Source organism: Armatimonas sp. (assembly GCF_043757465.1).
Classification (GTDB): Bacteria; Armatimonadota; Armatimonadia; order Armatimonadales; family Armatimonadaceae; genus Armatimonas.
Genome location: NZ_JAYVPL010000055.1, coordinates 1 through 57671, shown reverse-complemented (window position 1 = coordinate 57671; position 57671 = coordinate 1). Strand labels below are relative to the sequence as shown.

The window sequence follows — 57671 nt, the reverse complement described above, 5'->3', positions numbered from 1 at the left end:
AAATATATGATCGGTGCAAATATGGCATTTAAGAGGATCATATTAGATATTATTCCTGGTTTTGATGTCGATACTGGGCCAGGTAAATTGGGGTTTGGTGATGATACTTTACTTTCACTCCAATTAATCGAAGCTGGCTTTCGAATTCAGTTTTGTGAAAGTGCTGTAGTCGAACATCATTTTCAAGTTGATAGGTTGCTGCATAAGTCTTGGTTGAAGCGTGCTTATAATGCTGGGATGACTCAAGCATATATTGACTATAATTGGTTTCATAAAGACTATGCAGGAAAAAAAATATTATTTGAGTATTTACGGATGAAATTAAGATCTATACGGCAAGGATGGAGGGTGAATACTCGAGAAGGGATTTCTGAATCTGAATTTTATTATTATCATAATAAAGGATATCGAAATTATTTTAATACTAATCGTAATGTGAGTCGGAAATATGATTATAAGGGGTTAGTGAAAAAATGAAAGTAGATTTAAATGTTGTTTTTTTTATCGAAATAATCTGGGGCTTTTTTCTATGCCGAAGATAAGTATCGTGACGCCTTGCTATAATGCGGAGCGTTTTCTAGGGGCATTGATTGAAAGTGTATTGCGTCAAGAATTCACAGATTGGGAATATGTAATCGTAGACGATGGAAGCACGGATGGGTCGAAATCTTTGGCTGAAGCTTATGCGGCACGAGATTTACGCATTCAGGTTGTGTCTCAATCAAATGGTGGAGTAGCTAAAGCGCGGAATACTGGCTTTAAATATTTGAAAAATCCATCTGACTATGTTTATTTTCTAGACGCAGATGATGTTGTCGATCCACAGCTTTTTCAAGTAGTTACTCGTTATCTTGATGCTCATCCAGAGGTCGGAATGGTGCATACAGGGCATCATGTTATTGGAGATGATGGAGTATTCACCCCAACGCAATATGAATATATTTCGGGACTTCCTCGCTTGGAAGTGGTAAATGGTAACGTTTATGAGATGCCTTGTACTGACGTAAAGACAACAGTTGAAGCGATATTAGGAAACGCAGGGATTATTCCTAGCATTTCGATCTTTCGCCGTGATATTTACGAACAAACTCCAGGGTTTGATGAAAATTTTGGTCAGCCGTACGAAGACTCTGATGTTTTTCTTCATATGGCTATCCGGTCGGAAATACATTACTTGCCTGATAAACTTGTATCATATCGCCGTCATTCCAGCCAGAATACGGCAGATAATCCCGATGAAGAAAGATTCAATTATTTAGAAGGGCAAAGGGCTAGACTTATAGAGAAATGGACGGGATTAAAGGGATTCTCTCCTGAACAGCAATCACGTTTGGATGAGGCATTATTTAATTATCAGACGATGATTGTTGCCTATCAAGGATTTTCTCAAGCTGCTAGCCTTTGGAAAGAGCGGCATTTTCTAAAGGCTTTTCACTTCTGGGGTGGAGGCATTCGTCGTTGGTTGAGGCATTATTGCAGGTATCGAAGGAAGACTAAAACGTAAATATCCTGCTTATCTCGCAAGTTTTTATCCTGTACTTAGGTTCGCGATTATGAACGCTTTGCTTCGACCGTCGTAGGTTTGCATTTTGTGGTGTTTGCCTGCCTTATGTTGCGGAAATTGCTCGGGACACCACAATGGAGTTTATAACACGCTCTAGGAGAAATAGAAGGCTGATCCGTCTTCACTAAAAGAGCGGGAGAGCCATGTTTGCCCCGGTTTTAACAGTACAGTTCTCAAAGCGTCACGAGAGTCTTAATTCCACTATCGATATCAATCAACGGTTTCCAGCCTAGGCTTCGTAGCTTGGTAGTATCTGCTAGAAGGTGCATGCGCTCCACTTTGCGAACCCGCTCTGGATCAGTTTCAATCTCAATAGGTTCACCTATAACTCGTGAAAACGATTCTACAATATCAACCACAGAGTACTCCACGCCTTGGCCAATATTATAAGTTTCAATACCAGATAAGTGAGTGAGCACAAGCATGAAGATGGCATTGGAAATGTCAGAAGTATGAATGAAATCTCTTTTGGGTTCGGTATTACCAAGCTTTATTTTTCGGAGACCCGAGTTTACTTGTTTTTGAATCTCAGGTATCAGGTGTGGATTGGTCTCATTGGGGCCAAAGGCATTGAAGAACCGACAGATTACAACGGGAGTGCTAGTCCTGAGATGAAACTCATTGCAAAGATGTTCTCCAACAAGTTTACTGAGTCCATAGATATCCATAGGCCCCACTGGGAAGAACTCATTGGTTGCTTCCTCATTGATGGGATAAACTGCAGCAGTGGAAGCAAAAATTACTTTTTTGACCTGATGGATATCACACGCTCTGAGAATATTTATAGTTCCTGTTATATTGATCTGGCTGGACTCGTAAGGGTGTTTATTACACCACGGAATGAAGTGAACCGCTGCAAGGTGAATAACAACCTCGGGATGGTAGTGATGAAATACCTCATCGACTCTCTGGCTGTCAAGAATATCACACTCATAGAAGTTATCTTGGGTAACGGTGACAAACTCTCGATTTCCAAAGGAAAGATCATCTATGATTGCAACATCATGGTCTTCGCTCTGAAATTTTTGAACGACCGCACTTCCAATGAAACCCGCTCCACCCGTGACTAGAATTTTCATACTGCTTCCGCACTTAAGCCTTTTTCGATTGATTAGATTTTATGAGAGACGAATAGAGATTCAGAAGCTTATCTACGACTACTGCGTTGGAATGTCTGGCCTCTACAGCAGCTCTTCCTCCCTCTCCAAATTTTTCCCGCAGTGTTTGGTTTTCGAGGAGGAGTAACAGAGCATTTGCGACCGCATCTGATGTTTGTTCGACGCAGAGGCCGCCGTTATTACCCTCGACAAGTTCTGGGAGGCCGTGCGCCATTCCGCCGATAACAGGTTTTCCGAGGCACCATGCCTCTAGATAGACCGTGGGCAGGATCTCACTGAGAGAGGGCATACAGAATATGTCACAGGCAGCAAGGGCATCCCCTTTTTCTTGAGCACTAACCTTACCTAGATAGTGGAGTCTTTTATCAGCACCCTCAAAAATAGCAAGTTCATCAGGGCTACCCGGCCCAATGAAGACAATCTGTGCGTCTGGAACTTTCTCCCATATCTTCGGGGCTGCCTCCACGATGGCCTTGGCCCCTTTTTGGGGCATCATTCGCCCGACGTAAAGCACGATAGGGAGGTTGCCAAACTGATGGCGTTCACGGAAACCAGGCCCATCTACGGTTTCGGGCAGATCAGGCGCGTTGCTGATGACATGGAGTTTTTGTGGGGAGACCCCCAGAGTTTCCAGATACCCAGTATCCGTGGTAAGAAGTCCAATAACAGCATCACACTTTTTATAAAAACTAACGTTTTCTGGGTCATCTCCCCACTGATTAGGGTGGACAAAAGGAGTACAAACAAAGGGAATGTGCCTCTTTCTGGCTTCTTGCTCTGCTGTCCAGGCAATGTAGTCCGCCGCGAGGCTATGGACAACATCTACACATTCCATCAGTTTGGCAAGACGAGGCCCTACAAGAGATTTATAGGCCGGAAAACAAAATTTATGAAGTGAATAATAGATTTTTGGTGTTGGTGTTGGGAGTATACGGAGAGCTAATGGTAATAATTTCAGCTTTTCAACGGTATTTTTCGGAGAAAGAGAGTGGATTTGAATATCTCCATCTTTGCTATCGGAAAATTTTGGCGCCATGAGAGAGGAGTGAAGTATACTCAGGCGTGGATGGCCGCGATAAGCCGCGAAGTTCATTGCTGCAATGCTAGTATCATGACCTCTTTTACAGTACTCCTGTGCTGTTTGACGGGTTTGCATCTCAATACCGCCGATACATGGGAGGTAGTTCTGAGTTATTAAAAGGATTTTCATCGTGAATTAAACGAGACCTGACGTGAATTTTGTAATGTAATCCTGACGTTTGTCTGGACAGTTTTTGGACTACGAGATTCTAACATTTTTACCCTGGATCGGCAAGGCGATTTTCGCCATAGGCAAGGGCAGCGACGACGCACTAAGCGTCTGGTCACCACCACTTAAAAGCACCTCTGAAGTTCGCGCCGCAAGCCAGCGCTCCTCGAAGACGGCGGGAGGAAGATAGCCACGCTTGGAGTGAATCCGCTTCCTCTGATAAACCTCCTCTAAATTCACGTTTGGACTACGGCCATTCAGTTATCTTCTACAAAACCGTTCCGGGCAGGCCGAGGCGGCAACCGCCCCTCGACAAGATTTCCGGCATCTGGTGTTTTGGTGGTCACTGTGACAAAACTGAATGCCCGTGCGTTTGGACTAATTTTGCTATGAAAACGGTGCTGATAGTCAGTGTCGTAGAGGGAGGCATTGGGCGCTCCGATTCTCGAAGTAATTTCTGCCATGTTGGCACAGCGATCCCACTGTAACCCAAGTGCCACATAATTCCCCCTCCACTTCGACATCTCAGACTCCCCTCGACGAAACGGCCCACTGGTTCCCTCCAAGGGCACAATTAAGTCTACACGCGAAGACACAGCAGCTCATCGCGGTGCGTGGGCTTGCGGGTCAGACAACTCTGTCCTACACGGGCTCCTCCTGGGTAGGGGATGCTCAGCGCTGGGAGGTTGCCATTGAGCGGCTTAAAACTCTAGGCTATGGGCCACAGTTTGATCTCGATGAAGGTCTCCGTCGCACGGCAGCATGGTTTGATAGTGAGGAAACATCAGAGGCTAAGAGGTGAGAGTGACGTGTTTTTCTGCCAGAGGCGCTGCCACTCTTCGGCAGAGAGAGTCTCTGACGTTTTAGTCATGGCTTCGTCGCGGTAGGGGTGTTCTTCTTCGACTTCTTCGTGGCCTTTGCGGAGGGCTGCGGCGCAGGCAAGATGCGCAGTTGCGCGGATAAAATCGCCTTGGCGTGCGTGTAGGCAGGCCAGGGCATCCAGCGCTTCTCCACAGAAGACTGGTAACCCAATCTCATGACGCAGCTGGGTACTTTCTTGGAGTGCTAGGTGGGCGTCTTCGTAGCGTCCTTGTTCGAGCCAGATCGTGCCTAGTGCATACTGGAGCCCTGCGATAGAGCGCTTCGCTCCCTGATGCCGCCGTAGGAGCAGGGCCTCGGTGAGTGAGATAATCGCCTCAGACCAAGTGCGTTGTGCGCGCTGAACCAACCCGAGATAGTAGAGAGAGAGCGCGAGCCAGCCCGGGTCGCCGAGCACACGCCAGAGAGAGACGCTCTCGTGAAGACGCGTCTGTGCATCGTCGTAGCGGTGCTCCAGGTAGGCCAGAACACCCAGGTGGTGCAGTACGGTGACGATCCCGCTGCGGAGCCCGAGTTTTCGCCGAAGCGTCAGTGCCTCTTCGAAAAAAGTCCGTGCGCGTTTGTAGTCACTCTGGCTGCGAGCGATCAGGCCGAGCTGGGCGCTTGTCTCCGCTAGTCCGACTTCATCCCCCAAAGATTGGTACAGACTACGGCTCTGGAGGTTGTACTCCATTGACTGCTCAAGATTCCCTAGGTTCCAGGTCAGGTGCCCTAGGCTGGCTAGAACACCCGCTTGGCCAGCTACATTCCCACTCTGCTGGAAGCACGTCTGGCTTTGGTGATAGAGGGTGCGTGCCTCCTCGGGGTGTCCCTCATTCCAGCGCACCAGCCCCTGTATTCGTAGGGCTTCCCCCTCTGTCCAGGGATCGTTGGTAAGCCGAGCGAGTTTATGCGCTTCCGTTAGATACTGATGTGCCTCGGTGTATTTGCCTGTTTCGTAGGAGAGTACCCCTGCTCCCAGCTGCGCACGAACCCATAGCTCGAGTTTCTTGTCCGCGTTGGTCTCTAAAACGGCTTGCAGAGTGCGAAGGCCTTCATGCCAGTAGCCCCGTTCCCACCAGAACGGCCAGAGATTCGCGGCGAGGTGGAGGGCTTGTGAGAGCGAGGTTTCCAGGGCATTTTCCAGGGCCAGCCGGAGATTATCATAGGTCGCTTCTAGGGTATCGTACCAGAGCCGACGCTCTGAGGGCAATGAGTGGTTCTTTGCTCCCTTCTCCACTTTTTGGCAGGCATAGCGCAGGTAGCCCTGGCGTGCGGTGCGACCCGATTCGCCTAGGCCCTGCTCCATGACATACTCACGTACCGTTTCGAGAAGGCGGTACTGCCCCATCTCCTGGGTAAAGGCAATCAGTGATTTTTCGACGAGAGAGGGAAGCAAGATCAGGCTATCGGGGCATGCCGCCTCGCTGATTTCTAGTGAGAACGGACTGGGGAAGATGGCAAGCTGGCGCAGTGCCTCTTGTTCCTCAGAAGTCAGGAGTGCCCAGCTCCAGTCCATGGTTGCACGGAGAGTCTGCTGCCGACGAAGGGCGGAGCGATTTCCTCCCGTAAGCAGATCGAAGCGAGCATCCACGCGCCGGACAAGCTCCTCAAGGGGGAGGGTCGCGATGCGTGCGGCGGCCAGCTCGATTGCCAAAGGCAGATCATCCAGTCGAGTACAGAGCTGGTGCACCAGGGAAGTGTTATTCTCGGTGAGGGTCCAGGTCGTGGCCACTTTTTGAGCACGGGCCTCAAAGAGCTGAAGTGCTGCGGTGCTGGAGAGAGTGGGGACACGCCAGAGGGCCTCACTTGCCAAGCCGAGCGGCTCGCGACTGGTGGTAAGCAGAACGAGGTTGGGGCAGGTGCTCAGGAGCGTGTCTACCAGGTTTGCGACGGCATCGAGGAGGTGTTCACAGTTGTCCAGCCCGAGGAGCATGTGGCGCTGGCCGATGGCCTGTGTCAGCTCGGTTGTTTCTGGGATGCCCAGGCTACTTGCCACACGGGTGCAAAGAAGCGCAGGATCGCTGAGGCCCGCTAGCTCGATCCAAGCAACGCCATCGGTAAACTTGGGATCGAGCTGGCGAGCCTCTAGGGTTGCCAGTGCAAGGCGGGTCTTACCCACACCCCCCATCCCCACTAGAGTGAGGAGACGGGTTGCTTCCAGACGGGTGTGGATTTCTGAGAGTGCTGTCTCCCGTCCGACAAGCGGGGTCGGAGACAGAGGTAAGCGGTAGGGCAGGGTGCCCAGTGTTGGGGCAACGGCAGGCACACTCTTGCGCCTTGCCTCCGAGCGCAGCCGCTGGTAGCAGGCCAGAGTTTCGGGTGAGGGTTCCAGACGTACCTCGCGGCGTAGCCAGACGCGCAGCTCACGGTAGGCTTGTACCAGAGCGGCGGGGTCTCCTTGGTCTGCCAGTGCTTGCATCAGAGCACGCCAGGCGGACTCGCGGGTGGGATCCAGTGCGACAAGTCGCTGGAGCTGGGCAATCGCTTCTTGCGAGGTCTGTGCCCGCATTGCAAGCCGTTCTAGTGCGCCAAGAAACTGCTGCTGGTACTGGGTACGGGCGGTAAGAACCCAGTCGTCGTCCCAGCCATCGAGGAGGGGGCCTCGGTAGAGGCTCACCGCCGTGAGATCATCCCCCGCTTTGAGAGCCTGCTCAAAGCGCCAGAGATCGCAGCTCGCGGGAGGAAGCCTTAGACTCAGGCTCCGAGGACTCTCAGAGGATTCCGCGAGCGTCGAGGCTGCCTCACCCAGACGTTGCCGTAGCTCCATCAACGTGCGGCGCAGATAAAACTGGCTTCTCTCTTCTGCCCCTTCTGGCCAGAGTGTCGCTGCCAGTCGTGCACGTGGCTGAGGCCCACGCAACGCCAGGAGCCCCAAAAGACGCTCCCCTGTGTGGCGGCGTGGCCCAGGGGGGAGGGGGGCATCTTGGTAGAGTAGCTCCATACTGCCAAAGAGTCGCAGTGTCAGATCCATGCGTCGTAACAATTCAACACGAGTAACGAAAATCCTGCCTCATTGGTAACGCCTCTGGTAACAGTCTTCGTGAGATACTCTGACTGTTCGGCGGAAAATAACGACGTCTTCACTGAGGAGAGCGTGAGATCACTGGCGGCGGGGTGTTCCTCTCGCAGAAACCCGCCGCCCATTTTTTAGAGACGAACGCCGATCTTGATGGATTTTTCAGGGGCGGTGAAGATCGTCGGCAGAATCTCTGGGGCATCTTCGAAGGCAACAATCGGGGTGACAATTCCCTCGCCGGTGAGCTTGCGATCTCTAAAAAGCTGGATCGTGGCTGCGTAGGCGCGCTCGTGATCCCAGAGCGGGTGGGAGCGATCCGCATTGCCCCAGCCGACCCAGGCTTGGCTTCCGACAATGGTCGGACGGTTGTGGTGAAACTCCTCGCCTAGTTTTAGCGCGCTGGCGTCTTTGGGACCCCACGGCACATGAACCACTATGCCGCACTGCCGCACACAGCGAATCGCATCGTTGAGCGCCTTGCCGTTGCCCGATGTCTCGATAGAAACGTCCACGCCGAGCTTCTCCGTGCCGAGCTTGATCTGAAGCGCCGCGTCGCAAGTGAGGGGATCGAAAACCTCGGTAGCACCGTGGGCCAAGGCGTGCTCCCGACGGAGCGCGAGAGGATCTATCGCAAAGACACGACGCGCCCCTCCTGCCCTGGCGATCTGCACCGCGAGTAGCCCGATCGCTCCCAGCCCAAAGACCGCCACATCATCACCCACTCGAATATTGCCATCGCGCACCGCTACAAAGGCGACATGCGCCGGGTCACAGCAGACCGCGTCAGACTCCGTGAGTGCGCCCAGTGGATAGAGCTTGTCCTCGGGGATATTCAGCAGCTCACGCACCTGGCCGTAGCCGAAAACACGGTCTCCAACTGTAAAACGCGTCACGTCGGAGCCGGTTTCTATCACTTCGCCGACAATCATATTGCCGATCCCGCGCGGAGTAAGGGGAGTAGCAGACGGCGTTTCTTGTGTTTCCGGGCGTGGCAGAAAGAGCCGCATCTCCGGGTTCCATTGCTTGGTGCTAAAAGCATTGCCCAGGATCAACTGCGCCTCCGTGCCATGCTTGGGCGCGGCGAGCTGCACTTTGATTTGCACTTCGTTGGCTTCCAGAATCGGCAGCTCGTACTGCGTAATCCAGAAGCGCGATCCGTCCTCGGTGACAATTCTTCTTGGCATTTGATTTCCTTGGATTTTGGTTCGAGGCAACAAGTTACTCTCGCTGAGGGCTAGCGCTGGTCGTCCTCGCGGACGGGGAAGATAAGAGGCTGTCCGATGCGCGCGGTGCCGGAGCCGATTTGTTTATGGTAGAGGAGCGTCTGGTTTATTTCTAGTTCGCCTTCGGCCATTGTTACTGTAAGCGTGCTCTTGTTGAGTGTGATGGTGCCAAAGCCTGTGGCGGCGGCGAAGAAGCTCTTGAATACGCCTTCGACGGGAATACGTGGGCCGAATTCCAGGGTCTTGGTGACGGCGGAGTAGCGAAAGCCCGTGCAGGCTTGGAGCAAAGCGTAGCTCGCCATGGCGCGTGCGTAATAGCTGCCGCACTCGTACTCGTTGAAGGGGTTGCGGACATGCCCTTCGTAGCGGCTGCGGACGGCTTCGACGATTTGCAAGCCTTCCTCAGCCAGGCCTTCCAGAATGCAGTGGGACGCCACTTGGTACTCAATGCCCGTCCAGACCTCATCGGAGTAGACAAAGGGAAGCGTGGGCTTTCCGCCGTGGGGCCAGGTGCAGAGCAGCAACCCCGCCTCGTGGCCCAGCGCGTAGCTGGGGCGCTGGAGGCAAGCGTGCTCAAAAAGATCGGGCTTGAAGTTGTGCGCGAAAACCGCCTTGAGGTGCGAGGCGATATTTTCTTTGCGGAGCGGCGTCTCGACGCCGTAGAGGCTCGCCATCCACGCGCCGATCACACCATCCGAGAGGCAGCCGGTGCCGTATTGGTACTTCGGCCCCTCGCGCTTTAAGAGATCGCCCCACTCGTCGCCGTCCTCAAACGGTGTCAGGCTCTCGGAGAAACTCGTGTCGCGCAGGCCCTCCCACTGGACAGTTTGTGGGTAAAACTCGCCGTTGAAGAGTTCGGCGTCCAGAAACGCCGCGCCGCTCTGAGCCAGCGCCTGGTAGCCACTGGCGTCGTCGGGCTTTTGGAGTGCGTTGGCGAGCTCGGCCAGGGCGCTGAGGGCTCCAAGGTAGATGCTGGTGCACATCCCCTCCGCGCCCCAGAACTCAATATCGTAGGTGTTGTGGTGCGGCTCGGTTAATACCCCACGCCGCTGCGGGTCCCAGGCCGCTATGCAGAAGTCGAGGCTACACTTGGCGAGGGGATAGAGCCGTGCCAGCCACTCCGTGTCGCCGGAGATCTGCCACTCGCGCCAGAGCTTGAGAATGCCGCCGAGCTGGCCATCCGATGCGGCGTGGTAGTCGTGGCTTGTGGGGGCATCGGGGAGAGCGGCGCGGAAGTTGACATGCCCCCGTCCGTCCATCGAACGCAGGTATTCTTGCTCCCGAAGTGTCCGCTCCAGCGCCGGAAAAAGATGCGGCAGCGCCTGAGCGTAGTTCCAGACATGGGTGCAGGTGCCGTGGCAACAGCCGCTCTGGGTGAAACAGCCCTCCCAGCCCCAGAGATTGCCGCTCGCCTGCCGCAGCACTGTCGGTGATTTTAGAATGGCGAGATTCGATGCAATGGCATCTATAACCGTGGGGGGAAGTGTGGAGCTATGGAGTGCATCGGCAAAATTTAGCGTTCGCCGCGAGAGTGTATGCTCATGTTCCGCAAGGTACTGCGCAACTGTTTCAGCATCGCTCCACTGCGTTGCGTACCACGGCTTCCATTGTTTTTCAGTGCCTCCCATGCCCCACCCGACATTGGGGAAGTGCCAGACAAGAGCAACCGAGAAAGCTCCTATCTCGCCTGGTGCCAGCTCCAGGTCCACCAGGATAGAGCCACCATTGCGTCCCTCCAAGCCGCGCTCGCTGGCGCTACCATCGTTCTGTTTGAACTGTCCTGACTCCACTTCTCGCCAGAGCGCCGAGAGCGAGTCGAACCAGCCGCCACGAAGCCACATCGCTTTACAACAAACAGGCTTATCCAATATCATCAGCGCAGCACTTCCAAAAGTCTCGCTTGCGGGATCATCCGTGTTGGTGAAGTAGGCACCTTGGCCGTTTTTGAGGAGCCGGTTCCGCGTGCCTTTTTCGCCACTCTTGCCCTGCACGGGGTGTGCCCAGTGAAAAGAGAGTTCTGCCGAAATAGGCTTGTCGCTGGTATTGGTCAGGCGGTATTCGAGAAGGACTGCCGGAATCCCCGAGGCTTTTTCATCACCCGGAACTAGTGGACTCCAGCCGGTGAGCTCGACAGTGACGGGAATTTTTGGGTCTGAGAGCTTGACGGTGCCAAACGGGTAACGGCTCTCGAAAGAGCACTCCGCAAAGCGCGGCATGCCTTCGTGGCCACCTTTTCTATAGCCCTGCGCCTGGAGGCCCTGGTCGTAGAGTTTCTCAGGCGGAAGCGGCCCCTCGACGAGGCGCGTGATAGGTTTTTCGCCCTTGATATGCAGCAGGGCAAATGCACCGTCGTAGTAGCCGTGGCCGTCAGGGAGGGCGGTGATCGTCGGCTTATGGCGGATCGAGAAGTCCTGTAGGCCGCCGTGGCCGTTCAGGCAGACCGTGCCCGCCCCGATCCCACCCATCGGCATGGCAATTTGGAGCAGCTTCGCTCCTTCGTAGATCATCCTAGAGTTTCCTTTGCAAGTTTTTCCGCCACCCCAATGTAGGTGCCGGGGGTGAGTGCGGCCAGGCGTTTTTTGTCCGCGTCGGGGAGCTCCAGGCTCTCCACAAACGCGGCGAGGCCCTCTGGAGTGATCCTTGCGCCCCGGGTGAGCTCTTTGAGACGCTCGTAGGGATTGGGTAGCCCTGCTTTTCGCATGACGGTCTGGATGGGCTCGGCCAGCACTTCCCAGTTGGCATTCAGGTCGGCAGCAAGACGCGCCTCGTCCACGGAGAGCTTGCGCAGGCCGCGCAGTGTCGCCGTGATCGCGATTAGTGTGTGCGCCAGCCCCGTGCCCATGCTGCGAATCGCCGACGAGTCGGAGAGATCGCGCTGGAGCCGGGAGACGGCGAGCTTGCTGGCTAGGTGCTCAAAGAGCGCATTGGCGATTCCCACATTGGCCTCGGAGTTCTCAAAATCAATCGGATTGACTTTATGGGGCATCGTAGACGAGCCCACTTCCCCCTTGACAGCCTTTTGCAGAAAGACACCCAGGGCGATATAGGTCCAGACATCCCGGTCAAAGTCCAGCAATATAGTATTGAAGCGCGTGAGCGTATGAAACAGCTCGGCCATGTAGTCGTGCGACTCGATCTGTGTGGTGAGGGGGTTGTAGACCAGGCCGAGGCTCTCCACAAAACGTTGAGCCAGCGCGGGCCAGTCGGCGCTTGGGTAGGCGCAGAGATGGGCGTTGAAGCAGCCCACCGCCCCGTTGAGCTTGCCGAGGTACTCCTGCGCTGCGAGCTGCTTTTCCTGACGCCGCCAGCGGTGCACAAAGACGGCCAGTTCTTTGCCCAGCGTGCTCGGCGACGCGGGCTGGCCGTGGGTACGTGAGAGCAGGGGGGTCGCGGCGTAGGGGCGTGCAAAATCGGCGATGGTCTCGATCAGCTCGTGGATCTTGGGAAGCAGCACCTGCTCCAGGCCATTCTTGAGCATCAGGGCATGGGAAAGATTATTGATATCCTCCGATGTACACGCAAAATGCACCCACTCCAGAACATCGGCCAGACTGCTGCCTTGCAGGCGCTCCTTGAGGAAGTACTCCACGGCTTTTACATCGTGGTTGGTAGTGCGCTCGATATCTTTTACCAGAGTCGCATCATCCACGGAGAAGCTTTGGATGAGATTCTCCAGCAAGGCAATTTCTGCCGTCGTGAATGCCCGGACATCGGTAATCTCAGGCTCTTTGGAGAGCTGAATCAGCCAGCGAATCTCGACCGTCACACGGTACTTGATCAGCGCGAACTCGGAGACGAAATCGGCGAGGGGGCGGGTCTGGGCGGCGTAGCGCCCATCGAGCGGGGAGATGGAGGTTAGGGACATAACGCTCCGATTTTATCACTTTCGGAGCAGATAGTCGCCGCTGCCGACCCACTTGTAGGTGGTGAGGGCTTCCAGGCCCATCGGGCCGCGTGCGTGGAGCTTCTGGGTGGAGATAGCGACTTCCGCCCCGAGGCCGAACTGCCCGCCGTCGTTGAAGCCCGTTGAGCAGTTCACAAAGACGGCGGCGGAGTCTATCTCCGCGATAAATTGGGCTGCGTTACCGTCGTTCTGCGTGAGGATGCCGTCGGTGTGCTGTGATGAGTGCGTTTGGATATGGGCGATGGCCTCGTCGAGGCCAGAGACTACTTTTATTCCCAGTGTCAGGCTCATCCACTCGGTATCGAACTCGTCGTCCACAAAGCGCACCCCGAGCGGCTCCAACGCGGCATGAACTTTAGGCAAGAACTCTGCGGCAATGGCCTCGTGAACCAGAAGCGTGTCCAGTGAGTTGCAGACACTGGGGCGGCGGCACTTGGCATTGACGATCACGAGGAGGGCTTTCTCCTGGTTCGCGCTCTCATCCACGAATAAATGGCAGACACCGATACCGCCGATAATCACGGGAATCGTGCTATTCTTGCGGCAGAAGTCGTGGAGTCCCGCGCCGCCGCGCGGAATAATCATGTCCACGTACTGGTGCAGTTGCAAAAGCTCGCTTACTAGGGTGCGATCTGGGCTGGCGATAAGCTGGACGGCGTGTGCGGGCAGCACGCTCTGCATAGCGGCAACCAGTGCCCTGTTGGTTCGCAGGGTCTCCGAGCCGCCGCGCAGTATCACGGCATTGCCGGTCTTGAGCGCCAGGCTCGCAATATCTACTGTCACATTGGGCCGCGCTTCGTAGATCACGCCCAGCACGCCCAGCGGAACGCGCCGCTGATGGAGTTTCAGGCCACTTGGGAGCACTTTTTCGTTAAAACTATCGCCGACGGGATCAGGGAGCGTGGCGACGGCGCGGACATCGTTGGTGATCGCGGTCAGCCGCGCCTCGGAGAGCATCAGGCGGTCTAAAAGCGCGTCGGACGTGCCGCTTGCTTTTGCCGCCTCCAGGTCCGAGGCGTTGGCGGCGAGAATGGCTTCCGCGTTGGCATCTACCGCATCGGCCAGGGCGAGCAGGAGTGCGTTTTTCTCGACGGTGGTCTTCTGGGCAAGAGCACGGGACGCGGCCTTTGCCGCCACTCCGAGGGCGTTCAAGTCAACGGTCATAGCAGTACCAGATTATCGCGGTGCACGGCCTCATCGCCACAGGTATAGCCCAGGCGGTGCAGGATCTGGCGCGACGAGAACCCCATCAGGTGCGCGAGTTCGTCCCTGCTGTAGGCGCTCAGACCGATCGCAATTGGGGTGCCGCCCGGCCCGAGGACCTGAACCGCGTCGCCGCGCTCGAAGGTGCCCTCAAGCCGCGTGATGCCCACGGGGAGGAGGCTTGCACCCCCCTGCTTGAGCCGCCGCACCGCGCCCGTGTCCACCGTGAGCGTGCCCTGAGGGCGCTCCGCCAGGAGCCAGCGCTCGCGGCTCTCCCGTCGGGTCGCCGACGGCAGGATTGTGGTTCCTAGAGGTTCGCCCGCCACTAGGCGCTGTAGGATCGTGGCATCGCTGCCGGGGGCGATAATCGTGGTGGTACCGCTCTGGCCCGCAAGCTGCGCCGCCTGGAGTTTGGTAAACATTCCCCCGGTTCCCAGCGTGGTGCCACTCCCGCCCGCCATCGCAAAGTGGCTCTCATCAAGGCGCTCAACCACGGAGAGAAGCCGGGCATCAGGTGCACTGCGCGGGTCGGACGTGTAGAGCCCGGAGATGTCCGAGAGGATCACCAGTAGGTCCGCATCGAGGAGATTAGCCACTAGAGCTGAGAGATTGTCGTTATCCCCGACCCGGATCTCGTCCGTGGCGACCGTATCATTCTCGTTGATAACGGGCACGACACCGGCGGCGAGCAGGGCATCGAGCGCGTCACGAGCGTTGAGGTAGCCACTGCGGCGCGACAGATCGCCGCGTGTGAGAAGCACCTGGCCCACCGTCCGCTCGTAGATGCCAAAGAGCTCCGCCCAGAGCTGCATGAGTCGGGGCTGTCCGATTGCGGCTAGCATCTGCTTGCCCGCGAGGTGCGGGGGGAGTTTTGTAAAACCAAGTGCCTCGCGACCCGCCGCCATCGCCCCGGAGGAGACGAGCGTGACCTGGTGGCCCTCCTCCAGAAGCTCCGCTGTCTGGGCTGCAATGCCTAGCATCGCCCGTCGTGAGAGCTGTGTTCCTCCGCCTGTTAGGGTAGAGGTTCCCAGCTTGACCACGATTCGCTTCTGCGTCAAGCTGGGAATAGGTCTCGCCTTGTTACAATTTCCATCTCATGTGATTTTACCGCAGGGATGACATAGGGGCCTTTGGGGATAACGGCGATTGTGGCAGTTTCAGAGAGACGCGCTAGCGCTTCTTGCATACTCCCGACGGCGTCCACATGGCAGCGGCGCAGCTCAGCGGCGCGGGTTGGTTCCGTGACGACGATAACTTTATGGTGGCGGCAGGCGCGGGCCAGCATCTCTACCTGCCACTGGTCGGGCAGCGGTGTCCAGTGAGGGGTGCTCATCTGAGCAACGAGCGCGTCGAGGTCCGCGTGGGCTTCGAGAGTCTCCTTGAAGTGGGGGCTCCCGACTCCCTCCTGCATCTGCGCGGCGATAATTACAGTGCCACCGGGCTTGACGATAGGGTAGGCTCCGACAATGCCCTTCACCACTTGATAGAAAGTCGCATCGAGCGGATAGCCGCCGCCGCTTGTGACACAGGCATCCACTAGCTCCGGGATCAAGGGGCGTGCTTGCATGGCGACGAACTCCGTGCCACGGCGCCATGCATGAATCCAGTGGCCACAAAAAATTCCCGTGACCCGCCGCTGCTCATCTAAAGTGACATCGCAGATCAGATCGGCGGGGGCGAAGGCGGCAATCGCCGTATTTTCCTCGTGCACCGGGTTCGCATCGAGCACCCCGTTGCGGGCGTTGTCGTGCTCTAAAAACTGCGGGGAGTGCCAGGCCTGAATCGTCTCTCGGCCCGCGACACCGGGCATCACGAGCTTACGCCCGCCGGAGTAGCCCGCCATAAAGTGTGGCTCGATCAGCCCGACCGTGAGTTTCAGTTCGGCATCGAGCCAGCGCGTATCCAGATAGATCGGCAGGTTGCCCGGGCTCATGCCGATAAAACGGTTGGTCTCAGGATCGTCGCAGTCGTGGTCTAGAACGTGGACACCACTGGCGAGGATTACCTCCCCAAGCATCTCCCGTCTCTCTGCCTCCGTACTGGCGCGGTGGGTGCCCGTGGCGATCAGAATGCAAATATTTGCGGGGGGAAGGGAGAGTAAGGCAAGCACCTCCGTCAGGATAAGCTGATTGGGAACGGGGCGCGTGATATCACAGATCACGATACACGCCGTCCGCTTCCCCTCAGCGAGTCGGGGGAGCTCAGCCTCAAGTAGAGCGGTGTGAATGGCTAGGGCTGGGGCACTCAGTGGGGGAGCAGGGGCAAGGCTCAGAACATGGTGCACCAAGCGATCCGCAAGCTCGGCGACCAGTCCGTTGCGGCCATAGTCTAGTGTCACTGTCATGCCCTTGCATTGTAGCCTAAAATCATCGGTTCTAGTTTTGCGGAACTACTGCCAATAATACCAGTCAGAGATTGTGGAATGATGCGAATACCAGGGATACGCGCTCGGCGTTTAGAGAGCGCTGAAAAAGTAAAAAAGGAGCTTGGACTAACTCTGCTCGCGGAGCTGCCTCCCCCCACAAAGGGAGCGGCGATGCTAGCGGCGGCCTACACCCATTTGTTGCAGGAGACCCTGCTGCGAGTGGCACCGGGTGAGGCGCAGCGCACGACACTTGCGGTGACATCAACCCGACAGCGTGAGGGACGCACCGCTGTGGCAGCGAACCTTGCGATTGCTGCGGCACGAGCGGGCCGCAGTGTCTTACTTGTGGATACCGAAGTGCGAAATCCCCAGCTCCATCGGATTTTTGGGGGAGATTTTGCGATATCTACTCCTGGCCTGGTGGATCTTCTCGCTGGCGCAGTGAGTTCCCCTTCGGAAGTACTCCTCGACACAAGCGTGCCTGGTGTACGCCTCTTGCCCATCGGCGATGTGGAGCAGCACAACGCTGCGGAACTATTTAGCTCTCCTCGTTTAGAGCGCTTTATTCGCTCCATCGCTCCTCGCCTGGCGGATCTGGTGATCTTCGACACCCCACATGTTCGGAGCGACGAGCCGGGGCGCTATGTCCTGACCCACGTTGATGGGGTGCTCTTTACGGTTGGCCTGGGGGAGACGGAAGTGGGCGCTGCACGTAAGGCACTCGGTATTCTGGAGCGCAACCAGGTTACTGTTTTAGGGGGGGTCTTTATGACATCGGGTGACTATCCACAGAGTATGTCGGTAGCGCTTCCAGAAATTACCCTCCAGAAGCTTGAAGAAGATGCCGAAATCCAGGGTGTGCTTTCTCCTATTGCGTTGGGAGAGCCTATCAAAGTTATGCCGTTCACAGCGCCAAATGACGACTCTGCGGCATCTGAAAACGAAGCGGATGGAATATCCATGAATGTAGCGACTGCACTGAAAAAAGATGATGACAACAGCGTCGTGCCTGCAAGTGGCTTCGGCGTCGAGGACCTTGAAGCGGTTCTCCAGGGCTGGCGTCGGCGCGATGGTGCGGCGGCCCCAGAAGTAGCGGAAGCTCCGGAGCCCACTGCTTTTGCGATGCCTTTGCCCCCGATGTTCGAGGCTCCAACTCAGTTTGAGACATCCTCGCATGAGGATGCACCTGCCGGTATAACCTTCCCTATGGGAGAGCTTGTGGGGGGCGGAGCAGGGATTCCAATCGGTATTCCCTTTCTGAGTGTTGATACCAATCAAGACGAGCCCCAGGAGAGCACTCTCGAAAAACCCCTTTTGACTCTTGTTGAGAGCAATAGTGAGTATGAAGAAGCTCAAGAATTAGACGGATCTCAAGAGTTAGCGGAGGTTCCCGTCTTAGAGGAGATACCTGCTACCGAGATTCTGGCTGCTGAAGTGGAGGAACCTGTGTTTAACGACGAGAGTGAAGCCGAGTCCGCGCCGGTGATCCCGGCCTTCCCTGTGCCTATTATGGCGGTAGAGACCCCAGTGGTACTACCCACTCCTGAACCCGCTCCGGTCGTGGTTGCCGTTGTGCAGCCCGTTGTGGTGGAGCCGATTGCCGTCGTCCCAGTTGCTCCTGCGAGTTATGCACCCACACCCGCACCTTCTTGGCCCGCCGCTCCGGTCGTGGTGGCTCCTGCACCACCCGTCGCTGTGGTGACTGCACCCGTTTTTGTTGCACCCGAGCCCATTGCTGCTCCCGCATTCCCGTCTGCACAGACCTTTGCGCCAGTTATCACGGCTCCTCCAACTCCAGCTGCGACGTCCCTAGCCCCACTGGCGAACCGGGCGGCACTTGATATGCAAATAGATATGTTCCAGACAGGTCCCGGCGAGATGACCATGCGCGCTGCGACAAGTAATGCTCCTGCGGTGGGCTACCCGCCTATCTCTCTTGAGCTGGCTATGGCCATGAATGCGATGCGGGGAATGCGTGCCATCACGCCCTCGTCTACGGGCGGGGTAGATCAGCCTCGGATCGCTCTGGAGGCAGTCTCCACCGACGCTCCTGATGCGACTCGGATGCGGATGGTTGTGGGCAGCACCCACGAGCCCTCTCTGGAAGTGGTGGTACACAATGGCGCTGGCATCAGTGTACGCACCGGCACTGGCCATGAACAGCCCGTCGTGAAGCTGGACTCACAAAACCTCCCCGATGGAGGGACGATCACCCGGGCCACCCTCTATCCGGCCCGTGGTGGTCAGGAGCTCGTGCTGGAGCTGCGCCGTGAGCCCGTCAACGATGGCTTCACCGACGCCCGCTGGCGCAGCCGCCTCTCGCTGTTTGCATAGGCAGACCATCCACCGCGTTTGCATAGGCAGACCATCCATCGCCAGCCCCTCCTCCCAATTTGGGAAAGGAGGGGCCTTTTCTTGCTAGCGCCGCTGAAGGGCTTCTTCATAGAAATGTGCGGTCTGCTGGGCGATGTTCTGCCAGCTAAAGCGCCTGGATAGCTCCCTTGCCCGCTGCTTATGACGCATCATCTCGGGGACTTCCTGGGTAAGTAACTCGACAACACGGGCAGCCATTGCTTGCCAATCCCCCCGAGGAACAAGCCACTCGAGCGGTAGCATCTCGGGAGGTCCGGGCGAGTTGTAGGCGATGACGGGGAGGCCCGCAGCCAGCATCTCTAGAACCCCGAAGCCAAAGGCTTCCAGGTGCGATGGGAAGATCCCTACCGTACAGGCCGCGAGCAGTGCGGGAAGCTGCTCGGGTTCAAAGGCTGGGAGTACCTCAATATGGTGGACGAGGTCGCGGGGGAAATCCGCCTTGACCTCTAGTTCCGTTTTGTAGGTTCCCAGTAGGACAACGCGTACTTGTGGGAAGCTCTTCGCGAGGGCGCGGACAAACCGAGGGAACTCACAGCGGCCTTTGCGCTCGTCGTAAGTGCCCACAAAAGCAACTCTAAAGCTATTCTCTGGCAGGATGGGCTGTGCGTCAAAGAGCGCACGGCGGCTTGCATCAATTCCGTAGGGTTGTACAAGGATTTTCTCTGGTGAAATACCGTCGCGCACCAGAAGCTCTTTATCTCGTGTATTGGCAAGATTGACCAGGTCTGCCTCGCGAAAGCTATTGCGCATCGCGGCAAAAAGTCCTTGCAATTCCTGCCGACGTTGGCGGCCCTTGAGTAATTTTCCCGCGAGTGAGCGTAGCGTCGTGCGCTCTGGGATCTTGATCTCACTCTCTAGCCAGAGTGTTAGGAGAACAGAACGCGAGACCAAAAGCGGTTTCGTGGCGTAATCACGGCGGGCAAATTGCAGGTAGGCACAGTCCACATCAAAGACATCGAAGTTGGCTTTCTCATCGTGAGTAAACTTCTGGATCTCCTGGGCATAGGCGAGCGCATGCGTTTTGTGATTCGCCGTCTCACCTAAAAAATCAAAGGGAGTCAGAACCTGGGTTTCATGCCCTTGTCGGTTCAGCTCCTCCCTGAGCTCGACCAGAACCTTCGAGCCACCTAGTTTCTTGCCATAGGCGAACTGCGTAAAGCAGGCGATTTTCATGGCTTCTCCACCAGCGCATAAAGTGCAGTTTCCAGCTTGTCGAGAACGGCTTCCTCACTCCACTCCGTCAGGGCACGGTGGCGTGCGTTCTGTGCGAGTACGGCGCGATCCAGACAAGCCAGTAGTTTTTCGGCATAGAGCTTAGCCGAGGCTTCCTCAACGAGCAATCCATCTACTTTGTCTCTAAGAAAATCCTTCGCCCCGCCAGAGGCATGGCAGATCGTAGGCACCCCCATAGACATTGCCTCCGCAATATTTCTTCCGTAGGGTTCGCCCACTGCGGTTGAGATCAGCCAGTCACACGAAGCCACCGTTTCGTAGACCATAGTATTTGGGATTCTTCCTGTGAAGGTTAACTTCTCGGTCAAGCCTAGCGCTGCCGACTGCGCCTCAAGTTCTGTGCGCAGTGGACCCTCTCCTATGATAATCCCTTCTACCGAGAGTCCCGCTTGGGTGAGAGTGGCTAAAATTTCTAAGAACAGCTGAGGGTTCTTTTGGCCTTCCAGACGCCCCACAAATACCAGCCGCATTTTTGTTTTCTGCAAAGTTGATGGTGCTGACAGGGGAGGAGCATGGACGATAAGAGGGAGCGATAACATCTTACGGCAACCATTTTTTGTCTGAATGTGCGCCGAATGTTGCTCAGTTGTGCAGATTGCCAGTGCGGCGTTTCGTAGGGAAGTATCCCAATTTTTCTGCCCAAAATGATGTAACAAAGGGGATGGGCTGAAAATACCGATGCGTGAACGAGACATTTCGGAATTTGGCCAAGCATAGTAGATGGGGCCGACGACGGATTGAGAGCTGGAAAGCGGGCGGAAAAAAGGGCAACCGGCATCAAAGGGGGACATTCTCCACTCAATATCAAATGTATGCTCTTTACGAAGAGTATCCCGCCATTTCTCTGCCTTTAAGTCCAACTCAAAAGGAGCCAGGGAGTTAATCCTGACCTTTTGTGATGAGGAAAATACCGTAAGATTCTCTGATTTTTGACGGATATCCGCATGATTGGTGAAGGCAAAAATCTGGTGTCCACGTGAGGCAAGACCATTTAGAAGGCTGAAGCAGATAAGTCCTTCCCCATGTGACAGGTGATCTGTCAGGCACTCAGAAGCACGATGAACGAATATTTTCAGTTTTTTCATCCTGGGCTTCGATTTTATCAGACTCTTTCTACCAGTGGCGACGTTCCCAGTTCGGGGAGACCTGTTTTCTCATCTCCGCCACATCGTCGCGAACACGGTAGGTGCTGTTTTTATAGCGCTCTTTGAGCTTCTCCAATTGGTCGTAGTTGAGGGTGACACCCAAGCCGGGCAGATCGGGGACACTGACATTGCCCCCAGTAATCGGGATGCGGCCCTCGGCGATGATCTTTTGCCAAGGGTAGTGCGTGTCGCAGGCGTAGGTGAGGTGGTGCGTGGCGGCGGCGACATGTACCATGGCCATCAGCGAGACTCCGAGATGGCTGTTGGAGTGCATGGAGAGCCCTATTCCCAGAGTCTCACACACCCGTCCTAGCTCGGCGACGGCACGCAGGCCGCCCCAGTAGTGATGATCGCCCAGCACGATTTGGCAAGCATCGTGTTGATGCGCTTCCGCTAGAGTGGCGAATGAGGTGACGGCCATGTTGCTTGCCAGTGGCGTTTGGATACCTTGATCGAGCAGGCCCGCTCGCACCGCCGCCATCCCGGCGATTCCCTGCGCCGGGTCTTCCAGATAACCCCCGTCGCTGAGCTCGTCGCGCAAAGCCTTACCCGCTCTAACGGAAGTTTCCACACTCCAGACGCAGTTGGGGTCAATACGTAGGGGAACCTCCGGGCCAAGTGTCTGGCGGAGCAACTTGATCGTTTCTATTTCGGCATCGGGCTCTAGGACGCCCGCCTTGAGCTTGATGGAACCAAAGCCATAGTCGGTGATGAGCTGCTGCACCTGAGTGACTAATCCCTCAGGTGTCAGCGCCTCGCCGTACTTCGACTCGCCCCAGGCGTGTTTGTAGAAGGCGTAGGCAGAGAACGGCACTTTATCGCGCACTTTACCCCCGAGGAGCGCGTGCACGGGGAGCCCGACTGTCTTGCCGATCAGGTCCAGGCTCGCTACTTCAAGCGCTGAAAGCGCCATTCGGTAGGCGCTCTGGCCCTGAAGATCCGAAAGTGAGACGAAAAGCCGTGTCGCGTCCTGACCGATAACTCTTGTGCGTAGGCTCTCCAGTGCCTGTGTCGGGCCGTCGCCACCGTGGGTCTCCGCGATTCCGATAATGCCATCGGCGCTCTCCAGCTCAATGACGGTTCGGAGCGCAAGGGGAGCATGCAAGCCAAACGACGAGCGCAGAGGCGGATCAGAGATGGCGAGGGAGTGAATACGAAAGTCACGGATTTGCAAGGGGGACCTCTTTTTGCTCCTCCGTCGCCTTACAGGTGCGCAGCCAGACATTTTGTGGCGGGTTGTCGTAGCCTTTCCAGGTGTAGGGATCCACTCCGGCCACGGGAATCACGCTACGCCGATCCGCTTTGGCGACGGACTCACCCGCTGCCAGGCTCCACGGTAAGTGGCTCCAGGCGTTCATGTAGTGACTCACCAGAACGCGCCGGTAGATCTCGCTGCGGTTCTTGTGCGATTTATGGAGTAAGTAGCCATTGAAAAACACGACACTACCAACGGGAACCTCCACGGGAACGGCACAGCTCTCGTCGAAGCCGTAGCTCTGCTGTCCGAAGTCGTGCTCCTCGGTGTCACTGTGATCGCGCTGGGGATAGAGATAGCCTTGCTGATGGGAGCCGGGGATCACCCAGAGGCACCCATTCTCGATTGTGGCGTCATCGAGCGCGATCCATGCCCCAATTAGTGAGCGATCTCGTGTCGGGATGTAGATCTCATCCTGATGCCATGCCTGCCCCTGAAATGTGGGAGGTTTCACAAAGAGCATGGACTGCATGCACTTCACTGAGCCATCCCAGAACGGCAGATGTGCGGCAGTAATTTGACTGAGCGCACCGCAGATATTCGCGTGCTTGACATACTTCTGGATCACCGGGCTGACAAAATGCGGCTGGTGAATACAGAGAATTCGTCGCAGTGCTTCGTCGTCGGTGAGATCAGCGGGTAGCGGCTGAAGGTTCTCGCACGGATAGCCGCCGCGTGCTAGCTGCACCGTGTCACGCCGCAGCTCTTCAATCTCGTCGGGAGTCACTAGACTCTCCAGAACTAGATAGCCATTCTCCACAAAAAATGCAACTTGCTCGTCGCTCAAAACACGGGGAACGGTGATTCGGTTCTCCAGATTAGGGGCTGTTTCCATGCTGACATTGTAGCACTCAAATGCGTTACAATAGGCCATGATTACCGCAATAATCGCCACTGCGCCGTGGTGGGTACAAGACACCGTCTACTCCGGCCCGCAGCCCGGTGAGAAGCTTTCCGCCTTCAAGGTTCTGAAAGTGGTCGGGACACCGATGCCACTAGAGGAAACACTCATCCCCGGTGACCAGCCCACGGTTCTAGTGTTCTGGCATGGAGTTGAGCGTTCTATTTTGCCTCTGGTTCGGGTGGTGGATCAGTACGGCTCCGAGCGCAAGGAGCTGCTAAAGCTATATCATATTGTTCTTTATGGGGATCGACTGGAAGGGGAAAAGCGTATTCCGCTCGTGCAGCAGTCATTAAAGCTGGGAAGTGCGCCCACTCTCTCACCTGATGGCCTGGAGGGGCCGGGCAGCTACGGGCTCAATAAGAAGTGTTTGCTGACGGTACTGGTAGGGAAAGGGGGTAAGACCACCGCAAGCTTCGCGCTCGTTCAGCCCGGAATTGCGGATGCGCCGAAAATTATGAAAGCCATTGCGGAGGCGATTGGCGACAAAAATCCTCCCAGTGTTGCGGAGCTGGATGCAAAGTGGATGGCTGCACGTGGTGGCTCCGGGGGGCGTGTCCGCGAAATGGCTCCGCGTCCTGGCTCTGTTCCAACCCCTGCCTTCGACCTCACCACCGAGAAAGGCCTGCGTGATGCTGTTGCCGCGCTGCAAGCGGAAGTGACGGCGCTTAAAAAAGAGCTTGCCGACCTCAAAGGCCAGCCTGCGCCGCTCGCGGGGCCACTACCCGGAGCCGCCCCGACCGACGCGCAGCTTATGGGACTGTTGCGTGGGTTTATCCAGCCTACCAACTCGGACACCCGTGTAGATGAAGTGTTAAAAGAAGTGGGAGCCTATATAAAGGGCAAGCCGGAGCTGGAAAAGCAAGCCTACGACGGCTGGATTCGTGTGCTCCATCTCAAGTACGGCACCAGTTACGCCCAGGCAGCGGGCCAGAAATTTGTGGACTCCCTGAAAAAATGAAAGCCCTGGCCCTGCTCGCACTCACGGTGCTTTTTGCACCGCCACGTGTTGGGGTGCCAGATTTTTCGTCGCAGGTGCTGCCCTACCTAACCAAGGCGGGATGCAACCAGGGAGTGTGCCACGGGGCGGCGATTGGGCGTGGGGGGCTTAAGCTTAGCCTTCTCGGCGATGATGCAGCGAGCGACTACGATGTGCTGGTGCGTGAGTTTGGGGGACGCCGTGTGCGGCTCGATAAACCTGGTGCGAGCCTACTGCTCAAAAAAACGATGGGGGGGCTCGGGCATGGCGGCGGCGTACGGCTGGAGCCAGGGAGCGCAGGCTACCAGGTAGTCGAGAGCTGGCTTGCGGCAGGGGCCCCGCAAAGCAAGGGGGGAGGGCGAGCCGTGACCCAGCTGAGTGTCACACCCGGCGAGGCGATTCGAACGATTGGGGCGCGGGTTCCCCTTCGGGTGCGTGCCACCTACGCCGATGGCTCCACGGAGAATGTCACGCCCCTCGCGCTCTATGACACACTTGATGAAGCCGTGGTGCAAGTGGATAGCGCGGGCGTGGTGAGTATTCGTGCCAGCGGGATTGCAGCCGTTATGGTGCGCTACCGAGGGCAAGTGAGTGCGGCGCGGTTGGGTGCTCCCTTTCCCGGGAAGGCTCCCGAAATTCGCATTTCGGGGAATCCCATGGATGCTGCGCTCTTTTCGGAGCTGGCACGCCTCAATCTCAGCCCCGCTCCCCGCTGCACCGATGTCGTTTTTCTGCGTCGTGCCCATCTTGATCTCATTGGGACACTGCCGACGAGTACAGAAGTGCGGGCGTTTCTGGCGAAGCCCGACCGTGACAAGCTTATAGACACACTTCTCGCTCGTGCGGAGTTTGTGGATCTCTGGACACTTAAGCTTGCGGATCTGCTGCGCATTTCAAGCAAGCGTTTTGGTTCCGATGCGGCGCCGCGCTACCATTCCTGGCTTCGTGAGAGTGTCGCAAAGAACAAGCCGCTGAACACGCTCGTGAGCGAGCTTCTCACGCAGCAGGAGAGCTTCTGGCGCACGACCAGTGATCCCCGTGATCTCTCGGAGTTCTTTGCGAAGACCTGGCTGGGAACCCGTGTGGAGTGTGCCCGCTGCCACAATCACCCCTACGACCGCTGGACCCGCACCGACTACCATGCTTTCGCAGCAGCCTTTGGACGTGCGGGTCAGGTGCCGCATCCCAAGACTGGCAAACCGATGACTGCGCGGGCGCTAGGCACCGATGAGGCGCTGGCAAGCCGCACGGAGCTGGCGGCATGGGCAACGGCCTCGCCGCGCTTTGCCGCGCTGCTCGCCAACCGACTTTGGAGTGCGGTCTTCGGGCGGGGGCTCGTCGAGCCGCTAGACGACCTGCGTCCCTCAAATCCCGCGATTCATCCGAAAGTTCTCGCCGCTGTCGCCACTCAGCTCACGCGCTCGGGCTTTGATCTGCGGGTGACTCTGCGACAGCTTGCTCTCTCAGAGGCCTACCAGCAGAGTAGCCGAGGAACGGACGAGAAGCTTTTCTCGCGAGCCCTACTTAAGCCGCTTCGGGCGCAGGTGCTTGCGGATGCGCTGGCATCGGCGACGGGGGCCTCACTCGGGTTTTCTGGACGCGCCATCGCGCTGTCAGAGCCCGATGTGCCTTCGGAGACGCTGGAGATTCTCGGGCGCTGCCGCAGAGAATCGGACTGCACACCGATGTCTGAGGTGGGTGGTCTTTCGGTGGCGCTGCACTTGCTTGCGGGGGCACCCCTGGAGAAGCTGGTGAAGGAGGGGGCGCAGAGGCTCCTTGTCGCGCAGACGACCGATGCGGCACTTGTGGAGGAGCTGTATCTGCGGGTGCTCTCTCGCTTCCCGGTTGCTTCGGAGCGTGCCTACGCCGAAGCACTACTGAAGAAGAATCGTCTGAGAGCCACAGAGGACTTGCTCTGGGCACTGGTCAACACACGGGAGTTTGCGTATGCACACTAAACCAACCCTGCGCTGTGATGGAGTCAATCGTCGCGAGTTCTTAACCGTCGGGGCGCTCAGTGCGCTTGGGTTGACGCTTGGGGATGCTCTGCGGGCTAGTGCCGCCTCCTCCGTTGGACGGGGGCTGGGGGGGAAGTCTTGTATTCTGATCTGGCTGGACGGTGGCCCATCGCACCTGGACACGTTCGATCCTAAGCCCGATGCACCCAGCGAGGTGCGGGGGCCGTTTTCGACGATCTCTACCCGCATTCCAGGGATTGCACTCTCGGAGCACCTGCCCCGCACGGCGCAAGTGCTCGATAAAGTCGCGCTGATCCGCTCACTCACCCACGAGCTGGGCAACCACGACACGGGTAGCCATTTTCTTCTCACGGGCCACCGGCCCAACCCCGCGCTCGCCTATCCGAGCCTCGGGAGCATTGTCGCGAAAGAGAGGGGGAATCGTGCCGCGCTGCCACCCTATGTAGTGCTCCCCGAAGCAACTTCCGCACTGGGCCCCGGGTATCTTTCAGGGGCATTTGGTCCGTTCGCTGTGGGGAGAGATCCTGCTCAAGCCCGAGATCTGGCGCTGCCTGAGGGCCTGACACTGGAGCGTCTGGGTGAGCGACGGGCGATTTTAGAGCAACTGGATCGCTTCTCCCAGACTGTGGAGGCAAACGCAGCCACCCAGAGTCGCGATGCCGCCTACGAGCAAGCGTACCGTCTTCTGGCCGCACCGGAGGCCAAAGCCGCGTTTGATCTTGCGCGTGAGCCCGCAAGCTTGCACGAGCGCTACGGACGAAGTAAGCTCGGCACTGCCTGCCTGACGGCGCGGCGACTGGTGGAGGCGGGGGCGCGTTTTATTACCGTGGTGGACAGTGGCTGGGACACACACCAGAATATCGCCAAGACTCTCCCCGACGCGCTTTTTCCAGGCAGCGGGAAGCTTCCCGCACTAGACCGGGCCTACGCCGCGCTGCTCACGGATCTTTCGGAGCGCGGCCTGCTCGAAAACACTCTGGTTGTCCTGATGGGGGAGTTTGGCCGAACCCCGAAGCTCAATGCACTGGGCGGGCGGGATCACTGGCCCCGTGCTGGGTTTGCTTGTCTGGCAGGCGGCGGTGTGCGCGGCGGGCAGGTGATTGGAAAGACCGATGCTAGCGGCGAGTCGCCTACCGAGCGCCCGGTTCGTCCCGAGGATCTCTCGGCCAGTATTCTCACGCTCCTCGGGATAGATCCCGCAACGGAGTACCACCATCCCGATGGTCGCCCTCTACGGCTCATCAACGACGGTATCATGCTCAAAGAGCTCGTATGAGAGCCCCGATTGCTGCCTTGTGCTTTGCCCCGGATGGCAAGACACTGATCTGGGGCGGTTACGGCGAGCTCACCGCCGGGGTGACAGCGTTCCCGGTTCCTCTTGCACAGGTGCATGCGCTGGCATTTACACCGGAGGGAACAAAGCTCGCCGTGGGCGGCGGAGTGCCCGGAGAGAGTGGCGTGGTCTGCCTGCTGGACTGGCCCTCGGGAAAGCTCCGCGAGACACGCAAGCTCCACACGGACCTGATCGTCGGCCTCGCCTTTTCCTCGGATGGCAAGACACTCCCCACGGCCAGCCACGATGGCACGGCATACTGTGGAGCGCAGAAGCTCGAAGGCCACGCCGGGCTTGTGTTGGATGTCGCCTTCTCCACCGACGGAGCCGATGTTTTCACCGCCTGCAGCGACGGCTCGCTGCGTGTCTTTGATGCTGCGACGGGCAAACTCAAGCGCACACTGAGCCTGCACACGGATCGCATTTATGCGCTCGCGCTTCAGCCCCGCTCGCCGCGCTGCGTCACGGCAAGTGCGGATAAAACCGTCCGCCTCTGGCAACCTGGGATCGGTCGGCTGATTCGAATTATCCGAGGCTTTGAGGGCAGTGTACTCAGTGTTGCCTTCTCGCCCGACAGCACACGGCTCTACACGGGCGGCGAAGAGGGCATCGTCCGCGTTATTGAGGCCGACAGCGACCGTGTCTTGGAGCACTGGAAAGCTAGTGAGGGCTGGCTACTACGTGTCGCGATCTCCCCCGACGGCAAGATTCTCGCAACCGGCGACTCTGCCGGAGCAGTTCGCCGCTGGAATGCGCTTAGCGGCGCTCCTGTGCCTTCGCCAGGGCCGCTTGTTTCCGATGCTGTAAAAACTCAAAAACCATTGGGAGCACGGAGATGAGAATAATTCCGATCAGCACCAGCTCAAAGTTTTTCTTGACGAAGGAAATATTGCCAAAGAAATAACCCGCCGTCACGCACAGTCCGACCCAGAGCACAGCGCCCGTCACGGAGAAGAGCAAGAAACGCCCGTAGGTCATCGCTCCCATTCCGGCCACAAACGGCATGAAGGTGCGGACAATCGGCACAAATCGCGCCAGAATAATGGCCTTCGGGCCATATTTTGCAAAAAACGCCTCTGTTTTGTAGAGGTTTTCTTTCTTGAAGAGCTTTGAGTTTGGATTATTGAAGAGACTTCGCCCAAATTTCTTGCCTAGCCAGTAGTTGCAGTTATCCCCTAAAAACGCCGCTACAAGAAAAAGAGGGTAGAGCAAGGCAATGTTCAGCGGCGATGCTGGCCGGGCTGCAACTGCTCCCACAGCAAAAAGTAGCGAGTCACCGGGGAGAAACGGGAAAATCACCACACCGGTTTCTACAAAGACAATGGCAAAAAGAATCGCATAGGTAAGTGTCCCGTACTGGGCAATGATCTTATCGAGCCATTCAGGGAAGTGTCGGAGAATCTCTAAAAGCTGGGACATAACGCGGTCAGTATACCCTAGCCGCTTTCTAGCCACTCCAGGACGGTGCCAAAAGGATGGTCTTCCAGGATACCGAAGCACTTATGGCGGCCTAAACGTGCCTTTGAGACGGCGGGGCTGGTGATGCCACACAGAAAACGGGCTAGCTGCCTGTCTTCACCGAGGGCTTCAGGATAGGTGGTGCGCAGGGATTGGACGTCGGTTGCGAGTGCTGCTGAGATTTGCCGGGGCGGTATCGGCTCCAGGAGGCGCTGGGCCTCACCGGTGAGGCAGAACGAGCAGTGACCACAGGGTGTGGCACGGCGCTCGCCAAAATACGCCGTGAGGGCGTTGGTCTGGCAGCTTCCCAGCCCGATGAGTTTCACAACTTTAGAGAGCCGCACCAGCTCGTTTTTCTCGCGTAGCACAAAGCGGGCATCTAGCTCGTCGGTGAGGGCTTCGGTATCGTCGGTGGGGTTGAGCCGGAAGAAGCGCTGGCGCACATCGGCGGTGCGCAGCTCGATATGGCTGCGCTCTTCCAGCACTTCCAGGACGCGAACAATGCGACCGCGCTCCACGGTGAGGGATTCTGAGGCCTCTTCTGGGTTGAGTTTGTACCAGAGCCGTCCGTGTTTTGCGGTGAGAAAAACATCGGTGATGAGCTTGCGGTGCGCTTCGGGAAAAGCAGCGGCGATGCTGACCGCGTTCTGATTGGGAAGGGGGCGGAACTCGTAGGCGGCGTAGAACGGCGTGCCCTGTCGGAGAACCCCGTTGAGTTCTAAGTAGGTCAGAATCGTCTTGAGGACAAGCTGACGAATGTCGTGACGGGTACTGAGATCGTAGAGCGCGACATCGAACTCGGGGCCATGTGAGAGCAGATCTGTGAGGAGCGAAAAAAGCGCGGTTCTTGTGGGCGTATCGCCGTAGACAAAGTTCTCTAGGGTCGGAACATCGTCCAGGCACGCTAGAATGTGGCACACCGAGTTTGCGCCGTCGCGGCCCGCACGCCCGATCTCCTGGCTGTAGCTCTCCAGCGACTTAGGGAGGTTGTAGTGATAGACATAGCGCACATTGCTCTTGTCAATCCCCATTCCAAATGCGATGGTCGCCACTACGATCCCCCGATCCGATGCCATCCAGCGCTCTTGAACCGCGCTGCGCTCTTCACTCTCCATCCCTGCGTGATAGGCTTCGGCGGGAAGTCCACTCCCGCCCACGAGTGCGGCCAGGCGCTCGGCGGTTTTCTGGAGCGTGACATACACAATGGATGGCCCCGGGGGGCGCTGCTTAAGGACTCGCAAGAGCACACCATCGCGCTCTGTGGCCGTGACGGGGCTTATCACCAGCTCCAAGTTGGGGCGGTAGAAGCCCGTGACAATACCATCATCGGGCGTGATGCCAAACGCCTCATGAATGTCTTTGACCACTTGCGGAGTCGCGGTGGCCGTCAGCGCCAGCACGCGCTCGGCTCCGTAGCGCCTTGCGGCCTCGGCGAGCTTTAGGTAGTCGGGGCGGAAGTTATGCCCCCACTCCGAGATGCAGTGCGCTTCGTCAATAGCAAAGAGGGAAATCTTGGTGCGCTGGAGCTGTCCCAAAAAGCGCTCATTATTAAAACGCTCCGGCGAGACATAGAGCAGCTTCAGTGTCCCGCTTGCCAGTCCATCCCCGATGCTCCGTACTTCGTCGAGGCCCAGCGAGGAGTCTAGCCGAGCCGCCGGAATGCCCCGCGCGGTCAGGAAATCAATTTGATCTTTCATCAGAGCGATGAGGGGGGAGACGACAATCGTGACGCCGTCAAAGCACAGTGCGGGGAGCTGGTAGCACAGCGACTTGCCACCCCCTGTAGGAAAGACCGCGAGCGCCGAGCGCCCCGCAAGAAGCGTCTCCACCACTTGTTCTTGGCCGGGTCGGAACTCGGAAAAGCCAAAGTATTTCTCTAAAAGTTGTTTTGTGTTCATCGCCTGTATAACGGTTCAGGCTATCCGATTCTTATAAAAAGCGCGAAGTATTTTTATGCCTTGAGGGTATCACAAGGGAAGGTTCGGGCAAAATTGAGAGTGAATCGGATAACGATTCCGCTGTGGCGGATAAACGAATCGTCCAAAATTCAGGCACAATGAGGGCAATGCGCAAGCGGGTGATTGGGCTGGGACTCTTGTTGGTGGTGGGGCTTTGCCTCTTCACGCCCTACAACAACTTCAAGCTCCTCGCATCCCCGGTGGGGGGCAACCAGTTTCCCGTGTTGGCCTTGGCATTCTTGCTCCTGCTCCTGCCCTTGCCCATCCGCTGGCTCACTCGCACCGAAAAGCTAACGCTTTGGAGCATGGCCCTGCTCGCCAGTGGGATTCCAGGCTCGGGGATGATGCGGACGTTTATCCCCAATATCCCCGCTCCCGCTTACTTTTCAACCTCGACCAACGACTGGGAGCGCAAGGTCTGGGGGACGATGCCCGAGTGGCTCAAGATGCCTGATACCGAGGCGGCGAAGGCGTTCTTCAATGGCTACCCACGCGGCTTGGAGCACGTTCCTTGGAGCGCCTGGTTTCTGCCGCTGCTGGCTTGGGGCGCCTTTGCTCTCTGCTTTTTTGTGCTGACATTCTGTGTGGCCGCGCTCTTGCGCAAGCAATGGATCGAGAGCGAGCGCTTCGCCTTCCCCCTTGTTCAGCTCCCGCTCTTGCTCACGGAGCCAAAGTCGCACCTCTTGCGGAGCCCAGCGCTCTGGATGGGAGCAGGGCTGGCGCTGGTGCTTCATGGCCTCAATGGATTCCATAAGCTCTACCCCTCCCTCCCGGAGCTGACCACGACAATCCATGCAATGGACTTTTTCACCGAGCCGCCTTTCAACCAGATTGGGCCCCTTCAGCTCTCGCTCTTTCCGCTGGCGGTGGGGATTGGTTTCCTGCTCTCGGGCGAAGTGGGGCTCTCGCTCTGGCTGTTTTTTGTGCTCTTCAAGCTACAGTGCCTTATCGCGGGCTACCAGAACTGGGATCAGCCCGCCTCGCTGAGCGGCTTTAGCTTCCGGCTGTTTTACTCGCTCCAGGCGTTTGGGGGAGCGCTTGCGCTGGTAGGTTGGATTCTCTGGGGGGCACGGCAGCACCTGCGCACCACACTGGAAACTGACACTCTCCTGCGGCGGGCGTTCTATGGCGCACTGACGGGCATCGTGCTCTGGGAGTGGGCGGCGGGGATTCCTCCCGCGCTGATTCTGGCATCGCTACTCATGATCTTCCTGGCGCTGATCACGGTCTCGTGGGCAACTTGTCAGGCGGGGGTGCTCTTTATGGCGATGCCCTTCACGACATTCGATGTGCTGGGGCCGCTTCTGGGGATGAACGCGGTCGCGCCTCCCACTCTCTACACGCTTTATCGGGCTGAGTACGGCTTTGTCTACAACACCCGCGAGCTGCTTCTACCAGGGCTTTTAGGCGGCGCACGGGTGGCCTCGGAGACGGGATTGTCGCCGCGCAAGTTCTTCGGGATCGCGGGACTTACTCTAGCCGTGGCCGTATTCGTGGCGGGCTTCGCGCTGATTCGCCTGCCCTATCTCTCCGGAGGGACGGCGGCGTTTGAGTCGTGGACCTTTCGGACGGGGCCGCAGATTCCGCTCCAGCTTGCCGCCAGCGCGGCCTCGTCGCCCTTGCGCCCCTCGGTGAGCAACCTCTGGCACGTGCTGGGCGGCTTTGTTGTTGTGGCGGGGCTACTTTTCTGCCGGGTGCGCTTCGGGATGGGCCTACACCCGATTGGGTTTCTCACCGCGCCGGTCTACGGGCTGCACATGGCCTGGTTCTCAGTGCTGCTGGGCTGGCTGGCGAAGACGCTACTTCTGCGCCTGGGGGGAATGGGAGCCTACAGCCTTGCTCTCCCGTTTTTCCTCGGGCTGATTCTTGGCGATGCGCTCAGCGCCGTTTTCTGGGTGATCATGGGTGTCCTGACAGGAATTGCCTATCAGGTTCTACCGGCATAATCTCCCCCGCCGGGCGGGGGACAGGGGGCAGGAAAACAACGATGTTAGGACAAGAGCTACTCAATAATGTCACCATAAGCTTAGTCTGGGCAAATGGGCATGATTGGAAACCTGGAACGCAAACCGCATCCACAGTCCAAGAGTTTGGTGCTGTCTGGTTTGTGGAGAAGGGACAGCTTCAGGCCGTCTTAAATGGCAAGCGATGGGTCTTAGAAGCTGGGGATGCTCTTCTCTTGCCCCGCAATGTGGATCGTGAACGGTTGCTCACAGATACAGGTGTTGTCTGGTGGTCCATTGGGCTAGAGGCACAACTCTTTGGTCGCCTGGATATCCTGCCTCTGCTTCATCCTTCGATTCAATGGCACCCCGACCCCACGACACGTGGGCTTCTCTGTCTGTGGATGCAGCAGGCAGCGCAACAGTGGCCGGATAATGGGCTTGGGTACTTACCAACCAGCTTGCCGCGTGACGAGCAGGCGATGTTGATTGGCGATGGGCTCGCCCGTGCAGTGTTTGGTCTTTGCTGGCGTGCGCTGAGCGTACACGAGCAAGAGCGTCCCTTGCGGGTCACCGGAGCTCCCGAGTGGCTGGTTCCGGCACTCTGGGCTATTCAGAAAGACCCGACCATCACTCCCGTCCAGCTCTGCACGCAGTTTTCCGTCAGTCCCGCACACCTCCGGCGGAGCTTTCACCGGTTTATTGGTGTCTCCCCCCAGGCCTACCTCATGGAGCGGCGACTAGAGCGTGCCTGTCGCTTGCTCCGTAGCACCCACATGACCATTGCGGCAGTGGGGGAGGCGATTGGCTTTGAGAGCATCTACACCTTTAGCCGCGTCTTCACCGAGCGCTTCCAGCTCCCACCGTCGAAGTGGCGCACGTTGGGAGGGAGCGAACTGGATAATAAATCGTCTGCGGCGGATAAACCAACCCTGATGGAAAGCCTCTAAAATAGTTAGAGTGGGACAGTCAAGATGCTTTTCTCACCGCACTCTGTTTAAGGAGCTTTATTTATGCGAAGTCGCAACCGAGCCTTTACCCTCATCGAACTTTTAGTGGTTATCGCGATTATCGCGATTCTTGCCGCGATTCTTTTCCCCGTCTTTGCCCAGGCCCGTGAAAAAGCCCGCGCAACGGCGTGTCTCTCTAACCTCAAACAAGTGGGGCTGGCTCTGATGATGTACACCCAGGACTACGACGAGACCAATCCTCCCTATAACGATGGAGTGGCGAACTTCAACTCCCCGGCGGTGGTAGCGACGACCCCTAATTTTCTGGGATGCCTGACTCCTTACACTAAAAACAAAGGGATCTATTACTGCCCGTCGGTGCCCGATGTCACGGGAACACAGGCATGTAGCGCGTCAACCATCCCCGATAGCTGCACAAGCTATCTGGGCAATGCTGCGGTAATTGGAGCGACCATCGCGGTCATTCCCAACCCCGCGGACATCGTCTACACCCAGGAGCTATTCAACAAGCGCAACTTCGCCTTCATGCGGCCCCGTGTGGTCAGTGCTGCCGCAGGAACCTACTCCTGGTGGCACTTTCCTCGTGGGATCGGTACTCTGGAGAACTACACGACGGTTCACATGGAGGGCGGCAACGTGCTGTTCTGCGACGGCCATGCCAAGCACCGAAAAGCCAAGTCCATGCGCTCCAGTGACTACGGATTTATCCCTGACGATCCTATCACGGTGGATTACAATAAAAACTATACCCGTGCCTTTTAGCCTGAACTCTGCGGAGGTCGCTCAGTTCCATGAGCTGGGCTACCTCGGCCCTTTTACCCTCTACCCCCCCGATGAGATGGCTGTTATTCGCACCCGGATTGAGTCCGAAGTGCTCACCACCGATGGCCCTAACCCCAAAAGCCGCCTCCAGTGCCGCCATCTCGATCAGCGCTTTCTCTACGATCTCTGCGTACATCCTGCAATCTTAGACCGTGCCGAGAGCCTCTTCGGCCCGGACTTGGTGCTCTGGGCGACTTATTTCTTTAACAAAGAGCCCGGCGGGAGCGAGATTCCCTGGCACCAGGATTTTAACTACTGGCCGCTGGAGCCTGTGGTGAACCTCTCCGCGTGGCTTGCCATTGACCCCGTGACTATCGAGAACTCCTGCGTCAATCTCATTCCAGGCTCGCACAAGAAGCTCATTCATCATGTCCCGAGCCGCGATGGCATGGCGTTTGGCGAAGAAGCTGACCCGGCGCAAGTAGATGCCACCAAAGCGATCCCGATGGAGCTGGCTCCGGGGCAGTTCTTTCTCTTTAACGAGCGAACCTTGCACCAGTCCAATAAGAATATCTCACAGAAGCGGCGGATGGGGATGACCCTACGCATCACGGTTCCCTTTGTCAAAGTTACCCACGACATTGCGCCGCTCTTTCCGGGCCACGCTAATATCCAGCTTCGCGGCACCGACAAGCTAGGCTTCAACCGGCTTGTTGCGCCGCCTGAGGCGAACCCATGAGCTTGCGCTGGGCCTTAGTTGGACTGCTCTTTCTGGCCTCGGTGCTCAACTACGTGGACCGGCAGACCCTGGCGATTCTGGCTCCGACCATCCAAAAAGATCTAGGAATGACCGACCCGCAGTACGCGATGGTCAATAACTTCTTCCTAGTGGCCTACACGATCTCGTACTTAGTCTCCGGGCGGCTCACCGACAAGCTGGGGCCACGAAAGGCGCTCGCACTCTATATCTCGTTCTGGTCTGTGGCCAACATGCTCACGGGGCTCTCGCGCTCGCTGGTATCGCTGAGTGCGTTTCGTTTTCTCTTAGGCTTGGGCGAGGCAGGAAACTGGACGACGGCTCCCAAGCTGGTCTCCGAGTGGTTTGCCGCCAAAGAGCGGGGCCTTGCGATTGGTCTCTACACCCTCGGGGCGACGATTGGAGCGACTATCGCGCCGCCGCTAATTCTCTGGCTGGCCTCAACTGGCCACTGGCAGAACGCGTTTTTTGCCACCGGCGCGGCGGGCCTTCTCTGGCTGGTTCCCTGGCTGCTGATATACCGGAGTAACCTCTCCCCAGCCCCGATTACCTCTCCCCCTGCCCCCTCTCCCGGGCGTTCGTCCCTCACTGGGAAAGAGGAATCCAGATCCGAATTGTCCCCCCGCCCGGGTACCCCACGAAGTGAGGGTGGTGGGGGTAGGGGGCAAGTTGTGGTTGGCCTGCTTCTAGCACGCCTCCTCACCGACCCACTTTGGTACTTCATTCAGTCGTGGTTTGCTAAGTACCTAGTGGCGGAGCGCGGATTGACACAACAGCAAGTGAGCATTACCTGGGTCGTCTTTCTCGCCGCGGACTTTGGCGCGATTGGCGGCGGCTGGCTCTCGGGAGTGCTCATCAAGCGTGGGATGCCCACTGTCGCAGGACGGCTTCGAGTGATGCTTCTTTGCGCCTGCTTGACGCCGCTCACGGCGCTGATCGTACTCTCCCCGACGGTGAATGGGGCGCTGGCCTTTGCGATGACCGTCACACTGGCACACATGGCCTGGATGATCAACGGAAGCACACTCGTCACGGATCTAGTGCCCAAAGAGAAGCTCGCCACTGTCTTTGGGCTAGTGGCTGCGGGAAGCACGCTGGGAGGGCTTTTGATGAACTCTCTGGTTGGAAACACCGTCGGTGCTTTTGGCTACCGTCCGACATTTTTTGCGCTTTCTGGACTCCATCTCTGCGCCTTCGCCCTCCTGAGCCTTGCTCTTAAGAAAAGATAGAAAAACTATGCAACCTTTTTTATTCCTCTGTCTGCTACAGACCGTCTCGACACCCATTGACCCACAGACTCCCCCGCAGGCAAGGCCCGCGTCGTCGCCCGTAGATAGCAAAGACCGCTGGAGCCTGATTTTCTCCGATGAGTTCAATGGCACGGCGATCGATCCCGTCAAGTGGACTGTCGAGACCACAAGCCGCAAGCGCCCCGATATCACTGTCAAAGCCGACCCTGCACAGGTCGAGGTAAAAGCGGGCAGTGCCTGTATCTACTACCGAAAGTCCAAGACCGAGGACAGTACCTACTTCGCCGGGCGGTTCAACTCCAAGGGGCACTTTTCGACGACCTATGGCTATCTGGAGGCACGAATGCACTTAGTTAAGCCCGATGGCTACCAGACAGCGTTCTGGATGATGCCCGATCAGGAAGGGCTGACCTCTCCCAAAGGCGTCACCGATGGCACCGCCAACGATGGGGCGGAGATTGATATTATCGAGGGCAACAAAGCCGGGGACACGTACTCCACGGGGCTACACTGGGATGGCTATGCAAAGCCCGCGCACAAGTCAAATGGAGCCATGGTGAAAGCGCCGGGCTTGCACACGCAGGAGTACCACACCATTGGCTTTGAGTGGTCTCCAACGGCGCTCAAGTTCTACTACGATGGCAAGCTGGTCCGCACGATAGACAAGCCCACGCTGATCCCACAAGTGCCGCACTACATCATCTTCTCCGGGAGTTGTTTTGGTGTCAACGACTGGGTGACGGGCAATGTCCTTCAGAACAAGTTTCTTCAAGACGGGGGCACCGCGCAAGCCTCAATTGACTACGTCCGAGTTTTTAAACGAAATGATTAGGCAGAACAACCTTGCTACGACCGCGACTTTCAAAGCCTCGTCTGTGCTCAATCCGAGCTATGCGCCGACGAACCTAACGGATGGCAAGCTGACCAACGAGAGCCGCTGGGTGAGTGGGAGCACGGGGCCGCACACACTGACCCTGAGCTGGCCGACACTGCAGACCATCTCCTGCCTTCAGCTAGGGACAGGCTGGCTCAACGACGGCGCGTGGGGCAGTGCGTTTCAGAGCCTGAGTGTGCGCGACGGTGCCGGGCGCACGCTGGCGAGCGTCACGGACAATGCGAAGGCTGTGGTCGAGCTGCTATTTGAAAAAACCGTGATGACAGACTCACTCCAGCTGGTCTTCGCGGATGTAGGCACCGTACGCCTTGTCGAGGTGCGTGTTTTTGCACCCGCGGCAAGCTACCCCAGCCTCGTGCTGCCGGGGGAGACGCCTCGCTCTCGGCCCGTCCCGCTCTTCGTCAACCAGACGGGCTACGACCCCGACGCATCCAAGCGTTTCACCGCACCCACCCTCCCCGACGGCACCCCGTTTGCGGTTAAGCAAGGCGAGAAAGTCGTGTTCACGGGGAGTATTCGCCGTGGTATCGGCGACTTTACCGCTCTCAAAACGTGCGGCGAGGCGCGCATTGAAGCCGCAGGGCTGGTCTCCGATCCGTTTGCGATCGCGCCCTTGGTGACCCTACGCGCCTCGCTGGACCCTGCACTGCGCTTCTTCGTGGACTGCCGCTCGCTAGTTGGGACGCACCCCTCGGCGTACGGTGGCTCGGCCTGGCGTGATGGTACTTACTACAGCTACGAGATGCCCTCACTCGTGATGCTCTACCTCGCCAACCCTTCGTTTTTTGAGCAGGCAAAGCGCGAGGTGGAGTGGAAGCCACTGCCCGCCAGCTTCAAGCAAGTAAAAGCCAACGGTGATCTAGGAGCCTTGGACGCCGCACAAGCCTACTTCCGTGAGATCGAGCCACCCAAGCCCAATGCCCCTGATATTATCAAGCTCATTCACTGGGGAGTCGGCTGGCTCCTGGTCAAACCCGAGAGCGCTGATCCGTCGGGCGACCCTAAAGGGCGGCGAATCCATCCACAGACGGTCGAGCAGCTTGCGTTTTTCCTCTACGCCTGGCCGCAGCTCTCCCGCTGGCTCCCGGTGAGTGTTTATGAGCGTGCCAAAGCCTTCGTGCTCAAACACTGGAGCTTTGGAATCCAAACCGAAGTGGGGGACTACAAAGGCCGCGAGTGCCCCGGACACTCGATCTTGCCCAATGTCTTGCTCTACGAAGCGACGAAAGAGAAGCGCTTCTTGGACACGGCTATTGCCCAGGCAACGTGGGTCTGTGAGAAGCTCGACCCCGCCGACCCTAGAGTGACAAAAGGCCAGCGCATGAGTGAGCACATGCTCCTCACAGGGCTGACGACCCTCTTGCCGCACGCCGAAGCACAGATTCGACCGTGGCTGACGAAGTGGGCCGACATGATGATCGCCCGCTCCGAGAATGCCTACGACTTTCGCAAGTACGACGAGGCCAACTGGACCCTGCCACGCTTCACGGCGGGCTCACACGGTGGTGCGGGCTGGAACGAGCCGGGCAATGTGGCGGGCTTTCCGGCGTGTGCCCTCTCGGTGGCAAGATGCATAAGGGATACGAAGCAAGCGGAGCGGCTAAGGGTAATCGCCACCGCTCACTTCGATGCGCTCTTTGGTCGAAATCCCCTCGGTGCGCATGCAGCATTTCGTGGCCCCAAAGACTTCTATGGGGTTGAGCGTGGCTGGCCCAAGAAATTTTCCGATGACACCTGCGCCCGGCTGGAGCTGGTACGGGGGACGCTCTCCTCCACGGCGGCGTCTGAGCACTATCCCAACAACCCCGACGGCGCGTTTCGGCACCCGGAGGGCTGGACGGCGTTCAACTCGGCCTTCAATGTGGGGCTGGCCTACACCTGCCGCGAGGCCACACGGCTCACGCGCAAAGGGAAAGTGGTGATGCTCCAAGCGCCCGTCTTTGCCCCGACGGCTACCGTGACGGTGGGCACGGCGACCGTACTCCTCAACGCGGTCAATCCAGAGCAGACGCTCTTTCAAACCACGACAAACGCCACGGGAACCCTGCGCTATGGCCATGGGGTTCTGGCAACGGAAGAATAAAGAAAAATAATGTACGAAGCAACGCATGAGTTCGATGTCTGTGTGATCGGCGGAGGGATGGCGGGGATGTGCGCCGCGATTGCCTCTGCCCGAAATGGCGCAAAGACAGTGCTGGTTCACGACCGCGCGGTGCTGGGGGGGAATGCCTCCAGCGAGGTGCGGATGTGGATCTGTGGAGCGCATGGTAAGAACAATAAAGAGACCGGGATTCTGGAGGAGATCCAGCTGGAGAACCTCTACCGAAACGCCACGCGCAACTACTCGGTCTGGGACAGTGTGCTTTTTGCCGCCGTGCGCTTCGAGCCCAACCTGACGCCGCTGCTCAGCTGCGCCTGCACCTGCGCCCAAATGAGCGGCGAGCGCATCGCGAGCATCGAGGCCTACCAGACCACCAGCCAGACACGCCACACGATTCACGCCACCCAGTTTGTTGACTGCTCCGGCGATAGTGTTCTCGCGGCGCTGACCCCCGCAGCCTGGCGAAGTGGTCGTGAAGCCCGCGCCGAGTTCGACGAGGACATCGAGCCAGCGAACGCGGATGCTAAGACGATGGGCAATAGTCTGCTGATCCAGATCCGCCGCACGGAGGAGTCGCAGCCCTACACGCCACCGTCGTGGGCCTACAAGTTCACCAAGCCCGAAGACCTGCCCAACCGGATGCGCGGGGTCAATGCCCATAACTTCTGGTGGATCGAGGTCGGGGGGCTCTGCGACACGATCAAAGATGCCGAGGAGATTCGCGATGAGCTGATGAAGATCGCCTATGGGGTCTGGGATTATATTAAGAACTACGCCCCCGAGAGAGCGCAGGCCGAAAACTGGGCGCTGGAGTGGGTGGGCTCACTACCCGGAAAGCGCGAGAGCCGCCGCTACGAAGGGGCGCATATCCTCACCCAGAACGATGTGCGGGCAGGGGGAAACTTCACGGACACGGTGGCCTACGGGGGCTGGAGCATGGACGACCATCACCCGGCGGGAATCTACTACCCCGGTCAGCCGACGATCTTTCACGCCGCGCCCTCGCCCTACGGGATTCCGTTTCGGAGCCTCTACTCGCGCAATGTCCCCAACCTGCTCTTTGCGGGGCGCAATATCTCCGTCACCCACGCCGCACTTTCATCTACGCGTGTCATGGGAACGTGCGCTGTGATCGGGCAGGCGGCAGGGACGGCGGCGGCGCTGTGCGTGAAAAACCGCTGCGCTCCGGCCAATCTGGACGTGCATTTACTGCAAAATACGCTCCTCGATGACGACTGTTTCCTTCCCGGCTTCACACGCCCCCTCAGCGAGCTGGCGCAAAAAGCGATGCTCTGCTCTACCGAAGGACATGATGCGGAGAAGGTGCGCGACGGCAGGGATCGGGATCGTCCCGAGAGTGAGCACGCTTGGACGGGAGCACTGGGCGGCGCTCTGGAGTACCACTGGAACGAAGCCGTCCACCTGGGGGGCGTGCGCCTGACCCTGGACTCTGACCTGAGCAACGAGAAGCGTATGGCGCATGTCTATCCTCAGAAGACCCGCGCGCACGCCGTGCCTGCGTCGTTGCTGCAAGGCTTTCGTTTAGACATTCGGGAGAGCGCCACGGGGGCATGGAATACCGTACACCAAACAACCCAGAACTACCAGCGCCTTCTCCGCATTGGTCTTCCCGGTGTTCGTGCGACCAGTATTCGCTTGGTTCCCGAGAGCACCTGGGGAGCCGAATCCGCTCGTGTTTTTGCCTTCGAGCCGCTCTCTCCCAATGCGTTTGTTGCCAAAGAGACGCCGTTCCCGCAGGGAATCTCATTTTCTGCTCGCGTGGCCCAGCTCTCGGCTGAGGATCTTGCGCCCCCGGAAAATGGGCTGGAAGCAACCGAAGGAAAGGCAAGAGGAGGGGCAGCATGACGCTTACCCTCCTGCCCGTTCCCGCACGAGCGATCTTTCGTGACCCGGACTACTACATCTAGTGCCTGTCGTGCTGAAGAACGCGGCCTACACACTGATGGTTCAGTCGGACGGTACGCTGTCGGTTTCGGCAAACACCGGAGGCGCTCCAACCCGCTTTGCGCCGCAATTTTTAGTGCTCCTGCGAGACAGCGACCCGAAGCTCGCCCTGCGCCGCGCCGCGCTGCCGCAGGGCATCAACTACAGCGTCCCGACGTGGCTCACCGCCTCGAAAACGGCAGACGGCTCGCTGAAAGCCGCGCCGACGGACACCACGGTCACGGCGGGCGATGGTCTGAACCCCACGACACTCCAGGGCAGTGGGGGCAACCGAACCGGCGATCTCTTCCACGCCGCCGCCTCGGTTACACTCATGGCCGTGCGGAGCGAGGTGGTGGGCCGGACTGTCCACTGGCACTTTGCCGAGCACGCCGACTTTACGCTTACGGCAGAGGTGACCCTCTTGCCGGGGCGCGAGAGCCCGCGCCTGCGCTTCACTTTCACACCCAAGCGAGCGGGATTCTACTCCGTGGGCTATCTCGGAGCCGCCGCCACGGAATCCGCACACACTCAGGAGAGCTGGCAGCCGCTGATCTGGCAGGAGAAGCGCTTCCCCAGCGCCTCGTTTCTCACGCCCGCCTTTCACTGCCCACTCCCGACCACGCTGGTGATGGTGGAGAACCAGACCTACGGCCTGATCGCCGAGCCTGCCGAGCTGCCGTTTCAGCCCCTCCCGACTTTTGAGAACTCCCGCTTCGGGGTGGCACTCCGCGACAGCGACGGCAAGGCACGCCCGATGCTCTTTGCGCCGATGCTCGGTGGCACGGGCTCGAAGCGCAAGCCGAGTGAGGGGTTTACATTCTCGCTCCGCCTGATCACGCAGCCGCAGTCGCTGCTGGCAACCTACCAGAGCCTGGCGCGAGGGCTCTACGGCTTTCGCGACTACCGGCAGAGCACGACCCACTCGCTCAACCAGACCCTGGAGAACATGGTGACCTACGGGCTGAGCGAGTACAGCCAGTTCAATAAAGAGCTCAAGGGCTTCTCCTACGAGACCGATGCGCCCGGCACCGTGAAGAATGTCTCCGCGCTCCACCCGCTCTCCGCCGCGCTGGTGCTCGACGACCCAGGGATCTATAAAGAGCGGGCCTACCCGCTGATCGAGTACCTGCTCTCCCGAGAAAAATTCCTCTTCTCGACCTCGCCGGACATCAAGATCCAGAACCCGTCATGGCGGCTGCTCGGTCCGTGCGCCCCACTCTCAGAGCTGGCGGCGCTCTATGCAACGGGAGAGAAGCGCTGGCTCGATGCCGCACGCACGAAGGCCGATGCCTACCTGAAGTCGCAGGTGCAGACGCGGCAGAGTGCGTTTGCACCGGGCACGTTTTTTTGGAATAGCTTTGTCCCTGACTTTTTTGCGCTCTGGAATCTCTACGAAGCGACCAGCGAGACGCGCTACCAGGACGCGGCCCACGAAGCGGCGCTGCGCTTCACGCAGTTTATCTGGCTCTGCCCCGCGATTCCCCAAGAGAGCATCACGGTGAATAAAGGCGGGAAAGCGCCGGTCTATAGCTATCTTGCCAAGCGCACCAAGGGACCGATGCCCGTGCCCGAGGAGACTGTCCCTGCGTGGCGGCTCTCTGAGATTGGGCTGACGGCGGAGGCATCCGGGACGAGTGTCGGGCACCGGGGGATCTTCCTGACCTGCTTCGCCCCGTGGCTACTGCGAATCGCTGCGCGCACGGGCGACACGTTCCTGCACGACCTGGCACGCGCCGCCATAATCGGGCGCTACGCCAGCTTCCCCGGCTACCACATGAACACGGCTCGCACGACGGTCTACGAGAAGCCGGACTACCCGCTTCATGCGTTTTCGGAGCTGAGCTACAACTCGTTTCACTTCAATCACGGCTGGCCGCATATCGCGCTGGTGCTGGACTACTTAATCTCTGAGGTAGAGACCCGCAGCCACGGCGCGATTCGGTTCCCCGCACGCTACGCCGAGGGCTACGCCTACCTCAAGAGCCGCATCTACGGCGACCGCCCGGGAGTCTGGGAGGGGGATAAAGATGTCTGGCTCTGGATGCCCCGTGGGCTCGTCGGAGTGAGCATCCCCCACGTGAACTACATCGCCGCCCGAAGCGGCGATGGCAAGACGCTCTATCTGGCACTGACAAACCAATCGTCGGAGCCGGTGACGGTCGTCCTGAGCTTCAACGGTGGGCTCCTTCCCGGTCATCCGATCAATCCCCGTGTGAAGCTCGCCCCAAAGGGCATTGCCACGCTCAAGATCCCGGGAATGCAGATTCGGCCCCAGTTCCAGAAAGAGCTGCTCGGCATGAGTGCCACGCGGCACACTCCAGAAAACCGAGCTCATCACACTCCAGAGAGAACCATGATATTTTTCCCTCCTCTGTCTCCGCCTCACCAAACACCCGCAGTGTCTGCCCCGCTTGCAGAGTTTTACCCACGCGGGGGCCTGCCCAATGTCGCTGCCAAGGGCGCTGCGGGCCAGCCGCTACGGGTTGCCTTTCTGGGCGGGAGCATCACGGCAGCGGAGGGCTGGCGCGTCCACACGCGGGAGAACCTGAAAAAGCAGTTCCCGAAGTCAGCGGTCACCGAGATCTTCGCCGCCGTCTCGGGCACGGGCTCGAACTTCGGGGCGGCGCGGCTGGAGCGGGATGTGCTCTCCAAGAAACCCGATCTCTTGTTTGTCGAGTTTGCCGTCAACGACGGGGTTGGCTCTGCTAAAGTCGAGGCGCAGCTGGAGGGGATTGTGCGGCAGACCTGGGCCGCCCGTCCCACCACCGACATCTGTTTTGTCTACACCGTGAGCGAGAACATGCTCCCCGAGCTAAAAGCCGGGCGCTACCAGAGCTCCGCCGTCTCAATGGAGCGTGTGGCGGCGCACTACGGCATTCCCTCGCTGAACTTTGGGGTCGAAGTGGCGCGGCGCGTGGCGGCAGGAACCCTGGTCTTCACCTCGCCCCGTGACAGCGCGGGCTTTACCAAAGACAAGGTTCACCCCGGTGCAGCCGGGCACCAGCTCTACGCCGAGCGCCTCGCGGGGGCACTGCCGGGCTTTTTTGCCACAGGGACAAAGGGGGCACATGCGCTCCCTGCTCCGCTCAGCCCGGGCCACTGGCAGCGGGCAAGGCTTCTCACGCTGGATTCGCTCACGCTAAGCTCCCACTGGAGCCGCGTTTCGGACACCGACCCGCACCTCACGACCCAGAAAGGTGGGCTAGTGCCTCCGACCTGGACTGCCACTCAGCCGGGCGCACGGATCGCCTTTCGGTTTAAAGGGACACAGCTCGGGCTGGTGGGGCTCAAGGGGCCGGAGAACGGAATCTTTCGCGTGACGGTGGACGGGAAAAGCGTCGAGGGGACGCTCTTTGATGCCTACTCGCAGCCGGGGCGCTTCTTTCTCAAGCCCTGGTTCTTCCCGGAGACGCTTACGGACACCGACCACGATGTCCAGCTCGAGCTGCTGGCCAAGGCCCCCGACAAGAGTGCTGTCAGCAAGACCATGGCAGACAAGACACCGTTTGCGATAAATGGCCTCTACCTGAGCGGCATCCTGATTGTCGGGGAGCAGCGCTGGTCGGGAGAGGGCTACCGCACCGACAGCAAGCACTGGAGCACCCAGAAACCCGAGAATGTCACGGTCAAAGACGGCTTTCTGTGGCTGGAGCTCAAGAAAGAGGATGCGGGCGATAAGCACTACACCGGCGCGCTTCAAGACTTCTCCTGGTGCGGGCTGGCACTCGTCGTTCTGGCTCATGACCCACGATGGCTCCGGGGGAACCAACCCCAAGGCAACCAATCAAGAGCTGGATATTATCGAGAACGACTTGGTCAGCCCGCTAGGCTACGGGGTCAATACACACAAGTGGAACCCACAGCCCCACCAGAGCTTTGGCGACCAGCACATCTGGCTGACAAGTATTGCCTCGCAGCTAGGAATCACCAAGGCCGTGGACGATAGCAAGCTTCCCGCTGCCGTATTTTTCTGAGAAAAAAATTGACATTCGTGTTCCGGGTCGGGCATACTTCCCGTAGTGTTTGGTGTGGAGGGTGGAACTAAAATCGTTAGCCTTTCAAACCCTCGGGTTTGAGCCACGATGTTTCGTCGTGGTGGCCGTAAAGCTCGCTTTACATCACCGGTCGCTGATGCGACTCAGCGCAGACGCCACTAGTAGTGGTCTACCGTTCGCGCTGAGGAGCCTGCGGCCACGCCCCGTAGACCACTACTAGTGGCGTCTGCGCCTACAGTGATCGTCGCCGGTCCCTGAGAGATAGTAGCGATTCTGCCCTCCACCCAAACACAGAATGCTGTGTGGAAGATCACCATGCCCGAAACTGAGACGTCATCGCTTCGCTTTATCCAAGAAACCCCCATCGTTTTTGGTGCTTGGCGGGAGCTGAAGTCTCTCTACAAAACGCTCGAAGCGGACCCCGATGCCGATCCTGAGCTTCTGGGAGCGCTGATCGCCCGACTTGATAACACGCCGCTGAGCCAGCGTATTGAGCAGCCGCGTGTGGACATCGGGCGGGTTCAGCAGATTCGAGGGATTGCGGCGCAAGGCGATAGGCTTGCCATCGCGTTGGATCGTAGTTACAACAATCCGTATCTCTCGCTGCTAGACTTTTCGGTGCTCGATAAGCTCAAGCCCAAGAAAGTCGGGATCGTCAAACTAGATAGTACGCAGCGTGAGCTTCGCCAGGTGCTCTGGTGCGGCCCATTAGTTGTACTTGCCTATGCAGGAGCGCTTCAGGTCTACGAACCCGAAAAAGACGCGCTGAAACTTCTCGCGACACTGAATCTAAATAGTCTGCACATTGCGGCGCAGTTTCCCTACCTCTATGTGATTGTCAAAGATGCGCTCCGTGTGTTTGACTTGCGCGATATTCACGGCTCTGGCACTGCATTAGATTTGCGTGGGGCCAAGCAAGTGGCTCTCGGCGAGGGCTTTGCGGTGATACTTGGCGAGGGAGCGGGCTTTGCCTGGAACCGCCTGCCGACTCCGGGGGGCATCAAAGTCCTCGATACTCGCGACCCGAAGAAATTGACTGTCATTGGTGAGCTGCCATTGAGCAAGGCTAAGGTTGTGGCTCTGGAAGGCAAGTCCGCCTTTGTTCTGACCCAATCCGACAACCGGACTCAGTTCCTGTATCGGATAGAGCTAAGCGAGCCAACGTCTCCACGGCAGACAGGGCATATTGAGCTGGATCTGCGGAATCAATACGGTAATCATGGGGCAACGATACTGGTGCACCAGGGGCTGGTGACGGTGGCAAACCAGCATGAGACACATCTGGTAGACGGACGGGAAGCCGCTCTAAAGCTACTACCAGCTCCACGGAGCGTGCAAGTCCAGGGGCTTACTGTGGGTGGCGACTGGCTCTTTACCTATGCCTGGCAGGGACTGGCTCTGTATAATCTCGCCTACCCCGAGCGCCCGACGCCCTACGGCACACCGCCCTCTCCAAAAACGCTGGGCTACATGAAGCGCCGCGCCCGTCGCCATCTGCGTGGGTTAGCGCTGACCGACCCGAAGCGCTTTGGAGAGCTGGCGTATCGAACTCTGTGCGCCCTCACCGAGCCACTCGATCCCACCCAGCACTGGGTGGCCTACGACTTGCTCTTTGCCACCGGGAAGCGCTTTGAGCAGCGTAGCCATGGGCGGGGGGCGTTTGTCGAAAAACAGACACTTGGTCTCTCGATTCGTCGCCTTGAAGCTCGTGGGGCGGCGGCTTGGAAGGCCCATCCCGAACTTGCGGCCAAGCTCTATCTTCGTGACAAGTGCCTATGGCAGGCGCGGGAGCTGGCGCTCAAAGCCTTGCGGGCGACAAGAGCCGAGGTGCCCACTGCGAACGGAAGTGGCGTCGCGATGCCCTCGCTCTTGCTCACTGCCTACGGCGTGCGGGAGCTGGTTGCGGCAACGCGCCTCACGCCCGAGCTTGCTGCGCTAGGGTTTACTCGCGCGGTTGCCCGTCAGCGAACGAAGCTCTTGCCCGCTATTGTGCGCCACGCAAACGCCGACGCGCAGTGGAAAGCAACTTTTGTCGAGTGCGTTCTACGAGCCAGTGATCCAACAAAACTCCGGCGCTTTGGAGCAATTGCGGGGCTGGTGGCGGAGCACTTCCCTGAGTCCGTCGGTGGGACCGCGATTATTCGACTGGTGCCCGGACTACTGGCGACGGGCAAGCAAGCACTACGGGAGCTGGCGCTGGGCGCAGCACTATCCGTGGACGAAGGCACGCTGGAAGAGTGGCTGGAGCTGGTGCCGTGTGTCCATGAGAGTGACCGTGAGGCGCTGATCGTCGCACTGGAACGGGGAGCGGCGGGAAAGAGCTTGGGCGAGTCCTACGAGCTTATGGAGCACGGAAATGCGCTGATTCGCGAAGCATTCTGGCGGGTCTTGGCATCGTCGGCGACCCCTAAGGACGCCTTGCGGAGCCTCTGGGAGGACTTATTAGCGACCCACTCTTTCAATAGCGCACAGCACACCGCCATGAGTTCCCCCTTTGCTCTGGCGACTTTGGGACGGGCTGGTTTTTCTACTGACGAGCTGATCCAGCTTCTTACCGAGCGCCCGTTTTTAGTGGGTCTGCTCGATGCCCAGGCGTTTACAGCGCTCACCCAGACGCTCCCGGTGGGTGCCACGCTGCGCCTTATCGCAGCAGCGGAAGACAGTGTCTGGGGCCGGATTCGCGATGGCTGGGTGCGCAACTTGCGCGAGGGCTTGGGGATTGTCGAGCTCTGGAGTGCCTTGCCTGCCGCTCTGCAAAACGACACGACGGGCAATCTGGAAGCTCGTGTCTTATCCGACTCCGCGATCACCGAGTGTCTGCTGACCTGTGAGGATGCAGCGCATCTCTTGGACATTCGTGAGTCCGCGCTGGGGCCGTTACTCGGGCGCTGGCTGGTGCGCCACTGGCCCAAGCTGGAATCCGATGAAGGGCTCTTGCTCTTGGCTGCCACCCACGTGCTTGCCGATGTGCGAACGCCCGCGCTGGAGATCGTTGAGCGGCGTACACTGCGCCTCACCTTTGCCCTGCGCCTGCTGGAGTGCGAGATTCCCGGAAGTGTGGCCGTCGGCAAGCGCTGGTTTGAAGCAAGTGCGGTCGAGGATCTGGAGTACCGTGCGCTGGCGCTCTGTGATAGCCCGGTGTTTTCGGTGCGTCGCTATGGGAGAGAATTCGTAACGGCAAAGACGCTCACGGGCGAAAGACTCGCACTCGCTCTGTTTGAGCACGACGAGCCGGACATACAAGCCTTCGCCGCCGAGGTGGCAGGGGAGATTTCCGCGCCTGGTTTTGACCGGATCGTACTCCGTGCTCGCCACAAATCGCGCCGGGCCAAAGAAAAAGTCAAAGTACGCCAGGAAAACGCCGCACCGGAAGCGCAGATTGATATCGCAACGTTACTTGCCCTCGCCCGAGGCTCGGGATGTGTACGCGATGCCGAGTGGGCGCTGGTGCAGCTCACCAAGCGGGCGCTGGCAGGCGAGAGTGTGGAAGGGCTGACAGTTTAAGCCAGCCCCCCACCCCCCGCCGGGTGGGGGAGATTAAAGGAATATTCCTCATTGTCCCCCCGCCGGGGGGGGTAGGGGGTAGGATTATGGAAGTAACACAAAACTACGCACGGCCATCGCAGGCGGGAATTGATGACTCCGGGGCGCTACGGATGGCCCTCACGGCGGAGGCATCGCGGCCCGGCGTGCAGATCTCCGCACAGATTCTGGACAGTCGCAGCTATGCTCGGGTGATGCTCGCCCTCTACAATGTCGTGTCGTCGGATCTGCGGAGCAAGCAAAAAGACCACTCGTCGTATCAGAAATGGGTCGAGGAGCGCTATCTGGAGGAGCTGGATGCCACGATGGGCGCGAAAATGCGGGCGCTACCAGGGTTGAAAGAGCGCCAGGAGCGCCTCAAGGGACGCTTGAAGACTCTTTATTCGGAGATTCGGCCTCTGGAAGGGGGCATTCACAGCGTGGAGTTCTATGGTAAGCGCGGGGAGTATTTTAACTGGCTCCGCAAGCACGACATGGATGCCTGGTGGGTGCTCGATCCCGTGGTTTCCGTGCATAAAGACTGCGTCGTGTTTGAGGTCTTCAGCCTGGATGAGTCGTCGTATGGGCGCGTGACCGTGCCGTGGGAAAAGCTCGATGTACTGGGCGACGTGCGCTACGGGACAACCAACGTGGACTACTCCAGTGCGCTGGCCGATGAGATGCGCCGCATTCGCTCCTACCGGCCCGCGTTTCTCTCGGTGGCCGCGGAGGGCGTGAGTATTGCCACGGGAGCGGGGGAGCGCGTGGAGAAGAAGATTGATCTCCCGCCGACCTGGGTACGCGGGTTCTTGCAAGTCCAGTCCGCCGCCGTCTATCCCGCCATTGAGGTGCAGTTCTCGCCGGAGACGATCTCTGAGGTGCTGGCCGCTTTGCAGAGTGCCCGTGAGAAGACCGGCCCGCGCTCGCTCCGGTTTGCACTGACACCCGGCGAGTGCCCGACGATCACCATCGAGCCGTGGGGGACGGTGATTCGCGAGCGTGTTCACAAGTTCACGGGCGACAGTGCCCAGGAAATCCGGCTCTGGGGGCGGCGGCGCTTGCTGGCCTTTGCTGACTTACTTCCCCACGCCGACTCGGTGACGGCGCGGTTTCTCGGGACGGGGATGCCGTCGTACTGGAGCATCACGCTCGACGGGCATCGGTTTGATATCGGGGTCTCGGGCTGGACGAAAAACGACTGGTCGAGTGCGGCCCGCTTCGATGTGCTCGCCGCCACGGGGCAGGCCAGCGACGGTGACATCGCCAAAGCGTCGCAGGAACTGGAAAAGCGTCTTAAGCTGGTGCCCTCGGACATTACCGACCTCTCGACGGAAACGGCGACGGCGGCGCTCCAGCGCCTCTGCGCCACGGGCATGGCGATGTACGATCTTGCCGACTCCTGCTACCGCTGGCGACAGCTCCTCCCATTCCCCGTGCCTGTGAGCGAAGAGGATCACCGCAGCAAGCTCGCCGCGCGCATCGTCCAGACCGGCGGCGTGAGTTTCCTCAGGGACACCGACGAAGACGAAGCCTTCTCCACCCTCACCGCCCGCACCGACGACACGACCTTCCGGTTCCGCGCCTGGGTGCGTGGTGGTGAGACGCGGCGCGAGGCAAAGTTCGCCGTCACGCTAGATCTCGATAGCGATGGCCGCGTGCGCTTCGCAAGCTGCACGTGCTCGTTTTTCAAGCGCGAGAAGCTGAGAAAAGGCCCCTGCGCCCATATCCTCGCCGCCGTCGGGCTGGCGTCGCAGCAGCTTCTGGGAGCCAAGGCCGCCAAGAAAGCCGACACAAGCAGCGCCGATACCTTCGACTTCACCGACAAGACGTTTGTTTTCACCGGGGCACTCACCAAGTTCACCCGCGAGCAAGCCGAGGGGATCGTCGTCCAGCGCGGCGGGAAAGCCTCGGGGAGTGTCAGCAAGAACACGCATTACTTGGTCGCAGGCGACAAAGCGGGCAGCAAACTCACCAAAGCGCAAGAACTAAAAATCCCCGTCATGACCGAAGACGAGTTTCTCGCACTCTTGGGAGGGAGCATCGCATGACAGCGGCAGAGCGACAGCGTTTGAAAGAGATCGGCAAGGATGCCTTTATCCGCGAGGAGATGGTGCGGCTTGGGTTTTGGCCGCCGTCGCCAGAGGTCGCGGAACAGTCGGCGGAGGCGGAGCGGAAGTTGCGGCCTCTCTACGAAGAATTGGTCGGGGTTCGGCGCGAGCTGGATGGGGTCGAAAAAAAGATTCGTGAGAGTGGCGATGTTCCGGCGCTCTTGGCGGAGATTCGGCGCAAGCGGATCGAGCGGGTGCGTTCGGCGCGGGTGGTCAAGAAAGTCGAGCGTGAGGCGGCACGAGTCAAAAAAACGGAGCAGGACGCGCTCTGGCGACGCACAGCGTTGCCGCATCTGGGGCGGGGCGTCTCGGCGGGCTTGTCGTTTGCCGACGGGGAACTTGAGGCGTTTTCCAAAGCCATCGGCCTGAGTGAACGGGAGCTCGCGTGGCTCTGCTACCAGCGGCCCGCCTCGAAGACGGGGCACTACTCGCTCTTTACGATTCCCAAAAAACGTGGTGGACGGCGCGTGCTGGCCTCACCCAAGACCAAGCTTCGGCAGGCGCAGCGCTGGGTGGCCGGTGAGATTTTAGCAAAACAGACCCCGCACTCCGCCGCGACCGCGTTCTCTCCCGGCGCGTCGGTGGTGAAGAATGCGGAGCCGCACACGGGGAAAGCCGTCGTCGTGAAGCTGGACTTGCAGGACTTCTTTCCGTCGCTGGGCGTGAAGCGGGTGAAAAACTACTTCGTCGGCATCGGGCAGAGCGAGGGCATCGCAACAATTCTCGCGCTCCTCTGCACCGACTGCCCGCGCGTTGTGGTGGAGTTCGACGGCGAGCGTAAGTTCGTCGCCGTGGGGCCACGTGGCGTTCCTCAAGGCGCACTCACCAGCCCTGCGCTCTCGAATCTGCTGGTGCGAAAGCTCGATGCACGGCTACTTGGCGCGGCCCAAAAGCTCGGGTTTGTCTACACGCGCTACGCCGACGATCTCACGTTCTCGCACGCCGAAGAAAGCGCCCCCGTTGGCTTATTGCTCACGCTCGTCCGGCAGATCGTCGCCGATGAGAAGCTCATTGTCAATGAGAAAAAGACCCAGGTGCTCCGTACGTCGGATCGCCAGATCATCACTGGCCTCGTGGTCAATGGCGAGCAAGGCGTGCGCCTCTCCCGAGACGATATGCGAAAGTTCCGCGCGATTCTTCACCACTGCGACACCGACGGCTTCGAGAAAGTCAGCGAGCGCCTGGGCCGAAGCGCCCAAGCCTACTGCCAGGGCTACCTCTCGTTCATCAAAATGGTGCGCCCCGAGCTCGCCGAGAAGTTTGTCGTGGCGCATTCGTGGCTTGCCTGAAAATAGCCGCCCCCTCGGCGACAGCGCCGTTTCCCCCTCCGGCAAGCGAAGGGGGACGAAGTCACTGAGACACCTTTTTCATGAGGTAGTTAATCGGTTTCGAATATCTCACCGACGCGGAATTTTAAGCTCGGCAGTAAGGGGACTCCGCTAAACTCATCTGCGGTTTCGTAGGCGGTGCTTGTACTCACCGAGGTGTAGACCAGGATGCGCTCAGTCTCAGGGAAGACATGCCAGACTTGCTGGGCACCTGAGGCAAAATACTCCGCGAGTCGGTCGTCCATGTCAGTCTTGGTCTCCGAGGGCGAGATGATCTCGATGCAGAGATCGGGGGCCGCTTGACCAAAACCGGGCTTGGGGAAAACAGTGCCTCGCCGGGCGCGGGTGGTGAAGGTGATGTCGGGAGCGCGGAGGTTGCGGTTCTGCATCCGAAACCCTGCCTGCCCGTTGGTGACAAAACCAAGGGGCAGGGCGATGGGTAGCAGACGTGCGAGAAGGAGCGACGAGATGAAGTCGTGCTCAAAGAAAGTCGGCATAAGAGTGGGTTTTCCATTGATTACCTCCCACTTCCCGAGCTCACGGGGGAGGCGCTGAATGTCATCGTCGGTGAGGGGGCGTTGTGTCAGGGTCACTCTTGTTTCTCCTTTTCTACGACAGCGATTCCCAGCTCTTTAAGCTGCTCGGGCTCGACTTCCGACGGCGCGTCCATCATCGGGTCGTAGCCACCGCCCATCTTGGGGAAGGCGATGACCTCGCGGATGTTCTCTTCGTCGCACAGGAGCATCACCAGGCGATCCAGGCCCGGTGCCATTCCCGCGTGGGGCGGTGCGCCGAGTGCGAAGGCATCGAGCATGTGCCCGAAGCGGCTCTTGATCTGCTCGGGAGTCAGGCCCATCTTCTCGAAGACCTTTACCTGAATCTCGGGGACATGGATACGTACCGCACCCGACGCGCACTCGGTGCCGTTGCAGACCATGTCGTAGCACTGCGCTCGCATGGCTAAGGGGTCTGATTCAAACTTGTCTAAATCGTCGGCTTGGGGCATCGCAAACGGGTTGTGGGCGAAAGTGAGCTTGCCCGTCTCCTCGTCTTTCTCGAAGACCGGGAAGTCCACGATCCAGCAGTAGGCCAGCTTGTTCTTGTCAATCAGCCCCAGCTTACCGCCGATAAAGCGGCGCAGGCGATCCAGCACTTTCGCTACGGTTTCGGGCTGGTCGGCGATAAAGCCCACCAAGTCGCCCGGCTGCGCTTCCGCAGAGGTGACCAGCGCTTCTTTTTCGGTTTCACTTAAAAACTTAGCGACGGGGCCACGAGTTGCCTTGCCCTCTTCGTCCACCAAGAAATACGCCATGCCTTTTGCACCCCAGTCGCGGCTGAGGTTGCCCAGCTCGTCCATCTCGCGGCGAGGGATGCTCGCGCCACCAGGGTAGCGCACAGCTTTCACCTGACCACCGTTGGCTAGGGTCTGCTGGAAGACCACAAACTGTGTCTCAGTGAGGTGTGGGGCGCAGTCAATCAGCTCAAGTCCGAAGCGAATATCGGGCTTATCGGTGCCAAAGCGGCGCATGGCGTCGTCGAAGGAGATGCGTGGGAACGGCTTGGAGAGAATCGTCTTGCCGGTCTGCGCCGTGAATTTCTCGACGACCTCGATCATCAGGCCCTCGACCATCCCAAGCACATCGTCTTGGGTGGCAAAGGCCATCTCAAGATCAATCTGCGTGAACTCGGGCTGACGGTCGGCGCGCTGGCCTTCATCGCGGAAGCACTTGGCGATCTGGAAGTAGCGCTCCATCCCACCCACCATCAGGAGCTGCTTGAACTGCTGTGGTGCTTGCGGTAGGGCGTAGAACTTCCCTGCCTGAAGACGATACGGTACTAGATAATCTCGCGCACCCTCCGGCGAGGATTTCGTCAGAATCGGCGTCTCGATCTCTAAAAAGTTGTTCTTGTAGAAATACTCGCGCACGGCTCGGACGATCTCATGACGAAGCGCCATTTTCTTATACATCTCGGGGCGGCGCAGATCCAAGTAGCGGTACTTGAGGCGCGCTTCCTCGTTGATATTCTTGTCGTCGAGCTGGAAGGGGAGTGTTCGCGCGGCGTTAAAGACCGTGATCTCAATCGCCTCGATCTCCACTCCACCCGTCTCAAGATTGGGGTTCGCAAGCCCCTCGGGCCGCGCGGCGACCCGGCCACGGACGGACAGACAGTACTCGTTGTGGACTTTCTCCGCGATGGCGTGGGCCTCAGGGCCAGTGACACTGCGCGTGGGATCGGCGACAATCTGCACGAGACCGGTGCGGTCCCGCAAGTCCATGAAGACAACCCCGCCGTGGTCACGGACACTATTGGCCCAGCCATTGACCACCACTTCCTGTCCCACATGCTCGGCGCGCAGTGCGCCACAGTCTATCGTCCGCTGCCAGCTTGCAAATGCCACGAATCAAACCTCCTCATGCCCCGGTTAGAGGCGCGTAAGGGGCATTATATCGCCTCCCCTATTGGAGGGGGGAGGCTGCGGTGCTACTCGCCCTCTTTTAACAGGAAGCGGTTTGAGATCGCCTTGAACGAGAGCCGTCCGGCAAGCAGCAGGCTGTTGCGCTCGACGCGGGGGCGGATGACGATTCCCTCGCGCTCGTTGCTCGTGCCCACATACTTGCCCTCGGCGAGGGCGAGCAGTGACTCCTGAGTGTGTGCGAAGCTCTCGCCCTCCTCGATAACTGGTACGGCAGAGAGGTTGGCCGACTCCAGAAATGCACTGGCGTCGTCGTGGCTGAGGTACTTGCCCTGCTGCTGGTCGTAGACATTGAAGGCGAAGAACTCCATTGACTTGAGTCCCAGACGGTTTTTCTGGATACCGGGGCCGCAGATCTCACCCTGCACCGCGAAGTTGGGAAACCTACGGAGTGCGGCCTCAATCTCGTACTTCTTGGCGATATTCCAGTAGTGGTTCGCGCCCTCGGTGATGCTCTGGTTACGGCCACAGGCATGGAACTCGTCGGTGCGCGGATCAATGCAGTACGTCGCGCTGGTTCCGTCGCACTTGAGCGTGATGACATACGGCAGGCCGCGTAGCTCGCCCAGCACATCGGGGACGCTCTGGAGGCGCATCTCGTCGGTCTTGCGCACCAGCGGCGGGAACGGTGCACGCCAGTCGCCCATACCCGAGGGAACCGGCGGTTCCCACTTGCCGACGCCAAGCATCGCCGTGAGGTCATCCCCCTCGGTGAGATTCGCAGGAAGCGCAAACTGCGCCAGCGGCATGAGCAGACCCTGTGAAAGAGCACCGCGCAGGCGCATGGTCTTGATGCGGAAACTCTCGGGACGTGGCTGCGGGCCGTCGGCGTTGCGCGATGTCCAAAGAAACGCGAGCTGTGGCAGCTCCGGTGGGATGGCATCGATCTCAAAAAAGACCCCAAGCGCTCCAACGACGAACTCACCTTTCTTGACCACGCACTGCCAGCCATTGATCTGCGCCCGCTCAATCGCATCCGCGTTCTCGATAGGGTGGAGCGCAAGCACCCGCTGCACACTCGTCAGTTTTCTTTCCATGATTTTCATTTCCAGTAACTGCTCAGGTCAAGTTGTAGCCGGAACAATGGGGTTTCCACGGAAGACCGAGAGTAAGCCTTCACGAGGAGAAATACCCTGTTTGCGAAGCGTTGAAAGATAGCCACGAAGACGACAGAACGAGGCTAAGCCTGAGGCAGAGCGCCAACATCCGAAGACTTTGGAGAACAGTTTCACAGGACGGATGTCACGCTCTGAGCCGTTGTTATCAAAGAGAGTTATCGAATCCCAGCCAAAACGAACCACATAAGGAGCATAAAACCAAAGGCGGTCGAGCCAACGAATCCGAGAGAGAAACTCCTTGGTGCAGGGGGAGAGCTTTACTCCCTCGCCGGGAGGAGCAAAACCAAGAGCCGCATAACCACGCCCTACGACAGCGCGAAGACCGGCAAGTAATTTTGCCTCGCTAGATAACACCCCAGAGTCGCGTTGCTTTTTGACTTCAAGTAGCCAATTAATTATTGGTTCACTCCAAACGCCTCTAGGATCAAAGCGGTCTTTAAGGCCATCTCCCTCACGAACAAGGTGCGCATTGCAAAGACCATGATTACATTCTTTGAAACCAAAGTAGGCGCTCAAGGCATCGTGAAGAGCAACACCCCGAAACTATCGTGAAGAGCAACACCCCGAAACTGCGGAAGGATTCCGATGGAGTCTATCGTGACTTTTCCGCGACCACCCGGTGCAGCAAAGTAAGTTAGCTTATCGGTTCGGGCAACATGAATCCAGGTATTCTTCTTACAAGAACGAACCATCGTTTCATCAAAACCGGCACAGTCAGCCTGGATAATGCCTGCCTTTATCTGCTCTTCGATAGGCTCCAACTCCGTTGCTGCTCGGTGAATCCAGTTTTGGATAGTGCCTTCGCTAGGCGAATGTCCAAACCAATCCGTGAAGAAAGAAACAATTCTCTCCAGGGAGATAGCTTGATCCACTTTGAGCAGGGTACAAGTCGTCTGGGTGTTGGGACCATATTGAACGGGAGCATTAACTCCTTCAGGAAAGTCTGCTTTGACAGGGCACTGGCATCCGGGACAGCAGACTTCTTGCACCTGGTGCTCTGTCGTAAAGAATCGGATAACTGCGGGCAAGTCCACGACTTGACGTACCTCAACGATTTCACCTGCTACATCTTTGAGGTCAAGTCCACAGTTTGGGCATTGTCCTGGTTTATATTGCTCTGTTTGGTCTGGTGCCTCATTTTTTTCGAGGGTGTGGCCTTTATGCCCTGGCTGTCCCCCTGTTCTGCGCTCTGTTTTTGGCCTTTGGCTCTTTGGCTTAATGAATCCTTGAGCCGAGGAAGGAGTATGTGGCTTGACCCCAAGTTTTTCTTGAAGGAGGGCGACTTGTGCCGCGAGATCCGCGATGATCTTCCAGATGGCATCGGGATCTTCTCGGGTAAGTCTGTCAAATTCCTCTCGGTTCATTCTTGGCTGGGAGTATA

At 58.5% G+C, this 57671-nt stretch carries 41 protein-coding genes (1 of these 41 running past the window's edge); 20 read left to right on the top strand and 21 right to left on the bottom strand.

Features of this window, described 5'->3' with window-relative positions; translation table 11 throughout:
* Together ACH2ED_RS07115 and ACH2ED_RS07110 are read left to right on the top strand one after the other, a co-directional pair.
* Positions 1-477 carry the 3' portion of a glycosyltransferase gene (locus ACH2ED_RS07115; RefSeq protein WP_395089731.1) on the top strand. The gene continues 462 nt to the left of window position 1, outside the view, so the window shows 477 of its 939 coding nt (coding positions 463-939); its start codon lies off the left edge, out of view; the stop codon is at positions 475-477.
* 52 nt (positions 478-529) lie between these two features.
* Complete coding sequence (locus tag ACH2ED_RS07110) at positions 530-1504, top strand: glycosyltransferase family 2 protein (RefSeq protein ID WP_395089729.1); 975 nt, start codon at positions 530-532, stop codon at positions 1502-1504.
* Positions 1505-1737: 233 nt separating this feature from the next.
* Here ACH2ED_RS07110 and ACH2ED_RS07105 read toward each other — a convergent pair whose 3' ends face one another.
* The 3 genes from ACH2ED_RS07105 to ACH2ED_RS07095 form a co-directional block, all read right to left on the bottom strand.
* A complete protein-coding gene (locus ACH2ED_RS07105) occupies positions 1738-2643 on the bottom strand; it encodes an NAD-dependent epimerase/dehydratase family protein (RefSeq protein WP_395089727.1) in 906 nt (301 codons plus the stop codon).
* A gap of 13 nt (positions 2644-2656) precedes the next feature.
* Positions 2657-3892 carry a glycosyltransferase family 4 protein gene (locus ACH2ED_RS07100; RefSeq protein WP_395089726.1) on the bottom strand — a complete coding sequence of 412 codons (1236 nt, stop codon included), beginning with the start codon at positions 3890-3892 and terminating at the stop codon, positions 2657-2659.
* A gap of 69 nt (positions 3893-3961) precedes the next feature.
* Positions 3962-4171: a hypothetical protein gene (locus tag ACH2ED_RS07095; RefSeq protein WP_395089725.1), complete on the bottom strand. Its 210-nt coding sequence runs from the start codon at positions 4169-4171 to the stop codon at positions 3962-3964.
* Positions 4172-4424: 253 nt separating this feature from the next.
* Here ACH2ED_RS07095 and ACH2ED_RS07090 point away from each other — a divergent pair, with 253 nt between their 5' ends.
* A complete protein-coding gene (locus ACH2ED_RS07090) occupies positions 4425-4733 on the top strand; it encodes a hypothetical protein (protein WP_395089723.1) in 309 nt (102 codons plus the stop codon).
* On the opposite strand, the gene ACH2ED_RS07085 is transcribed toward ACH2ED_RS07090, so the two are convergent.
* The 7 genes from ACH2ED_RS07085 to larA form a co-directional block, all read right to left on the bottom strand.
* Positions 4716-7763 (bottom strand): ATP-binding protein, encoded by a 3048-nt coding sequence (locus ACH2ED_RS07085; protein WP_395089721.1) that lies wholly within the window; start codon positions 7761-7763, stop codon positions 4716-4718. The genes ACH2ED_RS07090 and ACH2ED_RS07085 overlap by 18 nt on opposite strands.
* A 176-nt stretch (positions 7764-7939) precedes the next feature.
* Complete coding sequence (locus tag ACH2ED_RS07080; protein ID WP_395089719.1) at positions 7940-8992, bottom strand: zinc-binding alcohol dehydrogenase; 1053 nt, start codon at positions 8990-8992, stop codon at positions 7940-7942.
* 50 nt (positions 8993-9042) lie between these two features.
* Positions 9043-11538, bottom strand: coding sequence for a GH116 family glycosyl hydrolase (locus ACH2ED_RS07075; RefSeq protein ID WP_395089717.1), 2496 nt, complete (start codon positions 11536-11538; stop codon positions 9043-9045).
* Positions 11535-12896: an adenylosuccinate lyase gene (gene purB / locus ACH2ED_RS07070; protein WP_395089715.1), complete on the bottom strand. Its 1362-nt coding sequence runs from the start codon at positions 12894-12896 to the stop codon at positions 11535-11537. Before purB ends, ACH2ED_RS07075 begins: the two co-directional genes overlap by 4 nt.
* 15 nt (positions 12897-12911) lie before the next feature.
* A complete protein-coding gene (locus ACH2ED_RS07065; RefSeq protein WP_395089713.1) occupies positions 12912-14099 on the bottom strand; it encodes a glutamate-5-semialdehyde dehydrogenase in 1188 nt (395 codons plus the stop codon).
* Positions 14096-15196: a glutamate 5-kinase gene (gene proB / locus ACH2ED_RS07060; protein ID WP_395089711.1), complete on the bottom strand. Its 1101-nt coding sequence runs from the start codon at positions 15194-15196 to the stop codon at positions 14096-14098. Before proB ends, ACH2ED_RS07065 begins: the two co-directional genes overlap by 4 nt.
* Positions 15193-16482, bottom strand: coding sequence for a nickel-dependent lactate racemase (larA, locus tag ACH2ED_RS07055; protein ID WP_395089710.1), 1290 nt, complete (start codon positions 16480-16482; stop codon positions 15193-15195). The genes proB and larA overlap by 4 nt, the downstream gene beginning before the upstream one ends.
* Before the next feature lie 78 nt (positions 16483-16560).
* Between larA and ACH2ED_RS07050 the strand changes: the two genes are divergently transcribed.
* Entirely contained in the window at positions 16561-18837 is a 2277-nt protein-coding gene (locus tag ACH2ED_RS07050) for a tyrosine-protein kinase family protein (RefSeq protein WP_395089709.1), read from the top strand.
* Between the two features lie 84 nt (positions 18838-18921).
* On the opposite strand, the gene ACH2ED_RS07045 is transcribed toward ACH2ED_RS07050, so the two are convergent.
* Genes ACH2ED_RS07045 through ACH2ED_RS07030 form a run of 4 tightly spaced genes read right to left on the bottom strand, consistent with a single transcriptional unit; the run spans position 18922 to position 23344 of the window.
* Positions 18922-20049 (bottom strand): glycosyltransferase family 4 protein, encoded by a 1128-nt coding sequence (locus ACH2ED_RS07045; protein ID WP_395089707.1) that lies wholly within the window; start codon positions 20047-20049, stop codon positions 18922-18924.
* Positions 20046-21194 carry a glycosyltransferase gene (locus ACH2ED_RS07040; protein ID WP_395089706.1) on the bottom strand — a complete coding sequence of 383 codons (1149 nt, stop codon included), beginning with the start codon at positions 21192-21194 and terminating at the stop codon, positions 20046-20048. The genes ACH2ED_RS07045 and ACH2ED_RS07040 overlap by 4 nt, the downstream gene beginning before the upstream one ends.
* A 28-nt stretch (positions 21195-21222) precedes the next feature.
* The gene (locus tag ACH2ED_RS07035) at positions 21223-22428 is read right to left on the bottom strand and encodes an enolase C-terminal domain-like protein (RefSeq protein WP_395089704.1); all 1206 of its coding nucleotides are present in this window, start codon (positions 22426-22428) and stop codon (positions 21223-21225) included.
* Positions 22415-23344 (bottom strand): phytanoyl-CoA dioxygenase family protein, encoded by a 930-nt coding sequence (locus tag ACH2ED_RS07030; RefSeq protein ID WP_395089703.1) that lies wholly within the window; start codon positions 23342-23344, stop codon positions 22415-22417. Before ACH2ED_RS07030 ends, ACH2ED_RS07035 begins: the two co-directional genes overlap by 14 nt.
* Positions 23345-23381: 37 nt before the next feature.
* On the opposite strand from ACH2ED_RS07030, the gene ACH2ED_RS07025 reads away from it, so the two are divergent.
* The 4 genes from ACH2ED_RS07025 to ACH2ED_RS07010 are packed head-to-tail and all read left to right on the top strand — an operon-like array spanning position 23382 to position 28540.
* A complete protein-coding gene (locus ACH2ED_RS07025) occupies positions 23382-24371 on the top strand; it encodes a hypothetical protein (protein ID WP_395089701.1) in 990 nt (329 codons plus the stop codon).
* Positions 24368-26347, top strand: a complete 1980-nt coding sequence (locus tag ACH2ED_RS07020; protein ID WP_395089699.1) for a DUF1549 domain-containing protein — start codon at positions 24368-24370, stop codon at positions 26345-26347. Before ACH2ED_RS07025 ends, ACH2ED_RS07020 begins: the two co-directional genes overlap by 4 nt.
* On the top strand, positions 26337-27644 hold the full coding sequence (locus ACH2ED_RS07015) for a DUF1501 domain-containing protein (protein ID WP_395089697.1): 1308 nt from the start codon (positions 26337-26339) through the stop codon (positions 27642-27644). Before ACH2ED_RS07020 ends, ACH2ED_RS07015 begins: the two co-directional genes overlap by 11 nt.
* Complete coding sequence (locus ACH2ED_RS07010) at positions 27641-28540, top strand: WD40 repeat domain-containing protein (protein ID WP_395089695.1); 900 nt, start codon at positions 27641-27643, stop codon at positions 28538-28540. The genes ACH2ED_RS07015 and ACH2ED_RS07010 overlap by 4 nt, the downstream gene beginning before the upstream one ends.
* On the opposite strand, the gene ACH2ED_RS07005 is transcribed toward ACH2ED_RS07010, so the two are convergent.
* Both ACH2ED_RS07005 and ACH2ED_RS07000 read right to left on the bottom strand, forming a co-directional pair.
* The gene (locus tag ACH2ED_RS07005; protein ID WP_395089693.1) at positions 28458-29120 is read right to left on the bottom strand and encodes a DedA family protein; all 663 of its coding nucleotides are present in this window, start codon (positions 29118-29120) and stop codon (positions 28458-28460) included. The genes ACH2ED_RS07010 and ACH2ED_RS07005 overlap by 83 nt on opposite strands.
* 17 nt (positions 29121-29137) lie before the next feature.
* Positions 29138-31057, bottom strand: coding sequence for an ATP-dependent DNA helicase RecQ (locus ACH2ED_RS07000; RefSeq protein WP_395089691.1), 1920 nt, complete (start codon positions 31055-31057; stop codon positions 29138-29140).
* A 158-nt stretch (positions 31058-31215) separates the two neighbouring features.
* Here ACH2ED_RS07000 and ACH2ED_RS06995 point away from each other — a divergent pair, with 158 nt between their 5' ends.
* The 12 genes from ACH2ED_RS06995 to ACH2ED_RS06940 all read left to right on the top strand — a co-directional run bounded on the left by ACH2ED_RS06995 (position 31216) and on the right by ACH2ED_RS06940 (position 52657).
* Positions 31216-33063 (top strand): DUF6785 family protein, encoded by a 1848-nt coding sequence (locus ACH2ED_RS06995; protein ID WP_395089688.1) that lies wholly within the window; start codon positions 31216-31218, stop codon positions 33061-33063.
* Positions 33064-33104: 41 nt separating this feature from the next.
* A complete protein-coding gene (locus ACH2ED_RS06990) occupies positions 33105-34010 on the top strand; it encodes a helix-turn-helix domain-containing protein (RefSeq protein ID WP_395089687.1) in 906 nt (301 codons plus the stop codon).
* 63 nt (positions 34011-34073) lie between these two features.
* On the top strand, positions 34074-34793 hold the full coding sequence (locus ACH2ED_RS06985) for a prepilin-type N-terminal cleavage/methylation domain-containing protein (protein ID WP_395089685.1): 720 nt from the start codon (positions 34074-34076) through the stop codon (positions 34791-34793).
* A complete protein-coding gene (locus tag ACH2ED_RS06980) occupies positions 34783-35532 on the top strand; it encodes a phytanoyl-CoA dioxygenase family protein (RefSeq protein ID WP_395089683.1) in 750 nt (249 codons plus the stop codon). The genes ACH2ED_RS06985 and ACH2ED_RS06980 overlap by 11 nt, the downstream gene beginning before the upstream one ends.
* Positions 35529-36779 carry an MFS transporter gene (locus ACH2ED_RS06975; protein WP_395089680.1) on the top strand — a complete coding sequence of 417 codons (1251 nt, stop codon included), beginning with the start codon at positions 35529-35531 and terminating at the stop codon, positions 36777-36779. Before ACH2ED_RS06980 ends, ACH2ED_RS06975 begins: the two co-directional genes overlap by 4 nt.
* Positions 36780-36786: 7 nt before the next feature.
* Positions 36787-37632: a family 16 glycosylhydrolase gene (locus tag ACH2ED_RS06970; protein WP_395089678.1), complete on the top strand. Its 846-nt coding sequence runs from the start codon at positions 36787-36789 to the stop codon at positions 37630-37632.
* On the top strand, positions 37625-39778 hold the full coding sequence (locus tag ACH2ED_RS06965; RefSeq protein ID WP_395089675.1) for a hypothetical protein: 2154 nt from the start codon (positions 37625-37627) through the stop codon (positions 39776-39778). The genes ACH2ED_RS06970 and ACH2ED_RS06965 overlap by 8 nt, the downstream gene beginning before the upstream one ends.
* 9 nt (positions 39779-39787) lie before the next feature.
* The gene (locus ACH2ED_RS06960; RefSeq protein WP_395089674.1) at positions 39788-41662 is read left to right on the top strand and encodes an FAD-dependent oxidoreductase; all 1875 of its coding nucleotides are present in this window, start codon (positions 39788-39790) and stop codon (positions 41660-41662) included.
* A gap of 70 nt (positions 41663-41732) precedes the next feature.
* Positions 41733-45689, top strand: a complete 3957-nt coding sequence (locus ACH2ED_RS06955) for a GDSL-type esterase/lipase family protein (protein ID WP_395089671.1) — start codon at positions 41733-41735, stop codon at positions 45687-45689.
* A gap of 364 nt (positions 45690-46053) precedes the next feature.
* Positions 46054-49242 (top strand): hypothetical protein, encoded by a 3189-nt coding sequence (locus ACH2ED_RS06950; RefSeq protein ID WP_395089669.1) that lies wholly within the window; start codon positions 46054-46056, stop codon positions 49240-49242.
* Between the two features lie 86 nt (positions 49243-49328).
* The gene (locus tag ACH2ED_RS06945) at positions 49329-51308 is read left to right on the top strand and encodes a BRCT domain-containing protein (RefSeq protein ID WP_395089667.1); all 1980 of its coding nucleotides are present in this window, start codon (positions 49329-49331) and stop codon (positions 51306-51308) included.
* Positions 51305-52657 carry a reverse transcriptase domain-containing protein gene (locus ACH2ED_RS06940; protein WP_395089665.1) on the top strand — a complete coding sequence of 451 codons (1353 nt, stop codon included), beginning with the start codon at positions 51305-51307 and terminating at the stop codon, positions 52655-52657. Before ACH2ED_RS06945 ends, ACH2ED_RS06940 begins: the two co-directional genes overlap by 4 nt.
* Positions 52658-52746: 89 nt before the next feature.
* Here the strand turns inward: ACH2ED_RS06940 and ACH2ED_RS06935 are convergent, their stop codons facing one another.
* From ACH2ED_RS06935 to ACH2ED_RS06915, 5 genes are all read right to left on the bottom strand, one after another.
* Positions 52747-53289: a Uma2 family endonuclease gene (locus ACH2ED_RS06935; protein WP_395089663.1), complete on the bottom strand. Its 543-nt coding sequence runs from the start codon at positions 53287-53289 to the stop codon at positions 52747-52749.
* Positions 53286-55097 (bottom strand): aspartate--tRNA ligase, encoded by a 1812-nt coding sequence (gene aspS / locus ACH2ED_RS06930; RefSeq protein WP_395089660.1) that lies wholly within the window; start codon positions 55095-55097, stop codon positions 53286-53288. The genes ACH2ED_RS06935 and aspS overlap by 4 nt, the downstream gene beginning before the upstream one ends.
* Positions 55098-55180: 83 nt before the next feature.
* The gene (locus tag ACH2ED_RS06925) at positions 55181-56209 is read right to left on the bottom strand and encodes an RNA ligase (ATP) (protein WP_395089658.1); all 1029 of its coding nucleotides are present in this window, start codon (positions 56207-56209) and stop codon (positions 55181-55183) included.
* Positions 56210-56236: 27 nt separating this feature from the next.
* The gene (locus ACH2ED_RS06920; protein ID WP_395089656.1) at positions 56237-56806 is read right to left on the bottom strand and encodes a transposase; all 570 of its coding nucleotides are present in this window, start codon (positions 56804-56806) and stop codon (positions 56237-56239) included.
* On the bottom strand, positions 56803-57671 hold an 869-nt coding region (locus tag ACH2ED_RS06915), incomplete at its 5' end, for a transposase (protein ID WP_395089655.1). The genes ACH2ED_RS06920 and ACH2ED_RS06915, both read right to left, overlap by 4 nt.

Coding starts and splice junctions, on each gene's coding strand:
- ACH2ED_RS07110 (WP_395089729.1), top strand. CDS start 530: ATGCCGAAGATAAGTATCGTGACGCCTTGCTATAATGCGGAGCGTTTT.
- ACH2ED_RS07105 (WP_395089727.1), bottom strand. CDS start 2,643: ATGAAAATTCTAGTCACGGGTGGAGCGGGTTTCATTGGAAGTGCGGTC.
- ACH2ED_RS07100 (WP_395089726.1), bottom strand. CDS start 3,892: ATGAAAATCCTTTTAATAACTCAGAACTACCTCCCATGTATCGGCGGT.
- ACH2ED_RS07085 (WP_395089721.1), bottom strand. CDS start 7,763: ATGGATCTGACACTGCGACTCTTTGGCAGTATGGAGCTACTCTACCAA.
- ACH2ED_RS07080 (WP_395089719.1), bottom strand. CDS start 8,992: ATGCCAAGAAGAATTGTCACCGAGGACGGATCGCGCTTCTGGATTACG.
- ACH2ED_RS07075 (WP_395089717.1), bottom strand. CDS start 11,538: ATGATCTACGAAGGAGCGAAGCTGCTCCAAATTGCCATGCCGATGGGT.
- purB (WP_395089715.1), bottom strand. CDS start 12,896: ATGTCCCTAACCTCCATCTCCCCGCTCGATGGGCGCTACGCCGCCCAG.
- ACH2ED_RS07065 (WP_395089713.1), bottom strand. CDS start 14,099: ATGACCGTTGACTTGAACGCCCTCGGAGTGGCGGCAAAGGCCGCGTCC.
- larA (WP_395089710.1), bottom strand. CDS start 16,482: ATGACAGTGACACTAGACTATGGCCGCAACGGACTGGTCGCCGAGCTT.
- ACH2ED_RS07050 (WP_395089709.1), top strand. CDS start 16,561: ATGATGCGAATACCAGGGATACGCGCTCGGCGTTTAGAGAGCGCTGAA.
- ACH2ED_RS07045 (WP_395089707.1), bottom strand. CDS start 20,049: ATGAAAATCGCCTGCTTTACGCAGTTCGCCTATGGCAAGAAACTAGGT.
- ACH2ED_RS07040 (WP_395089706.1), bottom strand. CDS start 21,194: ATGAAAAAACTGAAAATATTCGTTCATCGTGCTTCTGAGTGCCTGACA.
- ACH2ED_RS07030 (WP_395089703.1), bottom strand. CDS start 23,344: ATGGAAACAGCCCCTAATCTGGAGAACCGAATCACCGTTCCCCGTGTT.
- ACH2ED_RS07025 (WP_395089701.1), top strand. CDS start 23,382: ATGATTACCGCAATAATCGCCACTGCGCCGTGGTGGGTACAAGACACC.
- ACH2ED_RS07020 (WP_395089699.1), top strand. CDS start 24,368: ATGAAAGCCCTGGCCCTGCTCGCACTCACGGTGCTTTTTGCACCGCCA.
- ACH2ED_RS07015 (WP_395089697.1), top strand. CDS start 26,337: ATGCACACTAAACCAACCCTGCGCTGTGATGGAGTCAATCGTCGCGAG.
- ACH2ED_RS07010 (WP_395089695.1), top strand. CDS start 27,641: ATGAGAGCCCCGATTGCTGCCTTGTGCTTTGCCCCGGATGGCAAGACA.
- ACH2ED_RS07005 (WP_395089693.1), bottom strand. CDS start 29,120: ATGTCCCAGCTTTTAGAGATTCTCCGACACTTCCCTGAATGGCTCGAT.
- ACH2ED_RS07000 (WP_395089691.1), bottom strand. CDS start 31,057: ATGAACACAAAACAACTTTTAGAGAAATACTTTGGCTTTTCCGAGTTC.
- ACH2ED_RS06995 (WP_395089688.1), top strand. CDS start 31,216: ATGAGGGCAATGCGCAAGCGGGTGATTGGGCTGGGACTCTTGTTGGTG.
- ACH2ED_RS06990 (WP_395089687.1), top strand. CDS start 33,105: ATGTTAGGACAAGAGCTACTCAATAATGTCACCATAAGCTTAGTCTGG.
- ACH2ED_RS06985 (WP_395089685.1), top strand. CDS start 34,074: ATGCGAAGTCGCAACCGAGCCTTTACCCTCATCGAACTTTTAGTGGTT.
- ACH2ED_RS06975 (WP_395089680.1), top strand. CDS start 35,529: ATGAGCTTGCGCTGGGCCTTAGTTGGACTGCTCTTTCTGGCCTCGGTG.
- ACH2ED_RS06970 (WP_395089678.1), top strand. CDS start 36,787: ATGCAACCTTTTTTATTCCTCTGTCTGCTACAGACCGTCTCGACACCC.
- ACH2ED_RS06965 (WP_395089675.1), top strand. CDS start 37,625: ATGATTAGGCAGAACAACCTTGCTACGACCGCGACTTTCAAAGCCTCG.
- ACH2ED_RS06960 (WP_395089674.1), top strand. CDS start 39,788: ATGTACGAAGCAACGCATGAGTTCGATGTCTGTGTGATCGGCGGAGGG.
- ACH2ED_RS06950 (WP_395089669.1), top strand. CDS start 46,054: ATGCCCGAAACTGAGACGTCATCGCTTCGCTTTATCCAAGAAACCCCC.
- ACH2ED_RS06945 (WP_395089667.1), top strand. CDS start 49,329: ATGGAAGTAACACAAAACTACGCACGGCCATCGCAGGCGGGAATTGAT.
- ACH2ED_RS06940 (WP_395089665.1), top strand. CDS start 51,305: ATGACAGCGGCAGAGCGACAGCGTTTGAAAGAGATCGGCAAGGATGCC.
- ACH2ED_RS06925 (WP_395089658.1), bottom strand. CDS start 56,209: ATGGAAAGAAAACTGACGAGTGTGCAGCGGGTGCTTGCGCTCCACCCT.